This window comes from Rathayibacter sp. AY2B3, from assembly GCF_002931755.1.
Taxonomy (GTDB): domain Bacteria; phylum Actinomycetota; class Actinomycetes; order Actinomycetales; family Microbacteriaceae; genus Rathayibacter.
The window spans coordinates 1-56,758 of record NZ_PSUG01000011.1 but is presented as its reverse complement, the minus strand read 5'-3'; the positions used below and the strand labels follow the sequence as shown (position 1 = coordinate 56,758).

Below are 56,758 nucleotides of genomic sequence, written 5' to 3'. Positions count from 1 at the left end.
GCAGCGCGAGTGCCCGGACGATGCCCACGCGCTGCTGCTGACCACCGGAGAGCTCGAAGGGGTAGGCGCCCCCCCGGCCGCCGAGGCCGACGCGCTCGAGCAGGCGCTCCGCCTCCGGGACCACCTCGGACGCGGGACGGCGCTGCACCCGCAGCGGCCCCTCCGTCACGTTCTGGAGGACCGTCAGGTGCGGGAAGAGGTTGAAGTGCTGGAAGACCATCGCGGAGTGGTCGCGCAGCTTGGTCAGCGCCTTCCGGCCGACGCCGCGGTCGAAGTCGAGGACGCTGCCGTCGGCGAGCTCGACCACCCCGCCGTCCGGCACCTCGAGACTGTTCAGCGAGCGCAGGACGGTGGTCTTGCCCGAGCCGGACGGCCCGATCAGGGCGACGACCTCGCCGCGGCGGACCTCCAGGTCGATGCCGCGCAGCACCTCCACCCCGCCGAACGACTTCCGGAGTCCGCGGGCCGTGAGCACGGGCCGGGCGTCGGTCGGGGTGTCAGCGGGCGACATAGCGGTCCAATCGCTTCTCGAGCAGGCCCTGGCCGCTGGAGAGCACCAGGCAGATGAGCCAGTAGATCAGAGCGGCCTCGAGGTAGAGGAGCATGAACTCGCTCGACGCGGTGGCGATCTTCTGCGCCTGCCGGAAGAGCTCGGTCACCAGGATGAGGGAGGCCAGCGAGGTGTCCTTCACCAGCGAGATGAAGGTGTTCGACAGGGGCGGGACGGAGACGCGCGCGGCCTGCGGCAGGATGATGCGCCGCAGCGAGAGCGAGCGGCTCATCCCGATCGTGTGCGCCGCCTCCCACTGCCCCTTCGGGACGCTGAGGATCGCCGCGCGGATGACCTCCGCCGCGTAGCCGCCCACGTTGAGGGCGAACGCGATGGTGGCGCTGGGCCAGGGGTCGATCTTCAGTCCGAGGCTCGGCAGGCCGTAGAAGATCACGAACAGCTGTACCAGGAGCGGCGTGCCCCGGATGACGGAGATGTAGGCGCGCGCGATCCACGAGAGGATCCGCACGCGCGAGAGCCGCATCAGGGCGACCGCGAGCGCGAGCACGAGCCCGATGGCGAAGCTCGCCAGCGCGAGCGGGATCGTCCCGACGATGCCCCCGGAGAGGATCGGCCAGAACGACCGGAGGACGAGGTCCATTGTGTTCTCCCGCCTTCGCGGGAGGATCCGCGGTCGGCTCGATCGGGTGGTGGCGTCGGGGCGGATCGTGTCCGCCTCCTCGGGAATGCTGGCACGCTTCGCGCCGGGGCGGGCGCTCTTGCGGGCGGACCCGCGGCCTGAGCCGCTCCGCCGCGCCCCGCGTCGGCGCCGCTCACGCACGAGACGGCCCCTCCCGGGAGGGGAGGAGCCGTCTCGGTGCCGGACTACTGGGAGACGTCGGCTCCGAAGTAGCGCTCGGAGATGGAGGCGAGGGTGCCGTCCTCGCGCAGCTCGTCGAGGGCGGAGTCGACGGCCTCGACGAGGTCGTCCGAGCCCTTCGGGAAGGTGAAGGCGCTCTCGGAGGTGTCGTCGGTGGTGACGGCGACCTTGAGGCCCGCGGCCTGGTCGGGGTAGGTCGTGGACCAGTCGAGCCAGGTGAGGCGGTCGTTCACGGTCGCGTCGACGCGTCCCTGCTCGACGAGGGCGATGGCCTGCGCCCAGCCCTCGACACCCTCGACCTCGGCACCGTTCTCCTGCGCGACGGTGTACCAGTTGCTCGAGAGCGACTGCGCGGTGGTCTTGCCGGAGAGGCCGGCGAGGTCCGTGATCGAGGTGTCGCTCGAGGGGACGATCACGACGCCGGGGCTGACCGAGTACGGCTCCGAGAAGTCGTACTTCGCCTCGCGCTCGTCGTTGATCGAGACCTGGTTCGCGATCACGTCGAAGCGCGCGCCGTCCAGGCCCGCGAACATCGCGTCCCACTGCGTCTCCTGGAAGTCGGGCTCGACGCCCAGCTTCTCGGCCACGGCGGTGATCACGTCGACGTCGTAGCCGGTGAGAGCTCCGGTCCCGCCGTCGGCGTGGAAGGAGAAGGGCGGGTAGGTGCCCTCGGTGCCGATGGTGAGCTTCCCCGAGTCCTCCACCTCGGCCAGGGTCAGGCCGGAGCTCGCGGAGGCGGTGCCCTCGCCGCTCGAGCCGGAGACCACGTCGTCGGTCGAGGCGGGCGCGCAGCCGGCGAGGACCAGGGCGGCGGCGGCGGCGGTCGTGCCGACCAGGACGCGCAGGGAGGTGCGGGCGGAGAGGGTCACGGTGTTGTCCTTCGGTGCATCACGGAGTCGTGGCGGTCCCGCTGCGCCGGATGCGGCGCGGGGATCGACGAGGGGACGGGTCGTCCAGGGGCGGACCGCTGCTCGGCGGAACCGCCCGGAGTGACGATAACCAGTGGAGGGGGCGGCCCTATTCCCGCATGTCGCCGTGTGACGCCGGGAGTCCGGCCAGGAAGCGCTCGGCGCCGTCGACCTCCTCGCTCGTGAGGCCCGTCGCCGACTCCGGACGCACCAGGTGGAAGGGGGTGCTCTGCTCGCGCGCCCAGTCGTAGGCGTCCTCGTGGAGGTTGTCGTCGATCCACACCACGGCGTCGATCGGGTCGCGCTCGGCGGCCGCCTCCAGCCACACCGCGACGGGCTGGAGCTTGCCCGTCCGGCCCGGGAATCGCGGGTCGCGCGGAAGGCCCCCGTCGAAGACGATCGCCTCTGTGCCGGCCGGCAGCCCGAGGTCCTGCGCGAGGACCCGCGTCAAGCGCGGCGGCCAGGTGGTGGCCCAGACGATCGTGCCGACCGCGGCCAGCCGGGCCACGAGCGCCTCCCGCTCCGGCTCGAGCTCCAGGCGGTGCGAGCCCGAGGCGCGATCGCTGCGGACGGAGGGGTTCAGGACGCCGTCGACGTCGAGCAGGATCAGGGCGGCCATGCCTGTCACCGTAGCGGCGGCGGGGCGGCTCGCGCGAGGAGCGCTAGCGTGACGGGATGCCTCCGTCCCTCGTGCTGCCGGGAGGCCGCAGGGCCGTGCTGGGGCCGGATCCGGTGCGGCCGGAGGCGCTGCTTCTCACGGTCGACGGCGCGGAGCAGTCGCTGATCGATCCGGGCGATCCCCGTGCCCTGCACCTCGAGTACCTCGCGCGCCTCGGCGCGGTGGTCGACGCCGCCGCCCCTCCCGGCGAGCCGCTGCGCGTGCTGCACCTCGGAGCCGGCGCCCTGGCCCTGGCCCGCTACGTCGACGCGACCCGGCCGGGCTCCGAGCAGCTCGCGGTCGAGAGCGCGGCGGGACTCGTGGAGTTCGTGCTCGAGCACGCCCCGCTCCCCCGCGGCGCGCGCGTCCGGCTTCTCACGGCCGACGCCGCAGGGCCCCTGCCGCCCTGGAGCGCCGACCTCGTCGTGCTCGACGTGTACGACGGGGACGAGATCCCCGAGGCGTTCTACCGCGCGTCCGTCCTCGCCCCGCTCGCCGCCCGGGTCGGCGCCGACGGGCTCCTCGCGGTCAACGTCGCCGACGACGCCGACCACCGGAGGCTGGACCGCCTGCGCGGGGTCGTCCGCGGGCTGCTCCCGGTCACCGCAGCGGTCGGATCGACCGCGTTCGTCGAGGGGCGCACCAGCGGGAACGCGATCCTGCTCGCCTCAGGCTCGGCGATCGCCGACCACGTCGCCGACCGCCTGCTGCGCGCCGGCCCGCACCCGGTCTCCGCCGCGGCGGATCGCGACGTCGTGGTCACCGAGGTGGCGGTAGAAGTCGACCCGTGAATCGAGCGTGACGCCGGTCTCGAGGTACTTGGCGCGGATCCGCTTGATGTAGGTGCGGACGGTGTGCTCGGCGACGCTGAGGTCGACCGCGACGGTGCGGACCGCGGCACCCGCTCCGTAGGCGCGCATCACGCGGCTCTCCTGCGGGCTCAGCACCGGGCGGCGCTCCTCGCGCCCGTGCACGAGCCGGTGTCGGGCCGTGTCCGAGATCCAGGTGCGGCCGGAGGCGACCGAGACGACCGCCGCGGCGAGCTCGCTCGGGTCGTCGCCCTTCCAGACGTAGGCCGCTCTCTCCCGTCGCAGCACCGCCCGCACCGGCTCCAGGGAGTCGGAGGAGGAGAGCACGACGAGTCCGACGGTCCGGGCCGCCGCGCGCTCGAGAGTGTCGGCCACCTCCTCGCCGGGCACGCCGTCGAGGTCGAGGACCGCGATGCGGTCGACGCCCTCCTCGTCGTGCGAGAACTGCGGCAGCAGCTGTGCGAGCAGCGCCTGAAGCGCGGCGCGCTCGATCGCTGGTCCGTCCACGACGGCCAGCGTGAACCGATCGAATCCGGTCACGGGGGTCCCCTAGCAGGGGCAGGTTCGGGTCCGCCCCGGCTGCACCGTAGCGGGCCGCTGCGACGTCGCGCACGCGACGGGACATTCCGTCTCAGTGTGAGGACGCCGACAGAGCGCTCCGGATCGGCTCACGGAGCGCGTTGAGGACCCCCCGCGGCGCCGTCTGGGGCTAATGTCCCTCTCCATGGACGACAGCGCAGAGGGCTCCCGGCGGGCCCGGAGGATCCCTGCGGAGCAGGTCCGCAGCCGGATGATCACCACGGCGCGCGACGTCGTCTCGAACCACGGCCTCACGGTGAGCTTCGCGCACCTGCCCATGGAGGAGTACATCCGTCTGGCCGGGGTGCCGCGCAGCTCCGTCTACCGCATCTGGAGCACCCGCGAGGAGTTCGTGGCCGACCTCATCGGGGAGGTCTTCGTGCGGGACCGGTACGCGGAGGGCTCCGATCCCGAGGCTCAGCAGGAGATGCGCGAGGTCTACGACCGCTCCGCCGAGCTGCTCTCCACCGCCGCCGGCCGTCGGCGGGTCGCCTGGGAGACCATCCGCATCGGCGCGCGGGCGAACGCCGAGTCGCTGCGCCGCTCCGCCGACTGGTCGTCCTACAACGCGCTGCTCGCCTGCACGTTCTCGATGGAGGAGGGGCCTGCGCGCGACGCGGTGCGCGCCACGGCGAAGCGGATCGAGGGCATGCTCACTCGCCGGATGCGCGACTTCTACGAGGAGACGCTGGCGGTCTTCGGCGGCACGATGCGCCCGGGATTCACGACGCTCCAGCTCGCCCACCTCACCGCGATCGTGGTCGACGGGCTCGCGCACCGCGGCCGGCTCCTCGACGACGACCTCGACGCTCCGGTGACCGCCCCCGGCCTCGACGGCGAGCCGGTCGAGTGGACCCTCGCGGCCTGGACGATCCGCTCGATCGTCGACGGGATGCTGGAGCCGGTCGCGGAGGACTGAGCGGATCCGCCGCCCGGATCACTCGTCCGGTTCGGTGAACCCGTCGATCAGCAGCAGCACCGACACCACCGCCAGCGACGGCCCGTCGGGATCGGCCGGGTCGAGCGGGCCGGTGACCAGTTCCGGTGCCGCGATGCGCGCGACGCACAGCCCCTCGACCAGGGCCGAGACGGCGGAGGCGAGAGCGGCGGAGCCGCGGCCCGGGCGCAGCCGGAGCCCCGCCTCGGCGAGGGTGTGCTCGTAGTACTTCGCCATGTTGTCGATGAAGTGCAGCTGACGGGCGCGCAGAGCGGAGCCGATGGCGGACCGCGCCGGCTCCTCGTGCGAGTCGACCGCGCCGGCGAGAGCGATGAAGTTGCGCCAGTGCTGCGCCGAGAAGACGTTGTCGACGTTCGCGTCCACGGCGATCCGGACGGAGGCGATCAGAGCCTCGCGGCGCTGCGCCGGGGTGGGCTCCGGGTCGAGGCTCCGGTGGAGGTGGGCGTTCCCGGCCCGCAGGGACGGCTGATCGAGCCGGGTGGCGAGGACCCGCTCCGGGATCGCGGCGATCAGCTCGTCGTAGAAGGACTGGCGGGTGGGCCAGATCCGGTACACGGTGCTGCGCGGCACGCCCGCCGAGCGGATGACGTCCTCGAGGGGCAGGTGAGCGACTCCGACGCGCAGGCCCTCGGCGCGGACGACCGCCAGAGCGGCGTCCAGCAGGCGGGTGCGGACCTGATCGCGGGTCAGGCGCGGAGGACGCGCCGACTCCTCCGCGTCGAGGGGGTCGTCGCTCATCAGGCCTCCGGCGCCGGGATGCACGGAGGTTCCTCCGGCATCTGCTGCAGCCGAGCGTACCCGGACGGAGCGCGGAACGTGAGAGGAGATCGGAGACGGGCGCGGCCCGCGCATGCGGCTCGGGTGCCGCGCGGGCCGCGCTGCCTGTCCCCCAGGCGGCCTCCCCATGGGCCGGTCCGACCATATGCTTCCCGACAGACGTCCGTCAACTGACGCGACATGATGTCTCCTCGTGGCGGCCGCCACCCGGTCACGAGGACCGCCTCCGGGACTCCTCCGCCGCCGGGAGCGCCCTCGCCGCGGTCTGCGCTCGAGAGGCGTGCGGAGCGGACAGCGCGCCCGCGACGACGTCCGACACGACGGCGGTGGCGTGCTCGACGAGGTCGACGTTCCGGGTCAGCCGCGCGTGGTGGCACGGGCTCGCGTCGACGTCGACCACGAGCTTCGCGAAGCGCAGGGCGTCGCCGAGCCGCGCGAACGGCGAGAGCTCGGCGACGAGGGACGGCACGTCGGCTGCGGCGAGGTACGTGTAGCGGCAGGTCGAGACCACGTAGTCATCGACTCCGGCCGTCGCCGATCCGGTCGCGACCATGATGTCGCCGAGGTCCACCGGGGCGCTGGCAAGACCGAGCGCCACCGCGGCGGTCACCTGGATGTCGCCCACCAGCGCCGTCACGTGCACGCCGGCGGGCCAGGGCGGCAGGGAGCCGAGCTCGGTCGATCCCGTCCGCAGACCCTTGCCCGCCGCCGAGGCGAGGGCGTCGATCATCGGCACTCCCGTGCACTCCCCCGCGTGCTCGGCGTCCTCCGAGACGGCGTCCCCGCAGGAGGCGAGCATCGCCGAGACGCTCAGCCGGCTCTGCGGGTCCAGTCCCGCGATCACCGCGGGGCTGACCTGACCGGAGTCGTCGACCATCCGTCCGAGGCGCTCCGCGACATCGGATCCCGTGTTCGGGGTGCCGAAGGTGAGGACGGACGAGACCATCGAGGAGACGGCGGTGCCGTCGACCGCGCCGTTCAGCGCCTGACGCGCAGCGAGGCCGCCCATCGAGTGCGCGACGACGACGGCGCGGTGCCCGGTCGCGGAGACGAGGCACGCGATCGAGGAGGCGAGCGCGTCGCTGATCCCCGGGTCGGTCACCCAGCGCGCGGCGAGCCGGCGGTAGTCGAAGGTGTAGACCGCGGCGCCGTCGATCTGCTGCAGCCGCCCGAGGAGGGACGGCTCGGGAGCGTCGAGCGGAGGGGTCGCCGACTCGGAGGACACCATGTCGACGAGGTGGGAGAAGGCCCCCGTGCGGTCGGCGTCGTGGGTCGCCGTGCCCAGCCACCCGTGCAGCATCACGATGGGGACCAGGGCGGCGGCGGAGCGCGGCCGGACGTCGTCCCCCGTGAGCACGGGAGCCAGCTCCGCCACGCCGCAGGACGAGGGAGCGACCGCCTCCGCCGCCTCCGCCCGCCCCGCGGGCACGACGACGGCACCGACCACCACGAGCAGTGCGGCCAGCACGACGATCACGAGTCTCATCCGCGCGTTTCCTCATGTGCCGCGACCAGGACGGGGGAACGGGTACAGGCTCGACCCGACGAGCACCTGTCGAGTCAATCATCCCGCCGCCGTGGGGAAGGCCGCTCGTCGCGAACGGGCGGCCCCCCCCGTGCGGGTGACCGCGGGCCGGGGACGTCGAAGGCCCCGCCGGTGTCCCGACGGGGCCTTCGATCGTTCAGCTCATCTCAATCAGCTGTAGTTGCCCGGCTCGTAGCCGTCGCTCGAGAACGAGTCGAAGTCCACGAACGAGAGGTCGGCGTCGCTGAACGCGGCGTCGTCGGCGAAGATGCGGTTGGGGTACCGCTCGGCCTTCGCCTCCTCGGTCGCCTCGACCGACACGTTCCGGTACTTGGGCAGACCGGTTCCCGCCGGGATCAGCTTTCCGATGATCACGTTCTCCTTCAGGCCCATCAGCGGGTCGCGCTTGCCCTCCATGGCCGCCTGCGTCAGGACGCGGGTGGTCTCCTGGAAGGACGCGGCCGACAGCCACGACTCGGTCGCGAGCGAGGCCTTGGTGATGCCCATGACCTCCTGGCGGGCGGACGCGGTCCGCTTGCCCTCGGTCAGAGCCGCACGGTTGACCTCGCTGTAGCGCGAGCGGTCGACGAGCTCGCCCGGCAGCAGCTCCGTGTCGCCGTGGTCGACCACGGTGACCTTGCGGAGCATCTGACGCACGATGACCTCGATGTGCTTGTCGTGGATCGGCACACCCTGCGAGCGGTAGACGCCCTGGACGCCGCCCACCAGGTGCTTCTGGACCTCGCGGACGCCCAGCACGCGCAGGACCTCCTTGGGGTCGACCGTTCCGACGTGCAGCTGCTGCCCGAGCTCGACGTGCTGGCCGTCCTCGATGAGGAGCTGCGAGCGCTTGAGCACCGGGTAGATGACCGCCTCGTCGCCGTTGTCCGGCTGGAGGATGACGCGGCGGGCACGGTCGGTGTCCTCGATGGTGATCCGGCCGGCGGCCTCCGCGATCGGCGACGCGCCCTTGGGGGTGCGGGCCTCGAAGAGCTCCTGCACGCGGGGAAGACCCTGCGTGATGTCGTCGGCCGAGGCCGATCCACCGGTGTGGAAGGTGCGCATCGTGAGCTGCGTGCCGGGCTCGCCGATCGACTGGGCCGCGATGATGCCGACGGCCTCTCCGATGTCGACGAGCTTGCCGGTGGCGAGCGAGCGGCCGTAGCAGGCCGCGCAGACGCCGACGGCGGACTCGCAGGTCAGGACGGAGCGCACCTTGATGTGGCGCACGCCCGCTCCGACCAGCTTCTCGATGAGCACGTCGCCCACGTCCTCGCCGGCCTCGGCGACGAGCTCGCCGGCCTCGTTCGACGCCGGGGTGGCGAGCGAACGGGCGTAGACGGAGTTCTCGACGTTGGAGTCCTTGATCCAGGCGCCGGTGGCGTCCTGGAGCATGATCGGCAGGTCGAGGCCCTTCGAGGTGCCGCAGTCCTCCTCGCGGATGATGACGTCCTGCGAGACGTCGACGAGTCGACGCGTCAGGTAGCCCGAGTCCGCGGTGCGGAGCGCGGTGTCGGCCAGGCCCTTGCGGGCACCGTGCGTGGCGATGAAGTACTCGGCGACCGACAGGCCCTCGCGGTACGAGGAGATGATCGGTCGGGCGATGATCTCGCCCTTCGGGTTGTTCACCAGGCCTCGCATGCCGGCGATGTTGCGCACCTGCAGCCAGTTTCCGCGGGCACCGGAGGTGACCATGCGGTTGATGGTGTTGTCCGTCGGGAAGTTCGCGCGCATGGCCTTGGCGACCTCGTCGGTCGCCTCGGTCCAGATCTTCACGAGCTCCTGGCGGCGCTCGGCCTGAGTGGTCAGACCCTTGTCGTACTCGGACTCGACCTTGGCGGCCTTCTTCTCGTAGCCCGCGATGATCTCGGGCTTCGACGGAGGCGTGAGGATGTCGGACAGCGCCACGGTGACACCCGAGCGGGTGGCCCAGTAGAAGCCGGCGTCCTTGATCCGGTCGAGCGAGGCGGCGACCTCCACCTTCGGGTAGCGCTCCGCGAGGTCGTTGACGATCCCGGAGATGGTCGTCTTGTCGGCGACCTGCTCGAAGTAGGGGTAGTCCACCGGCAGCGCCTCGTTGAAGAGGGCGCGGCCGAGCGTGGTCTCGAGGAGGACCGGCGCGGTGACCTTGCCGTTCTCGTCGATCTCGACGCCCTCGGGGGCCTGACCCTGCGCGAAGTACACGTCCGACATGCGGATCCTGACCTTCGAGTTCAGGTGCAGCGAGCCCTGGTCCTTCGCGAGGATCGCCTCCGAGACGGAGGAGAACGCGCGGCCCTCGCCGGCGGCGCCCTCGCGGATCGTCGTCAGGTGGTGGAGGCCGATGATCATGTCCTGCGTGGGCAGGGTGACCGGACGGCCGTCCGAGGGCTTGAGGATGTTGTTCGACGCGAGCATCAGGATGCGCGCCTCGGCCTGGGCCTCGACGGACAGCGGCAGGTGGACGGCCATCTGGTCGCCGTCGAAGTCCGCGTTGAAGGCGGCGCACACGAGCGGGTGCAGCTGGATCGCCTTGCCCTCGACCAGCTGGGGCTCGAAGGCCTGGATGCCGAGACGGTGCAGCGTGGGCGCGCGGTTCAGCAGGACGGGGCGCTCGCGGATGATCTCCTCGAGCACGTCCCACACCTGCGGGCGCGAGCGCTCCACCATGCGCTTGGCGGCCTTGATGTTCTGCGCGTGCGACAGGTCGATCAGGCGCTTGATCACGAACGGCTTGAACAGCTCCAGCGCCATCTGCTTGGGCAGACCGCACTGGTGCAGCTTGAGCTGCGGGCCGACGATGATGACCGAGCGGCCCGAGTAGTCGACGCGCTTGCCCAGCAGGTTCTGGCGGAAGCGACCCTGCTTTCCCTTGAGCATGTCGCTCAGGGACTTCAGGGCGCGGTTGCCGGTTCCGGTGACGGGGCGGCCGCGGCGGCCGTTGTCGAAGAGGGCGTCGACCGCCTCCTGGAGCATGCGCTTCTCGTTGTTCACGATGATCTCGGGGGCACCGAGGTCGAGCAGGCGGCGGAGGCGGTTGTTGCGGTTGATCACGCGACGGTAGAGGTCGTTCAGGTCGCTCGTCGCGAACCGGCCTCCGTCGAGCTGCACCATCGGGCGCAGCTCCGGCGGGATGACCGGGACGACGTCGAGGACCATCGCGGCCGGTGAGTTGCCGGTGGCGAGGAACGAGTTGACGACGCGCAGGCGCTTGATGGCGCGGATCTTCTTCTGACCCTTGCCCTCGGCGATCTGCAGGTGCAGCGTCTCGGCCTCGGCCTGGAGGTCGAACTGCTCGAGGCGCTTCTTGATCGCCTCGGCGCCCATGTAGGCCTCGAAGTAGACGCCGTACCGGTCGACGAGCTCGTTGAAGACCGCGTCCTCGGGCTTGAGGTCGCCGACCTTGAGGGTGCGGAACTGCTCCCACACGCTCTCGAGCCGCGCGATGTCCTCGTCGAAGGACTTGCGGATCTGGCCCATCTCCTTCTCGGCGCCGTCCTTGGTGCGGCGCTTCTGGTCGCTCTTGGCGCCCTCCGCCTCCAGAGCGGCGAGGTCGGTCTCCAGGCGCGCCAGGCGGTCCGCGATGCGGGAGTCGCGCTGGTCCGAGAGGGTCTTGATCTCGAGCCGGAGCTCGTTCTCGAGACCGGGCATGTCGGCGTGACGGCCGTCGTCGTCCACGTCGATGATCATGTACGCCGCGAAGTAGATGACCTTCTCGAGGTCCTTCGGCGCCATGTCCAGCAGGTATCCGAGGCGCGAGGGGACGCCCTTGAAGTACCAGATGTGGGTGACGGGGGCGGCGAGCTCGATGTGGCCCATCCGCTCGCGGCGGACCGAGGACTTGGTGACCTCGACGCCGCAGCGCTCGCAGACGATGCCCTTGAAGCGGACTCGCTTGTACTTGCCGCAGGAGCACTCCCAGTCGCGAGAGGGTCCGAAGATCTGCTCGCCGAACAGTCCGTCCTTCTCGGGCTTCAGGGTGCGGTAGTTGATGGTCTCGGGCTTCTTCACTTCACCGTGCGACCAGCGACGGATGTCATCGGCCGTCGCGAGGCCGATGCGCAGCTCATCGAAAGTGGTTACGTCGAGCAATGTTTTCTCCTTGTCGGAAAACAGGGTGTCTCGTCAGAGACGGGAGTCGTCGGAGGCTGGCGCGGATCAGATGTCGTCGACGGAGGACGACTCGAACCGGGAGGAGATGTTGATGCCGAGCTCTTCCGCGGCGCGGTAGACCTCGTCATCGGTGTCGCGCAGGCTGACCGCGGTGCCGTCGGCCGAGAGGACCTCGACGTTCAGGCACAGGGACTGCATCTCCTTGATGAGGACCTTGAAGGACTCCGGGATGCCGGGCTCCTGGATGTTCTCGCCCTTGACGATGGCCTCGTACACCTTCACGCGGCCGAGGATGTCGTCCGACTTGATGGTGAGGAGCTCCTGGAGGGCGTAGGCGGCGCCGTAGGCCTCGAGGGCCCACACCTCCATCTCGCCGAAGCGCTGTCCGCCGAACTGCGCCTTACCACCGAGCGGCTGCTGGGTGATCATCGAGTACGGGCCCGTCGAGCGCGCGTGGATCTTGTCGTCGACGAGGTGGTGCAGCTTCAGGATGTACATGTAGCCGACCGAGACCGGGTCCGGGAAGGGCTCCCCGGAGCGGCCGTCGAACAGCTGCGTCTTGCCGGACGAGCCGATCAGGCGCTCTCCGTCGCGGGTCGGGGTGGTGGAGTCGAGCAGCCCTGCGAGCTCCTCCTCCGCCGCACCGTCGAAGACGGGGGTCGCGACCTTGGTGCCGGGCGCCGCCTCGCGGGCGTGCTCGGGCAGGCGCGCGGCCCACTCCGGCTGGCCCTCGACCTTCCAGCCCTGCTTCGCGATCCACCCGAGGTGGATCTCGAGGACCTGGCCGAAGTTCATGCGGCCGGGGACGCCGAGCGGGTTGAGGACGATGTCGACCGGGGTGCCGTCGGCGAGGAACGGCATGTCCTCGACCGGCAGGATCTTCGAGATGACGCCCTTGTTGCCGTGGCGGCCGGCGAGCTTGTCGCCCTCGGTGATCTTGCGCTTCTGGGCGATGTAGACGACCACGCGCTGGTTGACGCCCGAGCCGAGCTCGTCGTCGCCGTCCTGCGCGTCGAACACCTTGACGCCGATGATCGTGCCCTGCTCGCCGTGGGGCACCTTCAGCGACGTGTCGCGGACCTCGCGGCTCTTCTCGTTGAAGATCGCGCGGAGCAGGCGCTCCTCGGCCGAGAGCTCGGTCTCGCCCTTGGGCGTGACCTTGCCGACGAGGATGTCGCCGGGGCGGACCTCGGCTCCGATGCGGATGATGCCGCGCTCGTCCAGGTCGGCCAGGAGCTCCGGGCTGACGTTGGGCAGGTCGCGGGTGATCTCCTCCTTGCCGAGCTTGGTGTCGCGGGCGTCGACCTCGTACTCCTCGATGTGGATCGAGGAGAGGACGTCGTCCTTCACCAGGTTCTGGCTGAGGATGATCGCGTCCTCGAAGTTGTGGCCCTCCCACGGCATGAACGCGACGAGCAGGTTCTTGCCCAGCGCGAGCTCGCCGTTCTCGGTGGCGGGGCCGTCGGCGACGACCTCGCCGACCTCGATGCGCTCGCCGGCCGAGACGACCACGCGGTTGTTGTACGAGGTGCCCTGGTTGGAGCGGTCGAACTTGCGGAGGAAGTAGGTCTGCGTGCCGCCCTCGTCCAGCTGGACGGTGACGGAGTCGGCGGAGACCTCCTGGACGACACCGGCCTTGTCGGCGGTGATGACGTCGCCGGCGTCGATGGCCGCGAAGCCCTCCATGCCGGTTCCGACGACGGGCGACTCGCTGCGCAGCAGCGGGACGGCCTGACGCTGCATGTTCGCGCCCATGAGCGCGCGGTTCGCGTCGTCGTGCTCGAGGAACGGGATCAGCGAGGTCGCGACCGAGACCATCTGGCGCGGCGAGACGTCCATGTAGTGGACGCGCTCGGCGTCGACGAGCTCGACCTCTCCGCCCTTGGGGCGGACCAGGACCTTGCCCTCCGCGAAGCGGAAGTCCTTCGTGAGGGGGGCGTTCGCCTGGGCGACCAGGTACTCGTCCTCCTCGGACGCGGTGAGGTAGTCGATCTGCGAGGTGACGGTGCCGTCGACGACCTTGCGGTACGGCGTCTCGATGAAGCCGAACGAGTTGATGCGCGCGAAGGACGCGAGCGAACCGATCAGGCCGATGTTCGGGCCTTCCGGGGTCTCGATCGGGCACATGCGGCCGTAGTGCGAGGGGTGGACGTCGCGGACCTCGACGCCGGCGCGCTCACGGGAGAGTCCGCCGGGGCCGAGCGCCGACAGGCGGCGCTTGTGGGTCAGACCCGCGAGCGGGTTGTTCTGGTCCATGAACTGCGACAGCTGGCTGGTCCCGAAGAACTCCTTGATCGCGGCGACGACGGGGCGCACGTTGATCAGGGTCTGCGGGGTGATCGCCTCGATGTCCTGCGTGGTCATGCGCTCGCGGACGACGCGCTCCATGCGGGACAGTCCGGTGCGGACCTGGTTCTGGATCAGCTCGCCGACCGCGCGGATGCGGCGGTTGCCGAAGTGGTCGATGTCGTCGACGTCCAGACGCAGCTCGACCGCCTCGCCGTCGCGCACGCCGGGGAGGGCGGTGCGGCCGTCGTGCAGGGCGACCAGGTACTTGATGGTCGCGATGATGTCCTCGACCGTCAGCACCGAGTCGGACAGCGCCTTGTCGATGCCGAGCTTGCGGTTGATCTTGTAGCGGCCGACCTTCGCGAGGTCGTAGCGCTTGGAGTTGAAGTAGAAGTTGTCCAGCAGCGCGCGGGCGGCCTCGGCGGCGACCTGCTCGCCCGGACGGAGCTTGCGGTAGATGTCGCGGAGGGCGTCCTCCTTGGTGAGGATGTTGTCCTTCTCGAGGGTCAGCTCGATCGACTCGTAGCCGGCGAACTGCTCGAGGATCTCCTCGCTCGTCAGGCCGAGGGCCTTGAGGAACACGGTGACCGACTGCTTGCGCTTGCGGTCGATGCGCACGCCGACCTGGTCGCGCTTGTCGATCTCGAACTCGAGCCAGGCGCCGCGGCTCGGGATGACGCGGGCGGAGTAGATGTCCTTGTCGGACGTCTTCTCCTGCTGGCGCTCGAAGTAGACGCCGGGGCTGCGCACGAGCTGGGACACGACGACACGCTCGGTGCCGTTGATGATGAACGTGCCCTTCTCGGTCATCAGCGGGAAGTCGCCCATGAAGACCGTCTGGGTCTTGATCTCACCCGTGAGGTGGTTCATGAACTCGGCCTCGACGTACAGCGGAGCGGCGTAGGTCTTGCCGCGCTCCTTGCACTCCTCGATCGTGTACTTCTCGGGCTCGAGGTACGGGTTCGTGAAGCTCAGCTGCATCGTCTCGCTGAGGTCCTCGATCGGGGAGATCTCCTCGAAGATCTCGTCGAGTCCGGAGTTGGCGGGGAGGTCCTCCCGGCCGGCGGCCTTCGCCTCGGCGACGCGGGTCTTCCACGCCTCCGAGCCGACGAGCCAGTCGAAGCTCTCGGTCTGCAGCGCGAGCAGATCCGGAACGGTCAGGGTGTCGCTGATCTTGGCGAACGAGAGACGCGAAGCTCCGCGTCCGTTCTTGGGTGAGGTGGTGGTCGCGGTGGACGCAGCAGCCAAGGAAGGAACCTCCGTAGACCCTCGCGGGTCTCAATCTGTGGGATGTGTGGAGTGGGCTCCCGCCGGACGGGCCGCCACCCCTGCCCGCACGCCGTGCGGACCGAGGCGACTCGGTCTTGGGGGCGGGGCTAGAGTGTGGCAACGGCATCCACCATCTGATGCCGGGTTCCGGTGACCTGCCGACCGCGATATGAGGGCATGGGTACTCGGGAGCGCAAAGTACGAATATAGCCGTATCGCGCCACGCCGCGCAAGTGCGGATGCTTGCGCCGCCCCGCGGGGTCCGGTATACGAGGCCACGGCCTCCCGGATCGTCCCGAGCGGGCCGGGGCGCGGAGCCCCGCGATCCCGCCGTCGCGGCAGACTGGTCGGATGCAGGAACGCACCGGCCGCCGACGCGGAGACGACTCCGAGCACCCTCGCGCCGTGCTCGCCAGCGGGTACACCGCGCAGATCGAGCCCGACCGGCACTCGCCCGAGGCGGCGACCCTGGTCGTCGACGGCACTCCGCAGTCGCACGTCGACCTCGCGGACCCGACGCACCTCTCCTTCGAGTACGTCCGCCGGATCGGCCACGCGATCGACCTCGTCGCCCCCGAGGGCGAGAGCGTCACGGCGCTGCACCTGGGAGCCGGAGCGCTGACCCTCCCCCGCTACGTCGCCGCGACCCGGCCGGGCTCGCGCCAGCAGGTCGTCGAGATCGAGGGCGCTCTGGTCGAGCTGGTGCGCGAGGCGCTCCCGCTCCCCCGTGGGGCGCAGATCCGCATCCGCCAGGGCGACGCCCGCGAGGTGCTCGGCAAGCTGCCGCCCGGGCTGCGCGGCACGGTCGACGTGGTCGTGGTCGACATCTTCTCGGGCGCGCGCACGCCCGCGCACGTGACCAGCGCCGAGTTCTACCGGGCGATCGCGCCGCTGCTCGCCCCCGGCGGCCTCGTCGCCGTGAACGTGGCCGACGGCGGCGCGCTCGCCTTCGCCCGCGCCCAGGCCGCGACGCTCGCCTCCGTCTTCGCGCACACCGCGATCATGACCGACACCCAGATGCTCAAGGCCAAGCGCTTCGGGAACGTGGTGATGCTCGCCTCCGCCGATCCGCTGCCGCTCGACGGCCTGCCGCGGCGCCTCGCCTCCGACCCCGCGCCCTCCAAGCTCGTGCAGGGACGGGAGCTCGAGAACTTCATCGCCGGCGCCCTCGTCGTCACGGACGAGACCGCGACCCCGTCGCCGCTGCCGGCGCGGAGCATCTTCCAGGTGCGGCGGGGCTGACCCGGGCCGCGCGTCGGGGCGCCGTCCGGGGACCCGCCGGTACACTCGACGCCGGGGTCAGCGACCCCGACCGTCCTCTCGTCCGCCGCGCGCGACGATCCGGATCCGCACTCCACGAGGAAGCATCGCCCTGAGCATCATCATCCGCCACGACCCCGCGACCCTCCACGAGGAGATCGACGTCGACGCCGCCCAGGAGCGCCTGGAGGAGATCGGCGCGCTGCGCAGCCTCGCCGCGCTCACCGAGAAGGCGGAGCTGCTGCGCCTGCTCGGGCGCGTCGACGAGGCGTGGGACCTCGCGAACGAGGCCGTCCGCCGCACCCGCTTCTCCGGCGACCGCGCCGAGCTGCTCACCGCCCGCGTCCGCCGCGCCCGCCTCATGCAGCTCCGGGGCCGCACCGACGAGGCCCTCTCGGAGCTCGCGCTCTGCGTCGAGGAGGCGCGCACGCACGAGTGGCACCTCGAGCACTCCTTCGCACTCAAGCACCGCGGCCTCACCTTCTTCGAGCTGGGCGAGTACGGCCGGGCGATGCGCGACTTCGACGCCGCGACCGCACTCGGCGAGCGCGTCGGGGTCCCCGAGGAGGAGCTCGAGGTCGCGCGCCTGGGCTACGCCGCCGCGTCCGAGTTCCAGGACGGGTCCGACCGCGCACCCCGCGCCGACGGCACCGCCCGCGGCCGCCGCCGCGCCGACGGCGACGAGTCCTAGGCAGCGCCACCGGTGGCCGACCTCGACGACGTGGCCCGCTGGGCCGACGCGCTGATCGAGGAGCACCTCGACCCCTCCTGGTCCTTCGCGCTCGACCACGCCCGCACCCGCGGCGGCGCCTGCCACTGGACGCGCCGCCGGATCACGGTCTCGCGCCTCCTCGCCGCCCGCTGGAGCGACGAGGAGGTCCGGCAGACCCTCCTGCACGAGGTCGCGCACGCGCTCGCCGGTCCCGACGCCGGGCACGGACCTCAGTGGCGGCGGATCGCTGGGCGGCTCGGCTACACGGGATCGCGCACCCACAGCAACCCGACCGCGGACGAGCTCGCTCCGTGGGTCGGCACCTGCCCGGGCGGCCACCTCTTCTACCGGCACCGCCGACCCACCCGGCCCCTGGCCTGCGGCCGCTGCGCGCGCCGGTTCGAGCCCGCGAACGCGATCCAGTGGCGCCGCCGACCGGTCCCGGCGCCGTGAGCCCGGACGAGGCTCCGCACGGCGGCCGCACCCCGGTCACCGGCCAGTGGCTCCCCGAGGCCGACGGCCGACGCTGGTGGTTCGACTCCGGCAGCCTCGCACTCGACTTCGCCACGACCGGAGCACTGCCCGCGGGCGCGGCCGAGCACCTCGACTCCGACGCCGCCCTGGCCGCCTGGCTCGCCGAGCGCTTCGAGGCGGTCGGCCCCGACAGCCGGGACGCGCGCCTGGACGACGCGCTGATGCTCCGGGGCGCGATCGCGCGCCTGGCCGTCGCGGCCGAGGCCGGCACCGCTCTCGATCCGCGCGACGTCGACGTGGTCAACCTGGTCGCAGCGATGCCCGACATCCCGCCGGTGCTGAGCGGCGGATCGCGGCAGGCCGGACGGCTCCATGCGGCGGGCCGGCAGGCGCTCGCGTCGATCGCCCGCGAGGCCGTGGGGCTGCTGGGGCCGGCCGTGGCCGGACGGCTGCGGCGCTGCGCGGATCCGGAGTGCCGGATGCTCTACCTCGACACGTCGCGCGCCGGTTCGCGCCGCTGGTGCTCGATGCAGCGCTGCGGGAACCGGGCGAAGGTCCGGGCCTACCGGGCGCGCGCCGCCGCCCCGCGCGGCTGACGGACCGCCGCGGCACCGGGAGCAGCGCCGCGGCGGGACGGGTCAGTCGGAGACGCGGACCGAGCGGTCGAAGGCGACGTAGCCCGAGAAGTCCTTACCGACGCGGTCGAACGCCGTCGGGTAGGGGTGCGGGTACGACCAGGCCTTGTCCTTCTGCAGACCGTCGCCGGTCTGCACCGAGAAGTACTGGCACTCGCCCTTCCACGGGCAGGTGTAGGGGGTGGGGCTCTCGACGAGCACGCCCTCGGCGATGCTCGACGGCGGGAAGTACCAGTTGCCCTCGATCGAGATCAGGTCGGAGTCGGGGGCGTCGGCGAGGACGACGTCGTGGAGAACGGCTTTCATGCGGGCCAGCTTTCGGTCAGGGCGGGGGCGGAGGGACCGCCTCCGCCGAACGCTACGCCGGGGGCGGGCGCGTGGTCGAGGCGGCGGCTCCGATCCGCAGGGGCTTGTGCGCTCCGCGGACGTCCAGCACCGCGCGGAGGCAGCGCCCGCCGGAGCGGCGGGTCAGCGGAGGATCGCCACCTCGTCGACGGTGTCGACCCTCGCGGCGGCGCGGACCTCGTCCGCCCGCCCCTCGGCGGCGAGCAGACGGCCGGACTCGGACGCGGTGAGCAGGTGCGCGCACGCCCGGCGCAGGCCCTCGTAGGACGCGCAGGCCACCGCGGCCTCGGGCGAGACGTGATCGATGCCCAGCCCGATGAGCGCGTCGACGACGGCGCCGGCGGCCAGCTGGTCCTCCATCGCGAACCGCACCGCTCCGCTCTCGTCGACGTCGCCCAGGGCGATCACGTTGACGCTGGTGCGCCCGCCGTTCTCGTGCTGGCGCTCCAGGATCCAGCGGGCGACGGCCGAGCGGTCGGCCAGGCCCGAGCGGACGACGCGGCCCTCCACCGCCCCGAGGTCCGGGCCCTCGCCTCCGGGCAGGGCGTCGACGAGCACCGTGACGTGGGCGGGGGCGAGCACGCGGAGGGCGCGGGCGCCCCACTCGAAGCGGATCTGATAGGTCGACTGGTCGACGGAGGCGGCGGGAGCGGTCACCCTGACACGCTAGCGAGCCCTGACGCGCATACACGTCCGGGGCTCCGCGCGCACCCGGTTCCCGCGCAGGGGCGGGCGGAGGAGGATGTCCCTCGTGAAGGTGATGCTCAAGCACGTGCTCGACACCGACGCCGACTCCGCCTGGCGCGCCCTGCAGAGTCCGGCCGTGTTCCGGGAGGTGATGTCCCCGCTCCTGACCGCCGCGTCGCTGGACGAGGGCGGCTTCCGCCCGACCTGGGGGCTGGGCTCCCACGAGGTCGCGATGGACGCCCTCGGGATCGTGCCGATGGGAGCGCAGGAGATCGACCTCTCCTACCGCCGCGTCCCCTCGATGCCCGATGTGCGGATCCTGCGCGACAGCGGCGGGCCGCTCACCGGCTCCCTCCGCCTGATCACCGCATGGGACCACCGCATGGCCGTGGCCCCGCTCCCCGACGGGCGCACGCTCTTCCGCGACCGCCTCGAGTTCTCGGCGGGCCTCGCCTCGGCCGCACTCTGGCCGTCGATGTGGGCGTTCTGGCAGTGGCGCGGCATCCGCATCCGCTCCCTCGCCCCGACCTGGCGCCACGATCTCGGCGCCGACACCCGCCCGCGCGGGGAGTCCGCCGCATGAGCCCCGACGGCGTCGCCGAGGAGGAGACCGAGCTGTCGCGCTCGGAGCTCCTGCGGCTGCAGTGGCCCTCCGCCGAGGAGGAGGAGCAGGACGACGACGACGCCGTCTCGCCCCGCCGCCGCCTCACGACCGCGGTCGAGGTGTCGGACTGGCGCCGCCACGTCCAGGCCCTCTACGCGGAGGTGCGTCGGCTCTCGAACGTGGACCTTCTCGCCGCGCACGCGTCCTGGATCCGCGGGCGCAACGCGCTCTTCGCGCAGCACCCCTTCACTCCGCTCCTGCCGGCCGATCGCGCGCACTTCCGCTCGCTGCCCATCGCGCCCTACGACGCGGCCTGGCGCTTCGAGCTCGAGGTGGCTCCCGCCGAGGAGGCGCGGCGGATGGACGTGGAGACCGGCACCGACGGCACCGTCCCCTTCGAGCTGATCGGCACGGTCGAGGTGCCCGACGCCGGCAGCCTCGACGTCTGGCGGCTCGCCTCCTACGGCGGGGGCCTGTTCCTGCCGGTCAAGGACGCCCTCGCGGGGACCCCCGGCGGCACCTACGGCGGCGGCCGCTACCTCCTGGACACCGTGAAGGGCGCCGACCTCGGCCCGGGCTCCGCCCCGGGGACGCTGGTGCTCGACTTCAACTTCGCCTACAACCCCTCCTGCGCCTACGACCCCGCCTGGGCCTGCCCGCTCGCCCAGGCGGGCAACCGGCTGGCGGTCGAGGTGCCGGTCGGCGAGCGCTACCGGGGCTGACGCCGACCCTGGACGTTCTCGGAGGGTCGGCCGATAGCCTCCGGGCGGCGCCGTCCCGCGCCGGAAAGCAGGAAAGCCGCATGCCCCGTCCCGTCCTCCTCGTCACCGGAACCTCCACCGGCATCGGCCGCGCCACCGCGATCGAGGCCGCACGCGCAGGCTGGCGGGTGGTCGCCACGGTGCGGGATCCGGAGCGGGCGGAGGGCCTGCGCGCCGCCGCCGCCGAGGCCCGCGTCGAGCTCGACCTGCGGGCGCTCGACGTGACCGACGCGGACTCCGTCGCCGGGTGCCTCCGCGCCGTGGAGGAGGAGCTCGGTGGTCTCGACGCCCTCGTGAACAACGCCGGAGCCGGCCATCTCGGCACCCTCGAGCTGGAGGATCCGGAGGAGCTGCGCCGCGTGATGGAGGTCAACTTCTTCGGCACCGTCGCGGTCACCCGCGCCGCGCTGCCGATGCTGCGCTCGTCCCGCGGCCGCATCGTCACCGTCTCGAGCGTCGGCGGCGCGATCGGGCAGCCCTTCAACGAGGACTACTGCGCGGCGAAGTTCGCGGTCGAGGGGTTCTTCGAGGCGCTCGCCCCGGTCGCCGCCTCCGTCGGCGTCCACGTGTCGCTGATCGAGCCGGGAGCGGTCCGCAGCAGCTTCGTCGAGAACGTCGGCATCGACGCGGCGGCGATGCTCGCGCAGGCCGGCCCCTACGCGCCGGCGCTCGGCGCCTATCTCGACCGCGCCGCGTCGTCCTTCTCCTCGACCCACGCGCAGGACCCGTCCGACGTCGCCGCCGTCATCCTGAAGACGCTGCGCGACCCGGAGCCGGCCTTCCGCATGCAGACCTCGGACTGGGCGGGCGACTTCGTCGGGACCAAGCTGAGCGACCTCGACGGCTCCCGCGTGCAGGCCGCGATGCGCGGATGGATCGGCATCCACTAGAGTAGGAGGGTGCGAGCGCAGCGACTGCGCTCCCCCGCGTCGTAGAACGCCCCTTGTCCCCTAGGACTCTGACCGTCGAGGATCCGTCCCGACCATCTGGCGCACGTGCATGAGGCTCCCGGCCGCGCGCACCGAATCGTACGGCGAACGGATGTGACCACCGTCACCTTCGCCCGAACGCCGATCACCCGCGCCCCCGGCCACCGCCTGCGCGTCCTCGATCGGCATGATGCCCCCGAAAGGCACCACTCCATGTCGAACACCCCCCTCTCCTTCAGCGCCCTCGGCGTGCCGGCCCCCCTCGTGGCCGCGCTCACCGCGAGCGGCATCACCGAGCCCTTCCCGATCCAGGTCGACACCCTGCCCGACACGCTCGGCGGACGCGACGTCCTCGGCCGCGGCAAGACCGGCTCCGGCAAGACCCTCGCCTTCTCCATCCCGATGATCGCCCGCCTCGGCGGCTCCCTCGCCGGCGGACGCCGCCGCCCCGGCCGCCCGCTCGGACTCGTCCTCGCGCCGACCCGCGAGCTCGCCACGCAGATCACCGCCGCGATGCAGCCCCTCGCCGACGCCTACGGCATCGTCACCACCACGATCTTCGGAGGCGTCTCGCAGCAGCGCCAGGTCGCGGCGCTCAAGCAGGGCGTCGACATCGTCGTGGCCTGCCCGGGCCGCCTCGAGGACCTGATGAAGCAGGGCTTCGTGAACCTCGACGCCGTCGAGATCACCGTGCTCGACGAGGCCGACCACATGGCCGACCTCGGCTTCCTGCCGGTCGTCACGCGCATCCTCGACAAGACCCCCCGCGGCGGGCAGCGCCTGCTGTTCTCCGCGACGCTCGACAACGGCGTGGACAAGCTGGTCAAGAAGTACCTCCAGAACGAGGTGCTCCACTCGGTCGACGAGGCCAACTCGCCCGTCGCGCTGATGACCCACCACGTGTTCGAGGTCGACGGCCTCGACGCCAAGAACGCGCTCGTGAAGACGCTCGCGTCCGGCACCGGCCGCCGCATCCTCTTCATGCGCACCAAGCACCACGCGAAGAAGCTCGCCAAGCAGCTCACCGGCCAGGGCATACCCGCGGTCGACCTGCACGGCAACCTCTCGCAGGTCGCCCGCGACCGCAACCTCGCCGCGTTCGGCGCCGGCACCGTCAAGGTCCTCGTCGCCACCGACGTCGCCGCCCGCGGCGTGCACGTCGACGACGTCGAGCTCGTCATCCACGTCGACCCGCCGATGGAGCACAAGGCGTACCTGCACCGCTCGGGCCGCACCGCCCGCGCCGGCAGCGAGGGAGACGTCGTCACCGTCGTCCTGCCCACGCAGCGCAGCGACGTGAAGACCCTCCTGCGCAAGGCCGCGATCCAGGTTGCGCCCCAGCAGGTGACGGCCGACTCGGCCGCCGTCGCGAAGCTCGTCGGCGACGTCGCTCCGTTCGTCACCCCCAGCGCGGTCGTCGAGCCCGCCCGCGGCCAGTCGCAGGGCGGACGCTCGCAGGGCGCCAACGCGCAGCGCAAGCGCGCGGCCCGCACCGAGGGCACCGCCGCACCCCGCGGCGGACGCTCGACGGGCGCCGCGACCGGCGGAGGCGACCGCCCCCGCCGCGACCGCACCGCCGCCGAGGGACCCGCCCGCGGCGGCGCCCGCGGAGGCCGCAGCCGCTCGGCCGCCGGCGCCCCCTCGACCTCGGGCGGATCGCGCTCGTTCTACAGCACCGCGACCGGTGGCGCGTCCTCGGCCGCACCCGCTCGCGAGTCCGCCGGCGGCGGCGCCCGCCGCGGCGGCCGCCGCGCGCAGGGCTGAGCCGTTCTGTGCGCCGCGGAGCGGCGCACCGCGGTCGGCTTCAAGCACGGTTGCGATGCGCAGAGCGGGTCGCGAACGGCTAGGCCGATCCGCTGACACGCGGATCGACCGTTCGCCTGTGCCTTCGAGTGCGCCGCGGAGCGGCGCACCGCGGTCGGCTTCAAGCACGGTTGCGACGCGCAGAGCGTGTCGCGAACGGCTAGGCCGATCCGCTGACACGCGGATCGACCGTTCGCCTGTGCCTTCGAGTGCGCCGCAGAGCGGCGCACCGCGGTCGGCCGGCAGGACGGTCGCGATCCGCAGAGCGAGTCACGACCGGCTAGGCCGATCCGCTCGCACGCGGATCGACCGTTCGCCTCGCGGGGAGCGGCTGGTCCGGGGGCCGGGCGATCGGTGATCGCGGGACAGCGCGCGTCCTGGTGAGGACGACAGAATCACGGAGGGCCGGAGCCCGCGACCACAGGTCGCAGGCTCCGGCCCTTCGTCGTTCTCGCTTAACAACTCAGGGCGGAGTCCCGCGCAGGGAGGTCCGGAAGTCCTCACCGCGTCGCGAGTCGGCGATCCCCTTCGCTGCGCCGTCGCCGGTCAGCGCCGCCACCTCTCCACGCCCCATCGCAGGAGGCCGAGTGGGACACCGGGTCCACGAGCCGAACGGCGGATTCGCGTGCCAGCGAATCCGTCTAGGCGAACGCCCGACGCTCCATCCGCCCGGCCGTCCCTGAGAGCCGACCGCGGCGCGCCGCCACGCGGCGCGCAAGAAGACCGCTCCGCGCCGCTAGGACAGCCGGCCCACGGAGGCCAAGGCGGCGCGGAGCAGCGCGCCCCGCCCGCCCTCCATCTCGGCCGAGATCGCGTCGGAGCAGGCCTCGTCGGGCGTCATCCAGGTGAGCTCGAGCGCGTCCTGGCGGGGGTCGCAGGTGCCGGTGACGGGGACCACGTAGGCGAGCGAGACCGCGTGCTGGCGGTCGTCCGTGAACGGTCCCATACCGGGCATGGGGAAGTACTCGGCGACGTGGAAGGGGAGCGGGCTCGCCGGGAGGAGGGGGAAGGCCATGGGGCCGAGGTCCTTCTCGAGGTGGCGGAACAGCGCGTCGCGCAGCGTCTCGCCGTACATCACCCGGCCGGAGACGATCGTGCGGGTGATCTGGCCGGAGGAGGTCGCGCGCAGGAGCACGCCGACCTCGGTGACCTGCCCGAGCCCGTCGACGCGGACGGGCACGGCCTCCACGTACAGCAGCGGGAGCCGCCGGCGGATCTCGGCGAGTTCGTCGTCGGACAGCCACCCGGAGTTCGGGTCAGGGGTGCGCACGCTCATGCAGCCATTCTCACCCTTCGCGGCTGGTGTTCCGACCGGCGGCGGCGATCCCGCGCTCAGGGGGATGATGGTGCGATGGGAATCGACGCGAACGCGGTGCTGTGGTCCTCCTCCGAGCGCGACCGCGTCGGCAGGCCCCTCCTGGTGCTGCTGCACGGCTACGGCTCGCACGAGGGGGACCTGTTCTCGCTCGGCGCCTACCTGCCGCTGGAGCCGGTCCTCGCGTCCCTGCGGGCTCCGCTCGCTCTGAACGGCGGGGCGAACGCGTGGTGGCCCCTCCGAGTGCCGCTGGTGCCGGACGAGCCGCGGGCCGATCCCGAGGCCGTCGAGGCGGCGGCGGCGGGGGTGATCGAGTGGCTGGACGCTCTGGGGCACCCGGGTCCGGTCGGCCTGCTGGGCTTCTCCCAGGGCGCAGCTCTGGCGGTGCAGCTGCTGCGGCGCGCGCCGGGCCGCTTCGCCTTCGCGGTCGCCCTGTCCGGATTCGTGGTCCCGCTCGCCGAGGGCGACGACGCGGACGAGCGGCTCGCCCGCGAGCGTCCTCCAGTGTTCTGGGGCCGCGGGACGCTCGACACGGTGATCCCGGAGGAGCTCGTGCGGGACGCGGCGGACTGGTTCCCGGAGCACACGGCGCTCGACGCGCGGGTCTACGAGGGCGTCGCCCACGGAGTCGGGCAGGCCGAGCTCGCCGACATCGGCACGTTCGTGCGTCTCGGCTTCGCCTGACGGACGGGCTCCCCCGAGTCAAGGGCTCGCCTCCGGGCGGCGGCCCCGGCAATGTCGGAGGTGGCAGGGAGGATGAGTGCATGCCGGACGTCCTCGAGCGCTTCTCCCCCGCCACGCGCGCGTGGTTCGAGGGCGCGTTCCCGGCGCCGACCGCCGCCCAGGAAGGCGCCTGGTCCGCCATCTCCAGCGGAGCGCACGCCCTGGTGGTCGCTCCCACCGGCTCCGGCAAGACGCTCTCGGCCTTCCTTTGGGCGATCGACCGGCTCGTGCAGGGCCCGCCGCCGGAGGATCCGCAGCACCGCACTCGCGTGCTCTACGTCTCGCCGCTGAAAGCTCTCGGCGTCGACGTCGAGCGCAACCTCCGCTCGCCGCTCGTCGGCGTCACGCAGACGGCGCTGCGGCTCAGCGCCGAGGGGATCGGCAGCGCGCCGGCCACGGTCACCGTCGGGGTGCGGTCGGGAGACACGCCCGCCGCCGAGCGGCGCGTTCTTCAGAAGACGCCGCCGGACATCCTGATCACGACCCCCGAGTCCCTCTACCTCATGCTCACCTCGGCGGCGCGCGAGTCGCTCCGCGGCGTCGAGACGGTCATCGTCGACGAGGTCCACGCGGTCGCGTCGACCAAGCGCGGGGCGCACCTCGCCGTCTCCCTCGAGCGGCTCGACGCCCTGCTCCCGAAGCCGGTGCAGCGCATCGGCCTCTCGGCGACGGTGCGCCCGCGCGAGGAGGTGGCCCGGTTCCTCGCCGGCCGCTCCCCCGTCGCGATCGTGGCTCCGGCGTCCGAGAAGCAGTGGGACCTCAGCGTCGTCGTCCCGGTCGAGGACATGTCCGAACTGGGGACGGCGGCTCCGCAGGACGGATCGACGATGGGGGCCACCGGTCCGCAGAGCGGGTCGATCTGGCCGCACGTCGAGGAGTCGATCGTCGACCGGGTCCTCGCGCACACCTCCTCGATCGTCTTCGCGAACTCCCGCCGCCTCGCCGAGCGGCTGACCGCTCGGCTCAACGAGATCTACGCGGAGCGCCGCGAGCTCGCCGCCGAGCGCGCACGCGAGGCGGGCGAGCCCGTCGCGGTCGGGGCCCTGCTCGCCGAGGCCTCGTCCTCCTCCGTCCGCCGCTCCCCCGCCGAGGCGATGGGAGCGGCCGGAGGGACGAGCGGCACCGGGCAGTCCGCGCCCGACGAGGAGCCGCTGCTCGCCCGCGCCCACCACGGCTCGGTGAGCAAGGAGCAGCGCGCGATCATCGAGGACGACCTGAAGTCCGGCCGCCTGCGCTGCGTGGTCGCGACCTCGAGCCTCGAGCTCGGGATCGACATGGGCGCGGTCGACCTCGTCGTCCAGGTCGAGACGCCGCCCTCGGTCGCGAGCGCCCTGCAGCGCGTGGGCCGCGCCGGCCACCAGGTCGGCGAGGTCTCGCGCGGGTCCTTCTACCCCAAGCACCGGGCCGACCTGCTCCACTCCGCTGTGACGACGGAGCGGATGCGCTCGGGCCTGATCGAGGCGATCGCCGTCCCCGCGAACCCGCTCGACATCCTCGCCCAGCAGACCGTCGCCGCGACGGCCCTCGAGAGCCTCGACGTGGACGACTGGTTCGACACCGTCCGCCGCAGCGCCCCCTTCGTGTCCCTGCCCCGCTCCGCCTACGAGGCGACCCTCGACCTGCTCTCGGGCCGCTACCCCTCCGACCGGTTCGCGGAGCTGCGGCCGCGCCTCGTCTGGGACCGCGACGCGAACACGCTCACCGGTCGGCCCGGCGCTCAGCGCCTCGCCGTCACCAGCGGCGGCACCATCCCCGACCGGGGGCTCTTCGGCGTGTTCATGGTCGGCGAGCCGGGCTCGACCGGCAACCGCGTCGGCGAGCTCGACGAGGAGATGGTCTACGAGTCCCGCGTCGGCGACGTCTTCGCGCTCGGAGCCACGAGCTGGCGCATCCAGGAGATCACCTACGACCGCGTGATCGTGACGCCCGCGTTCGGCGAGCCGGGGCGCCTGCCGTTCTGGAAGGGCGACTCGCAGGGACGCCCCGCCGAGCTCGGCGAGGCGATCGGGGCATTCACCCGCGAGGTGGGCGCCGCCGCTCCCGAGACGGCCCGCGAGCGCTGCACGGCGGCCGGGCTCGACGTGTACGCGACCAACAACCTCCTCTCGTTCCTCGACGAGCAGCGCCTGGCCACCGGGCAGATCCCCGACGACCGCACCCTCGTGCTCGAGCGCTTCCGCGACGAGCTGGGCGACTGGCGGCTGGTGCTGCACTCCCCGTACGGGATGCAGGTGCACTCGCCCTGGGCGCTCGCCATCGGCGCCCGCGTCCGCGAGCGGCACGGCATCGACGGAGCGGCGATGGCCGGCGACGACGGCATCGTCGTGCGGATCCCCGACACCGAGTCGGAGCCGCCGGGCTCCGAGCTGTTCCTGTTCGAGCGCGAGGAGCTGGAGCAGCTGGTCACGAGCGAGGTCGGCGGCTCCGCCCTCTTCGCCGCCCGGTTCCGCGAGTGCGCGGCGCGTGCGCTCCTGCTCCCGAGGTACAACCCGGGCAAGCGCTCCCCGCTCTGGCAGCAGCGGCAGCGGGCGGCGCAGCTGCTCGACGTCGCCCGCACCTACCCGACCTTCCCGATCATCCTCGAGACCGTCCGCGAGTGCCTCCAGGACGTCTACGACCTGCCCGCGCTGCTCCGGCTGGCCGCGCGGCTGGACGGACGCGAGCTGCGGATCCTCGAGGTCGAGACGCCGACGGCCAGTCCGTTCGCGCGGTCCATGCTCTTCGGCTACGTCGCGGCCTTCATGTACGAGGGCGACAGCCCGCTCGCCGAGCGCCGCGCCGCCGCGCTCTCGGTCGATGCGACGCTCCTCGGCGAGCTGCTCGGCCGGGCGGAGCTGCGCGAGCTGCTCGACCCGGCGGTCCTCGCGCAGATCGAGCGCGAGTTGCAGCGCGTGGAGCCGGAGCGCCGCCTCCGCGGCCTCGAGGGCGCCGCCGACCTGCTCCGGCTGCTCGGGCCGCTGACGCTGGACGAGCTCGGTGAGCGCCTGGTCGACGAGTCGGTCGCCTCGGCGGACGTCGCGAAGGCGCCCGCGATCGAGCGCCCGGTGCTCGAGGCCGACGTGGCCGCGCTCGTGAAGGCCAAGCGCGTCCTGCCCGTCGGTCTCGGCGGCGAGCAGCGGTACGCCGCGATGGAGGACGCCTCCCGGCTCCGCGACGCCCTCGGCGTGCCCCTGCCGATCGGCGTCCCCGTCGCCTTCATCGACCCGGTCCGCGATCCGCTCGGCGACCTCGTCGCCCGCTACGCGCGCACCCACGGCCCCTTCACCGCCGCCGCCGTCGCCACTCGCCTGGGCCTCGGAGTCGCGGTCGTCACCGACACCCTGCGGCGCCTCGCGGGCGAGCGCCGCGTCTCGGAGGGCGAGTTCCGTCCCACCGGCACCGGGACGGAGTGGTGCGACGCCGAGGTGCTGCGCCGCCTGCGCAGCCGCTCGCTCGCCGCGCTCCGCAAGGAGGTCGAGCCGGTCGACGCGGCCGCGTACGCCCGCTTCCTCCCCGCCTGGCAGCACGTCGGCGGCTCGCTCCGCGGCATCGACGGCGTCGCCTCCGTGATCGACCAGCTGGCCGGCGCGCCCATCCCCGCGTCCGCCTGGGAGTCGCTGATCCTGCCCGCGCGGGTGCGCGACTACTCCCCGGCGATGCTCGACGAGCTCACCGCGACCGGCGAGGTCCTCTGGGCCGGCGCGGGCACCCTCCCCGGCAACGACGGCTGGGTGAGCCTCCACCTCGCCGACACGGCCGGGCTGACCCTCCCCGTCCCCGCCGCCGAGTCCATGACGCTGACCGAGCTCCAGCAGGAGATCGTCGGCGTGCTCGGATCGGGCGGCGGCTACTTCTTCCGTCAGCTCTCCGACGCGGTCGGATCCACCGACGACGCCGGCCTCGTCGAGGCCCTGTGGGAGCTGGTCTGGGCGGGACTCGTCACGAACGACACCCTGGCGCCGCTGCGCACCCTCGTCGGCTCGACCGGCGGCGCGCACCGCCAGCCGCGCGCCCCCGCCCGCGCTCGCGCACCCCGGGGCCGGATGACCGCCCGTCCCACGATGGCCACCCGCGTCGGGCCCCCGACCGCCGGCGGCCGCTGGTCGATCGTGCCGCTCGCGGAGTCCGACGCGACGATCCGCGGGCACGCGCTCGGCGAGACGCTGCTCGAGCGGTACGGGATCGTCACCCGCGGCTCCGTGCAGGCCGAGGGCGTCCTCGGCGGCTTCGCCCTCGCCTACAAGGTGCTGAGCGGCTTCGAGCAGCAGGGCCGCGCCCGGAGGGGCTACTTCATCGAGAAGCTGGGAGCAGCGCAGTTCGGCACGGCCGGCAGCGTCGACCGGCTCCGCACGTTCGCCCCGCAGGACGAGGCGCAGGAGCGCTCGCGGCCGGTGCTCGCCCTCGCGGCGACCGACCCCGCGAATCCGTTCGGCGCCGCTCTACCGTGGCCGCAGGGCGAGGGGCACCGCCCCGGTCGGAAGGCCGGCGCGCTGGTCGCGGTCGTCGACGGAGCGCTCGCGGTCTACCTCGAGCGCGGCGGCAAGACGGCCCTCACCTTCACCGCCGACGAGGCGGCCCTCGCCGACGCGGCCGGCGCCCTCTCGCAGCTGGTCCGCTCCCGCGGGGTCGAGAAGCTGACCGTCGAGAAGATCGACGGCGTCTTCGCGCTCGGCACCCCCTTCGGCGATGCGCTCGTCGCCGCCGGATTCGTCGCCAATCCGCGCGGCCTGAGGATGCGCTCGTGAGCGCCGGAGGGAGCCCGCGTGCCCGAGGGTGACACCGTCTATCGATCCGCCCACAATCTCGCCGAGGCGCTCGACGGCGAGGTCCTGACCCGCTGCGACGTGCGCGTGCCGAAGTACGCGACGGTCGACCTCACCGGCGAGACGGTCGACGAGGTCGTCCCCCGCGGCAAGCACCTGCTGATGCGGGTCGGCGACGCGCTGATCCACTCCCACCTCAAGATGGAGGGGAGCTGGCATCTCTACGCCCGCGGCGAGGGCGAGCGGCCGAAGTGGCACCGGCCGGCGTTCCAGGCCCGGATCGTCCTCGAGACGGAGGACTGGCAGGCGGTCGGCTTCGAGCTCGGGCTCCTCGAGATCGTCCCTCGCTCGGCGGAGGAGGACGTGGTCGGCTACCTCGGCCCGGATCTGCTCGGCGCCGACTGGGATGCGGACGAGGCGCTGCGGCGCCTGTCCGCCGACCCGGAGCGGCCGATCGGGCTCGCGCTGCTCGACCAGCGGATCATGGCCGGGCTCGGCAACGTCTACCGCGCCGAGCTGTGCTTCCTGCGCGGCGTGCTGCCCACGCGACCGGTCGGTGGGAGCGGCGATCTCGTGCGCACCATCGCGCTCGCGAAGCGGCTCATCACCGTGAACCGCGAGCGGATCGAGCGCACCACGACCGGAAACCTGCGCCCGGGCCAGCAGCTCTGGGTCTACGGCCGCGACCGGAAGCCCTGCCGGCGCTGCGGCACTCCGATCGAGCGCGGCGAGCTCGGCGACGACGAGCTGCAGCTGCGGGTCACCTACTGGTGCCCGCACTGCCAGAGCTGAGGGACTACTCCTCGACCGCGGAGCGGCGCCCGGGGACGTGCTTCTCGTGGACGCCGACGTCCGTCAGGCGCTCGATGCGGTCGACGTGGCGGCCGGGCTCGCCGCCGTCCGCGGCGATCCAGCTGCCGACGAGGAGGAACCCGTCGCGCCCGCCCGCCGTCAGCGGGCCCGTGATCGTGAACGATCCGAGCGCCGGGGTCGAGAACGCCACGCGCACGGGATCCCCGTGCTCGAGCCCCTCGGCCGAGCGCTCCCCGCCGACCTCGTCGGCGTCCGGCGCCAGGGCGATGCTCTGGATCTCGGTCCCCGTGCCGAGGAAGACGTCCGCGACGACGAGCTCGCCGCCGACGGCCTGGCGGACGACCCCCTCGATCCCGTAGAGGCCGTAGCGCGGGGAGCGGACGAGGACGCGCACCGAGTCGCCGATCGCGACCTCGGCGAGAGCACCGCGGATCGAGGCGACGTCCCTCCGCGCGGGAGGGGCGGACAGGGCGTCGAGGATCGGGCTGGACATCCGATCAGGGTAGCCGCTCCGGGAGCGCACCCGCCCGGCGGATCGGCGGCGGCGCCTCCGGGATCGGCGTGCCGGCGAGGCGCGGGGAAACGGCGCCCGGCAACGGCGCCGGGGCCGACGCCGGGAACGCCCGCGGGAACGACGAAGGCCCCGCGTGAGCAGGGCCTTCGGGAGGTGCGGAGTCGGTGGGATTTGAACCCACGGAACCCAATAAAGGGTTCTCCACCTTAGCAGGGTGGTGCACTCGACCGGACTATGCGACGACTCCTGAGCGCCCGCTGGCGGACGCACGACGACCATCATAACCGCACGCGCGAGGGCCTCGCGACACGGGCGCCCGCCCCTCCGCAGGAGGGTGGGGCGCGCCGCCTACTGGTCCGACAGAGGCCGGCCGATCGTGCAGGTCTCCTGCTGCGCGGTCTGCCCGGAGACGTCGCTCGGGAGGGTGACCGGCCCGTCGGGCGCGCTCGTCGCGGGGGCGTCGGTCGCGGGGGCGTCGGTCGTGGGAGCGTCGGTGGCCGGCGCCTCCGTGGCCGCCGGAGCGCCCGTCGCTCCGGGATCCTCCCCCGTCGACTGCGAGCCGCCGCCGGTGGTGCCGCTCAGCGCGATCGGCTGGTCGGCGAGGAGCGCCGCGTTCAGCGCCGCCGCCGCGTCCTCGCTGGGGTACACGCCGTTGCCGTCGATGAAGGTCGGGTACTGCACGAAGACCACGTTCGCGAGGTCGACGTCCTTCACCGCGAGGCCGATCGAGACCAGGGTGTTCACGTTCTCGAGCGAGGTCGAGAGCTGCATGTTCGAGACGGCCGCCTTCGCGAGGCCGTAGAGGTTCACCGGGTTCGAGAGCGTCGACGCGCTCTTCACCTTGCGCACCAGCGACGAGAGGTACACCTGCTGGCTCGAGATGCGCGTGAGGTCGCTGCCGTCGCCGACACCGTGCCGGGTGCGGAGGAACGCCAGCGCCTCGGCGCCGACGAGCGTGTGCGTGCCCGCGTCGAGGTTCAGCCCGGTGTACTCGTCCTGGATCGGCGTGGCGACGCAGACGTCCACTCCGCCGACCGCGTTCGACATCTCGATGACGCCCTCGAACTGGATGAGCGCCGCGTAGGGGATCTCGAGCCCGGTCAGCTGCTCCACCGTCTGCACGGTGCACGCCAGTCCGCCGGCCTCGAGCGAGGTGTTGATCTTCGCCGAGTCCACCGCGTCCGAGACGGCGCCGGTGGCCGGGTCGGTGCAGGAGGGGATCGGGACGTAGAGGTCGCGGGGGAAGCTGACGACCTCCACGGTGGAGTGGTCGGCCGAGATGTGCATGAGCATTGTGACGTCGTTGAGGTTCTCGGCACGCTCGCCGTACGCTCCGGCGGCCGATCCGTCGGCGCTGTCGCTGCCGGCGAGCAGGATGTTGACGCCGCCCTCGATCGCCCCGATCTCGGGCACGTCGCCCCCGCCCGAGTCGATCCCGAGGTCGACGGAGGGGCGCGCGCTCCCGGCGATCATCGAGGCCGCGATCGCCACGATGCAGACCGCGCTGAGGACGCCGACGCCCACGCAGGCCGCGAGGATCCGCGCGGCGAAGCGCACGCCGCTCGGGCGGCGCAGTCGGCCGTGCCGTGCTGCTGTGGTCCGGGTGGACGCGCGTTCGCTCATCGGGTCGTACTCTCTCTCGGCTGCGGGACGCGTGTCGTCCCGGAGTCAGCGCGCGAGGTGGAGAGCACCCGTGGTGCCGCCCGCCCTCGGCTCAGCCGAAGAACCCGACCGAGCAGGTCTGCTGGTCGGCGCTCTGGCCGGTGACCGATTCTGGCAGGGCAACCTTGGATCCGTCCTCGGGAGTCGCTGCAGGAGTGCCGGGTGCCGCCTCGGACGTCGCGAGCGGATCCGCGGTCGCCGGGCCCGAGGGAGCGGCGGTGTCGGCCGGGGCCGCGGCCTCGCCCTCCACGGTCGCGCCGGCACCGGTGCCGCCGGTGATGGCGATCGGCTGATCGGTCTGCAGGGCGCTCGCCAGGACGTCGCCCGCGGCACGGTCCGGCTCCACTCCGCTCGGAGTCGCCCCGGTCGGGTACTGCGCGAAGACGACGTCCGCGAGGTCGACGTCCTTCAGCGCGAGCCCCATCTGGACCATCGTGTTCACGTTGTCGAGACCGGTCGAGAGCGTCATGTTGCCCAGCGCCGCCTTCGCGAGCCCGTAGAGCGCGACCGGGTTGAGGAGGGTGTCCGCGCTCTTGATCTGGCGCACGAGCGCCGAGAGGAAGACCTGCTGGTTGCTGATGCGGGTCAGGTCGCTGCCGTCGCCGATGCCGTGGCGGCTGCGGAGGAACTGGAGCGCCGCCATGCCCTCGAGCGAGTGCACGCCCGGCTCGAGGTAGGTGTTCGTGTAGGGGTCCGCGATCTCGGTCGCGACGCAGACGTCGACTCCGCCGACCGCGTTCGACATCTCGATCACGCCGTTGAACTGCACGACCGCGCCGTAGTCGACCCGGACGCCCATGAGGTCCTCGACGACCCCCGCGACGCAGCCGAGGCTGACGTCGCTGCCCATCGCCTCGTTGATCTTGGTGTCGTACCGGGCGGGGATCGTCTCGCCCGTGGCGGCGTTCACGCACTCCGGGATGTCGACGTACATGTCGCGGGGGAAGCTCACGACCGTGGCGTTGCTGTGGTCGGCCGAGACGTGCATCAGCATGTTGACGTCGTTGAGGACGCTCGTCTCCTCGTCGGGGTCGCCGTAGGCGTCGCCCTGGCCCTTCCGCGAGTCGCTGCCGACCACGAGGACGTTGAAGCCGCCCTCCAGCGCGCCGATCTCCGGGGCGCCTCCGGCCTCGACGCTGGAGCCGGCGGCGACCGGGTGCAGGTCGACCGAGGGCTGCACGGACTGGACGATCAGCGTCGCCGCGATCGCGACCACCGACACCGAGGCGACCACGCCGACACCGCCCACCAGGGCGGCTCCCTTCACCAGGGTCCGCGCGAGCGAGTGCCGCTTCTGGCGGCCGTGCCGCACGAAGGGGCGCGGCGTGCGCGGAGTGTCGCGAGTCTGTGTCGAAGGGCCCGTGCGGCGCATCCGTCTCCCGGTGTCGAGGCGTCAGTGGTGCGGAGGTGAGGGCCGGGCGTCGATCCCGGGCGTCGCGCAATCCTATACAGAGGGGTGGCGCGTTCCGAAGGAGAGCGGGCGGGCCTCCGTCGTCGCGCGCCAGGACGGGCGTCGGAAGACGCCATCGAGGGTCGGCCTGCAGAACCGGACGCTGTGGCGGAGGGCGTGGGATTCGAACCCACGAGACGTTTCCGCCCACCAGTTTTCAAGACTGGCTCCATCGGCCGCTCGGACAGCCCTCCTCGCCGCTCCCGGAGGAGCGACACCCGATAGTAACCGCCGAGCGCGCGGCGCCGGGGTCAGCGCAGGGCCGAGAGCGCGACCGCCACGCCGTCCTGGTGGACCGAGGGGATCACGGCGGAGGCCACGGCGCGCACCTCGTCCGGCGCCTGGCCCATGGCCAGCCCTGCGCCCTCGGCGGCGGCCCAGGTGAGCATCTCGATGTCGTTGCGGCCGTCGCCCAGCGCGACCACGTCGCTCCGCTCGATGCCCAGCTCCTCGCGGACGACCTCGAGCGCTGTGGACTTGTTGACGCCGTGAGGGGCGATGTCGAGCCAGGCGGTCCAGCCGATCGCGTAGCTGACCTGGTGCAGGCCCATCTCCTCGACCAGCGAGGTGAACTCCTCGATCCCGGTCTCGGGCGAGATCACGACGACGCGGGTGCACAGTCGGCCGAGCAGCTCCTCGAAGGGGACGTGGGTCGTCTCGGCGCCCATCACGGCACCGCCCGGGAAGGCCTCGGTGTAGAAGAAGGCGCCGTCCGCGTCCTCGACGGCGTAGTGCGCGTCGGGGAGGGAGCGGCGGATGGTCTCGAGGACCTCCGTCGGGTCGAAGGTCTCGACCGTCTCGGGGACGTAGGCGCCGGACACGTCGCGGCGGAGCGTGACCGCTCCGTTGCAGCAGATCACGTACTCGGGCGAGATCCCCAGCCGCTCGACGACGGGCAGCGTGGAGGAGGGCGAGCGCCCGGTGGCGAGCATCACCTCGTCGCCCTGGGCGGCCACGCGGGTGATCGCGTCCGTCACCGCGCGGGTGATGGTGCCGTCCTCGTGCATGACGGTGCCGTCGATGTCGAGGGCGACGAGGCGGCGGCCGGAGGCGCGGACCGCGCTCATGCGACGGGCTCGAGCACCTCGAGGCCGCCGAGGTGGGGCCGCAGCGCCTCGGGGACGAGCACCGAGCCGTCCGCCCGCTGGTGGGTCTCGAGGAGGGCGACGATCCAGCGGGTGGTCGCGAGCGTGCCGTTGAGAGTGGCGACCGGAGCGGTCCTCCCCGACTCGGTGCGGTAGCGGGTGTCGAGGCGGCGGGCCTGGAACGTGGTGCAGTTCGAGGTCGAGGTCAGCTCGCGGTAGGTCTCCTGCGTGGGGACCCAGGCCTCCACGTCGAACTTGCGCGCGGCGCTCTGGCCGAGGTCGCCGGCCGCCGTGTCGATGACGCGGTAGTGCAGGCCGAGGCTCTGCAGGACGTCCTCCTGGTACGAGAGCAGGCGCGCGTGCTCCGCCTCCGCCTCCTCGGGGAGGGTGTAGACGAACATCTCGAGCTTGCTGAACTGGTGCACGCGGATGATGCCGCGGGTGTCCCGTCCGCCCGAGCCGGCCTCGCGGCGGTAGCAGGTGCTCCAGCCCGCGTAGCGCTTCGCGCCGCCGGAGAGGTCGAGGATCTCGTCGGCGTGGTAGCCGGCGAGAGCGACCTCGCTGGTGCCGGTGAGGTAGAGGTCGTCGTCGCGGAGGCGGTACACCTCGTCGTCGTGCTCGCCGAGGAAGCCGGTGCCGTCCATGATCTCGGGGCGCACCAGGGTGGGCGTGATCAGCGGGGTGAAGCCGGCGGCGAGCGCCTTCTCGAGCCCCAGGTTCATCAGGGCGATCTCGAGGCGGGCGACCAGGCCCTTGAGGAAGTAGAAGCGCGCGCCGCTGACCTTCGCGCCGCGCTGCATGTCGATGCCGTCCAGCAGCTCGCCGAGCTCGAGGTGGTCGCGCGGGGCGAAGTCGAAGACGGGGCGCTCGCCGACCGTCTTGACGAGCTCGAACGACTCCTCGCCGCCCGCGGGGACGCCCTCGATGATCGGGTTCGCGATGCGCTTCACCAGCACGGTGAAGGCGTCGTCGGCCTCGGAGGCCTCCTGCTGGGCCTGCTTGGCGGCGGCGGCGAGGCGCTGGGCCTCGGCCACGAGGGCCGCCTTCTCGTCCTTGGGGGCCTTGGCGACGGTCCTGCCGAAGGCGTTCTGCTCGGCCCGCAGCCGCTCCGCCTCGGTGATCGCCGCACGGCGCACGCGGTCGGCCTCCAGCGCCTCGTCGACCAGCTCGACGGAGTCGCCGCGCGCCTCCTGCGAGCGCTTCAGGACGTCCGGGTTCTCGCGCAGAAGTACGGGATCAATCACCCCAGCAGTGTAGAGGAGGGCCGGGACGGGCCGCCGCCCGCGCGTACCCCCGGGGCCGGCTGAGCATCGGCCGCGAGGCGGCATCCGATCGCGGGGACGGCTGCGAATGTGAGAGGTCCCCCGAGAACGTCCCCCCGCGTTCGACATCCCTGCTCCCCTGAAGGCTCTCCCATGCACGTCACCCCCCTCATCGACGCGACCCCCGGCGTCGTCCTCGAGCGCGACGGCTCCGTCGCCCGGATCACCCTCAACCGCCCCGACGCCCTCAACGCGATCGACCTCGGCACCGCGCGACTGCTCCTGAGCACCGTCGCCGACCTCGACGCCGACTCCGGCTGCTCCGTCATCGTGATCACCGCCGCAGGCCGCGCGTTCTGCACGGGCGGCGACATCTCGGCGATCATGGGGTCCGAGCACCCGGACCACTACCTGCGCGACGTCGCGACCACGACCGCCCAGGTGATCCGCCTGCTCGAGGACAGCCGCGCCGTCGTCGTCTGCGCGATCGACGGCATGGTCGCCGGCGCCGGCATCGCCTTCGCTCTGGCCGCCGACATCGTGATCGCGACTCCCGCCGCCCTCTTCCTCAGCGCGTACGGCGACGTCGGGCTCGTCCCGGACGTCGGAGTCACCGCCGCGCTCCCCCGCGTCGTCGGCCGCCGCCGCGCCCTGGACTTCGTGCTGTCGGGCCGCCCGGTCCGCGCGGCCGAGGCGCTGGAGTGGCAGCTCGTGACCGAGGTCGTGCCGCGCGCCGACCTCGCCGGCCGCGTCGACGAGCGCGTGCGCGCCCTGGCGGCGAAGCCGGCGCACGTCGCGTCCGCCGCCCGCCGCCTCCTGCGCACCGACCCGCTCGACCGCGCCGAGCGCATCGTCGAGGAGACGGACACCCTGGTCGATCTCCTGGCGGTCCCGGCCACGCGCGCGCTCCTGGACGCCGAGCACGAGCGCCAGACCCGGCGCGCCGCTCGGGCGACCGCCTCGCTCTGACCCGGCGCGAGCGTCCGCGACGACGCTCCGGCTCCGGGCCGAGCGGACGTCCGGGCCGCGGAGCGCGGACCGGCCGGGCGGGCTCGCTCGATCTCGGCTACGGTGGTCCCCGCGAAGGGGAGTAGTTCCCACCGTCCGCCGAGCGGACGACGAGGCGCGTCGACATGCTGGTCCGGGACGATCCGGGCCCGGCGCTCCACCCCGGCTCCGGCCTGGGCGAACGAGACCTTCGGTCAGTCGACGCACGTCCTGACCGGTCCTCTCGCGCGGGTCGGCGGGCCTGAGCCAGGAGATCGCATGGCGACCACCGCCCCCACCCCCAGTCCCGCCCAGGTGCGCCGCTGGCGCCGCTACCTCGCCGACGAGCTCGCCGAGGCCTCCGTCTACCGCGACCTCGCCGGACGCCGCACCGGCGAGGAGCGGGAGATCCTGCTCGCGCTCGCCGTGGCCGAGGGCCGCCACGAGGAGCACTGGCGGGAGCTGCTCGGCTCCGCGGCGGAGCCCGCGCCCCGCCCGGACCTCCGCACGCGCTTCCTCGGCTTCCTCACCCGCCGCTTCGGCTCCGTGTTCGTCCTCGCCCTGATCCAGCGCGCCGAGGCCCGCTCCCCCTACGCCGACGACGACGACGCCACCGAGGCGATGGCCGCCGACGAGCGGATCCACGGCGAGGTCGTCCGCGGGCTCGCCGAGCGCGGCCGCAACCGCCTCTCCGGGACGTTCCGCGCGGCGGTCTTCGGAGCCAACGACGGCCTGGTCTCGAACCTCGCCCTCGTGCTCGGAGTGGGAGCGAGCGGAGTCGGCACGGGCGTCGTCCTGTTCACGGGCATCGCGGGCCTGCTCGCCGGCGCCCTCTCGATGGGCGCGGGCGAGTTCGTCTCGGTGCGCTCGCAGCGCGAGCTGCTCTCGGCCTCCAGCCCGGACCTCGACGCGAACCGCATCGTCCCCGACCTGGACGTCGACGCGAACGAGCTCGCCCTCGTCTACCGCGCTCGCGGAATGACCCAGGAGCAGGCCGACGCACGTGCCGCCTCCGTCTTCACCGGCCTGCGCGGCGGCGCCGTCACCTCGCCGATCACGCTGGGCGGCCCCGCGGGCGACCCCGACGTCGACGAGCACGAGTCGATCGGCACGGGCATGGGCGCCGCACTGTCGAGCTTCTGCTTCTTCGCCTCGGGCGCGATCATCCCGGTGCTGCCCTACCTGCTCGGCCTGACGGGGCTCGCCGCGGTGGTCCTCGCCTGCGTGCTCGTGGGCATCGCCCTGCTCGCCACCGGCGCGATCGTCGGGCTGCTCTCGGGCGCCCCGCCCCTGGCCCGGGCGCTGCGCCAGCTCGGGATCGGCTACGGCGCGGCCCTGGTGACCTACCTCCTCGGCCTGCTCTTCGGCGCGTCCGGAGTCTGAGCCTCGGCCTCGAGGAGCTGCGCGCCGTCCCGCGGCTCCTCGGGGCGGGGCCGCACGACGACTCCGCGCCACCGCAGGGCGGCCACTCCGACCGCCAGCAGCAGGGACGCCGGCAGGCAGCCCAGCAGGGGGATGCAGGAGTAGTAGAGGAGCTGCCGCTGGATCCACGCGGGCGAGGGCACGTCGGAGTCGCCGTAGTAGGGCGGGGGCGGCGAGGAGTAGCCGGTGTAGAGGAGCGCGAGGCCGATCAGAGTCCCCGCGAGACCGGCGAGCAGGAGCACGAGGAGCCACGGGTTCCGCAGCAGCGGCGTCTCGCGCGCGGGCTCGACGGGAGCTGCGGGAGCGGGCTCGGCGGCGGGCTCCGGCAGGGGTGCGGGCGCGGTCTCGGCGCCGAGGCGGTGCGACCGCCGGCCCTCGGCGGCTCCCGCGATGTCGGGAAGGGCCATGATGCGGCGGGGTCCGGGCACGGACGAGGAGCCGGATCGGACCACGCGCGGCTCCGGAGGCGCCGGACGAGCGGCGGCTCCGGACATGGCGGCGGGAGCACCGGGGACGGCTCCCGTCCCGGGCCTGGCGAACGCCCGCTCGTCGCCGCGCAGGCGCTCCACCGGTCCCGAGAACCCGCGCTGGAAGGCCGGGTCGTAGCGCGGGTCGACCCGGTCGTCGTCGTCGTCAGTCATCGTCGTGACCTGTCATCGTCGTCCCCGGTCATCGTCGACCTCCGGCTCGTGGGAGAGGATCCCGCGCAGCCAGTCGCGGGCCTCGAGGAACACCTCGTCGTCGTAGCGTCGCACGGAGGTGACCGGGCGGCGGTCAGCGCGCGGATACGAGCCGAGGAAGATCACCTTCGGGCTGAAGCGCCGCAGCCCCATCAGCGCGTCGGCGACCCGCTCGTCCTGGACGTGCCCGTCGAGGTCGATGACGAACCGGTACCGGCCCAGGGCGTCGCCGATCGGCCGCGACTGGATCATGCTCAGGTTCACCCCGCGGGTCGCGAACTGCTCGAGCATGTCGAGCAGGGCGCCCGGCTGGTCGGCCGGGAGCTCCGCGATGACGCTGGTCTTGTCGGCGCCGGTCGGCTCGGGCAGCGCGTGCGAGCGCGAGACGTGCACGAAGCGCGTGACGGCGTTCGGGTTGTCGCCGATCCGCTCGGCCAGCACCGCGACGTCGTGGTGGGCGACGATCCCGGGAGGGGCGATGGCCGCGTCCGCCGGCGATCCGCTCAGCAGGTCGACGGTGGCCTGGACGTTGCTCGAGGCGGGCAGGTGCTCGTGGCTGGGGATCTCGCGGTCGAGCCACACCCGGCACTGTCCGTAGGCGACGGGGTGCGCGGCGACGGTGCGCACCTCCTCGAGGCGCGCTCCGGGGCGGCCGACCAGGATGAACGACACCGGCACCAGGTACTCGCCGACGATGCGCAGCCCCGGGATCCGCGCCAGCGCGTCCTGCGCGGCCGTCACTCCGCCCTCGACCGAGTTCTCGATCGCGATCACCGCGCCGTCGCTGCGGCCGGTGACCAGATCGCTCAGCGCCTCCCCCACGTTCGCGACGCTGCGCCACAGCTGTCCGCGCGCCTCCGGGACCTGCGCGAGGGCCGCCTCCGTGAACGTGCCGCTGGGCCCGAGATAGCTGTAGGCACGGGTCTCGGGGGCGCTGTCGGGCATGGCGCAAGCCTAGCCAGCCGCGGTACCCCTGGAGGGCGCCGGACTGCCACTATGGACCGCATGACCGATCGCGCAGGGAAGCCGGCACAGGCCTCCGATCTCATCGACGTCGAGGCCCTCGTGAGGGCGTACTACGAGAAGAAGCCGGACGTCTCCGATCCGGCTCAGAAGGTGGTGTTCGGCACCTCCGGCCACCGCGGATCCTCGTTCGACACGGCCTTCAACGAGGACCACATCGCCGCCGTCACGCAGGCGATCGTCGACTACCGGACCGAGCAGGGCATCACCGGCCCGCTCTTCATCGGCGCCGACACGCACGGGCTGTCCCGTCCGGCCCTCACCACCGCTCTCGAGGTCCTGGTGGGCAACCAGGTCCGCGTGCTCGTGGACGAGTTCGACGACTTCGTGCCGACCCCGGCGCTCAGCCACGCGATCCTCCGCTACAACAACGACCCCGCGCACACCGACCGGGCCGACGGCATCGTGGTGACCCCCTCGCACAACCCGCCCCGCGACGGCGGCTTCAAGTACAACCCGCCGCACGGCGGTCCCGCCGACTCCGACGCGACCACCTGGATCGCGAACCGGGCCAACGAGCTCATCGCCGACGGCAACCGCGGCGTGACCTCGGCCGAGCCCTCCGCGGTCGAGACCTACGACTACCGCACGCACTACGTCGCGGACCTGGCGAACATCATCGACCTCGACGCGATCCGGAAGGCCGGCGTGCGGATCGGGGCCGACCCCCTCGGCGGCGCCTCCGTGCACTACTGGCAGCTGATCGCCGAGATGCACGGCCTCGACCTGACCGTGGTGAACGGCGAGGTCGACCCGGCCTGGGGCTTCATGACCCTCGACTGGGACGGCAAGATCCGGATGGACCCGTCCTCCCCCAGCGCGATGGCCTCGGTCGTCGCGCGCGCCGGCGACTTCGACATCCTCACCGGCAACGACGCCGACGCGGACCGGCACGGCATCGTCACCCCCGACGGCGGACTGATGAACCCCAACCACTACCTGGCCGTCGCGATCGACTACCTCTACCGCCACCGCACCGGCTGGCGCGAGGACGCGGCGATCGGCAAGACGCTGGTCTCCTCCTCGATCATCGACCGGGTCGCGGAGTCGCTGGGCCGGCGCCTGTGGGAGGTCCCGGTGGGCTTCAAGTGGTTCGTCCCCGGGCTGGTCGACGGATCGGTGGGCTTCGGCGGCGAGGAGTCCGCGGGCGCCTCGTTCCTCCGTTTCGACGGCACCGTCTGGACCACCGACAAGGACGGCATCCTCCTCGCGCTGCTCGCCTCCGAGATCGTGGCGGTCACCGGGAAGAGCCCTTCGGCGCTCTACCGCGAGCTGACCGAGCGCTTCGGCGACCCGGTCTACGAGCGCGTGGACGCGGTGGCGACGAAGGCGCAGAAGGCGGCCCTCGGCAAGCTGGACGGCGACGCGATCGCGGCGACGACCCTCGCCGGCTCCGAGATCATCGCGAAGCTGTCGAAGGCCCCCGGCAACGGCGCGGCCGTCGGAGGCGTCAAGGTCGTCACCGAGGACGCCTGGTTCGCCGCGCGCCCCTCCGGCACCGAGGACGTCTACAAGATCTACGCCGAGAGCTTCCGCGGCCTCGACCACCTGCACGAGGTCCAGGCCGAGGCGCGCACGATCGTGGACGCGGCGCTGAACTCCTAGGCGCTGCGCTCCTAGGCGCTGCACTCCTAGGCGCTGCGCTCAGTCGCCCGAGAACGCTCGTTCCCGACCAGGAGAACGAGCCTTCTCGGGCGACTCACCGCTGGAGCGCCTCCCGGACGAGCGCGACGACGCCGGGGAGATCGGCGAGGTCGTCGGCCGTGAGCTCGATGACGTGCCAGCCCGCCGCGCGGAGGCGCCTCATCCGCGTCCGGTCGCGTCGCCAGCGGCCCTTCTCGACGCGGTGGTAGTCGCCGTGGTACTCGATCACGATGCGGGCCCACGCGATGCAGAGGTCGACGCGGGCGAGGAAGCCGCCCGCGAAGTCGCGGATCACGACGTTCGACTCGACTCCCGCGATCCCGGCGCGGACGAGTTCGACGCGCACCAGCGACTCGGGCCGCGATTCCGCCCGCCCGTCGAGGAGCGCGAGTGCCGCACGCAGGGAACGGAGCCCTCTGCGGCCCGGGTAGCGCTCGACGGCGGCCACCAGGGCGGGCGCCTCGACCAGCCGCGCGTGCAGGAGGAAGTCGCCGACGGCGACGAGGTCGGCGAGCGGGAGCAGCGCGCCGAGGTCGCACCAGGTCCGGGAAGGGCCCGTCAGCCGGCCGCTGCGCCCGGCGAGGACGTCCCCGGCTCCGATCCGGAGGGAGCGGCCTGCGAGCCCGGCGGCGTGCGGTGCGCGGGCCGGCGCCTCGACGGCGACGTCGATTGTCGTCCGCGTCTCCCAGCAGAGGTCGAGGGGAGCCCCCCAGAGGAGCGCAGCCGTCGGTCCGCAGACGAAGGCGTGGTCGCCGAGGCGGCGCAGGAGCACCGCGCACCGGTCGGCCAGAGCGGTCGCAGGCGTGATCGAGCGCATGCCGTACACCGGGGCGTCGATCGTGCGCATCGCGGCACGCGACATCCCGGCGGCGGACCCCTCCGCCACTCGGAACACCTCGTCGATCACCCGCCCATGCTGGCGGGTCGCCCGCTCCCCCGCTCGCTCTCTCCACAGCCCCGAACCGACTCGCCCGAGAAGGCTCGTTCTCGGAGTGGAGAACGAGCCTTCTCGGGCGACTCAGCGGCGGCGAGGAGCGGGCGGGCTACCAGCGCGGGTGGACGGTGGGGCGGAAGTGGGTGTCGTAGAGGGCGTTCACGGCCTCCATGAAGGCGGGGCCGAGGGGCGCGGCGGAGGCGGCGGCCGCGTTGGCGCGGGCCTGCTCGGGCGAGCGGGCACCGGGGATCACCGAGGTGACGCCCTCCTGCTGGATGATCCAGGCGAGCGCGGCCGCCGCGGGGGCGAGGCCGTGGTCGTCGGCGAGGCGGGAGAACTCCTGCGCGGCCTCCACGCCGGTCGCGAAGTCGACGCCCGAGAAGGTCTCGCCGACGTCGAACGCGGAGCCGTCGCGGTTGTAGCTGCGGTGGTCCTCCGGGGCGAACACGGTCTCGGTCGTGTAGCGGCCGCTGAGCAGGCCCGAGGCGAGCGGGACGCGCGCGAGGACGCCGACGCCGGCCTCGCGGGCGGCGGGCAGCACCTCGTCGAGCGGCTTCAGGCGGAACGCGTTCAGGATGATCTGGACGCTCGCGACGTTCGGACGGGCGATGGCGGTCAGCGCCTCCTCCGTGCGCTCGACCGAGACGCCGTAGGCCGCGATCGCGCCCTCCGCGACGAGAGTGTCGAGGGCGTCGTAGACGGCGTCGTCGGAGTAGACGGAGGTGGGCGGGCAGTGCAGCTGCACCAGGTCGAGGGTGTCGACGCCGAGGTTGGCGCGCGAGCGGTCGGTCCAGGCGCGGAAGTTGTCGAGCACGTAGTTGGCGGGGATCTGCTCCGCGCGGCGGCCCATCTTGGTGGCGACGAAGACCTGCGCGTCGGGGTGCGCCGCGCGGTAGGCGCCGATCGTCCGCTCACTGCGGCCGTCGCCGTAGACGTCGGCGGTGTCGAAGAGGGTGACCCCCGACTCCACCGCGGCGTCGAGCACGGCGAGGGCGTCGGTCTCGGCGACGTCCCCCCAGTCGGCACCGAGCTGCCAGGTTCCGAGGCCGACGACGGAGACGGGGGCGCCGGTGCGTCCGAGGATTCGAGTTTCCATGCCCCCACCGTAGGTGCGGCCGAGCCCGCGGCGGACCCCCTTGCGCGTGCTCTAACGTCGAGGGCATGCCCCTCCTCGTGCTCGGAAGCGCCAACCTCGACCACGTCCACCGGGTCGCCCGGATCCCCGCTCCGGGAGAGACGGTGCTCGCCCTCGACGCGAGCACCTTCCCGGGCGGCAAGGGCCTCAACCAGGCCGTCGCGGCCGCACGGACCGAGCCCGGCACCGTCTTCGTCACGAGCCTCGGCCGCGACTCGGCGGGAGACCGGCTCGCCGCGGTCCTCGGCGAGGAGCCGCTGGAGCTGCGCGCCCGCCGCGGCGACGTCCGCACCGGCACCGCGCAGATCACCGTGGACGAGCGCGGCGAGAACGCGATCGTCGTCGACTCCGGTGCCAACGCCGCCCTGGTCGAGCTGACCGCCGAGGAGTCGGCCCTGGTGGCGGCGGCCGACGCCCTGCTCCTGCAGCTCGAGATCCCGACCGCGACGGTGACGGAGGCGGCCCGCGCCGCGCGCGCCGGCGGCACGGTGTCGATCCTGAACGCCGCCCCGATCGGCCCGCTGCCGGAGGAGCTCCTCGCGGTGCTCGACGTGCTGATCGTCAACGAGCACGAGGCCCGCGAGCTCGCCGCCGATCGCGGCATCACCGCCGCCGACGACGACGCGCTCGCCGCGGCCCTCACCGCGCTGGTCCCGCTCGTGCTGGTCACCCTCGGCTCCGACGGCGTCGTCGTGGCGGTCCGCGACCGCGAGACGGTGCGCACTCCGGCCTTCCGGGTGGAGGCCGTGGACACCACCGGCGCGGGCGACACCTTCTGCGGCGCCTTCTCGGCCCGGCTCGCCGCCTCCGGAGCACGGCTGGACGACCCGGAGCAGCTGGTCGCCCTCACCCGCTGGGCGAGCGCGGCCGCGGCGATCTCGGTCACCCGCGCCGGAGCGGCGGTGTCCGCGCCGACGGCGGCCGAGACGGACGCGTTCCTCGCCGAGCGCGCCTGAGCGAGGGGCTCCGGGGAGACGGCGCCGTCACGGTCCTCGGGCGGCTCGCAGCACCGTCGCTCCGGGAGGCCGGGTGCACTCCGGAGGAGGGGAGCACGGCAGCGGGGAGTACGGGTCCGCACCTCGCGAGAGGAGCCCCGACCTGCGAGCAGCCGGGTCCGCCGGGCGGTCCGCCTAGTCGATCGCGGCGACCCGGACGGTCACCCGCGGCCGCAGCCCCGGATGCACCCGGACGCACCACTCGCGCACCGCGGCTCCGATCGCGCGGGCTACGTCCGGCGCGGACGCCTCCGCGGTCACGCAGAGGTCGACGGCCACGGACACCTCGTCCCCCGCGACGCGGACCAGGACCGGATCGGCGAACGTGCCGCCGCTCGCGGTGCCCAGCGGCTCGACCACGATCCCGGTCGCGCTCAGCGCGGTCGCCGCGTGCGCGAGCACGTCGCGCACCTCGGGCTTGGCCGGCATCAGGGTCGCGACGCCGTCCAGGGCGCGCAGCTCCGCGGCGAGCGCGGACACCGGATCGACCGGGGCCGCCGCCTCGAGGCCGCTCACGACTCCTCCGTCCCGGGGACGTAGACGTCCTCCACGCGGACGTCGATCCTCGACACCCGCAGCTCGGTCTGGGTCAGCAGCCGCGAGTGCACGCGCTCACGCACCTGCTGGGCCGCCTCGGCGATCGGCACCCCCCAGAAGACCGAGATCGTCAGCTCCACCACGACCTCCGCGCCCGGCTCGGCGATGTCGCCGACCAGGCGGCAGCGGCCGACCAGCACGCCGGCGACGCTGTCGCCCGCCTCGCGCACGAGTCCGCGGACCGCTCCCTCGGTGATCGTGAGCGCCACGTCGGGCTGGACGCTCGCCAGCGGGATGTCGCGTCCGGCCCGCGACTCGCGGCGCACCTGGGTGAGGATCGAGCCGAACCAGCTCTCCTCCGGCGCGGGCAGGCGTGCGGCGTCGTCGTCGATGAGCGCGCCGGAGAGGGTGCGCACGCGCTCGAGGGCGCGCAGAGTGCGCCGGTGCTCCGGCGACTCCTCGATGGCCGGGTCGTACGGCGTGCGCCCGCGGTCGAGGTAGTCGCTCAGCTCGTCGATGCCGATGCCGTCGCCCTCCTGCTCCGTCGCGTCCGCCTCGGGCGCGGGCGGCAGCACGACGTCGTGCTCCCCCGCGCGCTCCGGCACGTCGCCGGGACCCTGGTCCGCGTTCATCGCGTCTGCTCCCTCATCGCCAGTCCTCCATCGCCACGACCAGCGACTCGCGCGCGCGGGCGAGCTTGCCCCGCACGGCGGTCACCGTGAGACCGAGGTGATCGGCGATCTCGTTGTACGACTCCCCGCCGACCTCGCGCAGCACCCAGCACTGCCGCTGCGACTCCGGCAGCTCGGACAGGGCGTGCGCGAGAGCCCGCATGGCGTCGCTCTGCTCGGCGGCCTCGAACGGGCCGGGCTCTCGGGCCGGGGGATGCTCCACGGCGTCGACGTCGTCGGTCGGGCGGCGCTGGCGCAGCAGGTCGACGCTGGAGCGGCTGACGATCCGCATCATCCAGCTGCGCACGCTCGCCGGCTCCTTGAGCTGCGGGAGCTGCGCCCAGACCGTGATCAGCGCGTTCTGCACGGCGTCGGAGGCGTCCGCCTGCGAGCCCGTCAGCCGCCACGCGTAGGCACGGAGGATCGACTGGTGCCGCTTGACGAGGACCTCGAAGGCGCGCACGTCGCCCTCCGCGGAGCGCTCGGCGAGCAGCGCATCGCTCGCCGCTTCCAGTCCGGGCACGGCGCCTCCTCCCTCTCCGCTCACGCGGCCTCGGGCCGCCTCTCAGGTGACGCTCAGGAAAAAGTCCGCCGAGCACCGTGACGAACGCCGTCCGGGCTCCGTCTCACTCATGAAAGCACAGCCCGACCGGATTTCCGCCGGGCCTTCGACCCCGGTCTGCTCAGCAACGGCAGCCGATGAGACGTCCAGGAGACCTCATGAGCGACACCACGCGCACCCCCTCCACCACCCGCGTCGACAAGACCCCCGTCGACACGGTCACGAGCCTCGGCGGCTCGCGGACCTCCGGCACCGCCCAGGGCACCACGGTCATCGACGACAGCGTCGTGGCCAAGGTCGCCGGCATCGCGGCCCGCCAGGTGCCCGGCGTCTTCGCCCTCGGCAACAACGCCGCCCGTGCCTTCGGCGCGATCCGCCAGGCCGTCGGCGGCGCCGACCACGCCCAGGGCGTGAGCGTCGAGGTCGGCGAGACCCAGGTCGCGGCCGACGTCACCATCGTCGTCGAGTACCCCGTGCCCATGCAGAAGGTCGCCGACTCCGTCCGCGCCGCCGTCTCCGAGGCCATCACCGAGCTGGTCGGCATGACCGTCGCCGAGATCAACGTCGCCGTCGTCGACGTGCACATCCCCGGTGACGACAAGGGCGACGAGTCGACCGAGAGCCGCGTCCGATGAGCGACTTCCAGCGCCCCGCGCCCACCGCCCCCGGCGGCCGCAGCACCGTCCTCGGCGTCGTGGTCGGCGCGATCCTCGCCTTCGCGGCCCTGATGTTCGGCTTCTGGGGCTTCGTCCTCACCGCCCTGTTCATGGCCCTCGGCGTCGTGATCGCCCGCATCGCCGACGGCACCCTCGACGTGCGCAGCCTCGTGGACGTGTTCCGCGGCCGCACCACCTCCCGCTAGGAGCCCACCGTGACCGCTCTCGACACGCGTCCCGCATCGCCGGTGGCGGGCACCGTCACCATCACCGTGCGCTCCATCGAGCGCGCCGCCGTGGCGATCGTCCACGAGGAGCTGGGCGTGGAGGTCTCCGCGATCCGCGTCCGCCTCTCCGACGACCGGGGCGGCCTCGCCCTCGCGGTGACCGCGCCGGTCGTCGTCGAGCCGGGCGCCTCCCCGTCCGGCGGCTCCCTGCTCGAGCGCCTGCACGGCGACCGCACCCGCATCGCCTCCCGCATGGAGGCGCTGACCGGCCGCACCGTCAGCCGGATCGACATCCGGGTCACGGGCACCCGCACCCGAAGCACGAGGAGAGTCGCATGAGCCCCGCACCGTCGGCGCCCGACACCCGCTACAGCCGCTATCTCCGCCGCGAGACCCACAAGTCCCGCTCCGCCGCGCAGATCGTCGTCCTGGTGCTCATCGCCCTGGTCGCGGCGTACGTCGGCACGGAGGCGGTGCTCGCGATCCTCGGCGCCGCGCCTCTGCTCGTCGCGCCGTCCGCCCTGCTGGGCGCGATCGTCGGAGTCGCGTCGCTGGCGAACCCCGCCCTCATCGGCGTGGCCGTCGGCGCGGGAGTCCTCGCTCTCGTCCTGCTGGTGCTCGCCCTGGCGCCCGGCGCCCGGGCCCGCCACACCGTGGACGACGACCGCCTCGCCGTGGTCGTGGACGACGGCGTGATCGCCTCCTCCCTCGCCCGCGCAGCCCGCACGGCCGCCCACTCCCGGCGCGAGGACACCCGCGCCTCGCTCGGTCGGCGCACCGCACTGGTCGAGGTGACCCCCGCCTCCGGCATCGCGGTCGACCGCGACGCCGTGCAGAGCGCCGTCGACGAGGAGCTCGCCCGCATCGGCGCGAAGCCCGCCCCGCGCTCCACCGTCCGCGTCTCGACCTCCGGGAGGATCTGATGACCACGAGCAACCGCTTCGTCAACCGGCTCGTCCTGCTCGTCGTGGGTCTCGTGCTCGCGCTGGTCAGCGCCGGTGCCGTGCTGGTCGCCGTCTCGCAGCCGGTCCGCGACTCCGTCCTCTCCTTCGCCGACGGCGAGGGCGCGGCTCTGGTGTCGCGGCTCTCCCCCGAGGAGGGCACCGTCTGGAGCGATGCAGCCGTCCTCTGGCCGCTCTACGCCGTCGTCGGGATCTGCCTGCTGGGCATCGTCCTCGCGCTGGTGATGGCCTTCGCCCACGGTCACGGCCGCACCGGCACCGTCCTCCGCGACGAGGCCGAGGGCACGCCCGCCGGAGGGATCGAGATCGCGACCGGCTTCGCCGAGGACGTCCTCGAGACGGCTCTCGCCGGGCGGACGGAGCTCCTCGACGTCACCGTCGCGGCCTACCGCCACGGATCCGAGACGGCGCTGAAGGTGCGCGTCCTCCCCCGCGGCGGCGTCTCGCCCCGCACCGTGGTCGACGCCGTGCACCAGGAGGTCGACGCGCTCGACGCCCTGCTCGGCGCCCGCCTGCCGGTCCTGCTCGAGGTCGCCTCGAGCGCCCGCGCCGGCTTCTCCAAGGAGGACCGGGTCGCCTGACCCCGGTCCCGCAGCTTCCCCGGCATCCGCCGGCGGATGGTCACACCGAACAGAAGGAGCCCCTCATGGGTGCAGACGACAAGATCCGCAACGCAGCCGAGAACCTGGTCGGCAAGGCCAAGGAGGCCGTCGGCAAGCTGACGGACAACGAGCGCCTCGAGGCCGAGGGCCAGGCCGACCAGACCAAGGCCCACACCAAGAAGGTCGGCGAGGACGTCAAGGACGTCTTCAAGAAGTGATCTGACCGGAACCTCGACGGGGCCGTCACCGCATCAGCGGTGGCGGCCCCGTCGTCGTGCGTGGTGCGTGGTGCGTCAGACGCCCCAGAACATGATCCGGCCGGCGGAGGCCGCGTCGATGCTCTGGTCGTGGTTGTCGGCGGTGTGCGAGGAGTAGAGGATCCTGTCGCCGTCGACGCTGGTCACGACGCCCGTGTGGTCCCAGTCGCCCGAGCCGTCCCAGTCGAACTGGACGATGTCGCCCGGCTTCACGCGGCTCCGCTCGGAGTCGGGGATCGCGGTCGCGCGCTCGGGGTGCGCGCCGAGGTAGGCGTTGAACGCGGTCGACGACGCCCACGCGGAGCTGTAGCCGCCGGAGGAGGAGTAGCTCCACTCGCCGTCCATCTCCCAGCCGCGGGCGATCAGCGACTGCGAGGTGAAGTTGACGCAGTCGTTGCCCGAGATCACGCCGTACTGGGCCGAGTTGTAGTCGTTCCAGTAGGTGGAGAGGTAGTCGAGCTGCGAGGCCAGGCGGCTCGCGTCCAGCGCGGCCTGGGCCTTCGCGGCCTCGATCGCCGGGTCGGGCGTGTAGGCGAAGGTGATCGCCGAGGCGACGACCTTGGTGCTGGCGAGCACGCCGGTCGCGGCGGGGCTGGGAGTGGCGGTCGCGGTCGGGGCGGCGAGGTCGGTCGAGGCCTCGGCCGTCGTGCCCTCCGCGGTGCCCGACGTGTCGACGGCGGGCTGCACCGCGTCGGCCGGGGTCCCGTCGACGGTGACCGCCGCAGCGGAGTCGGTGACCGCGTCGAACGTGATGGCCTGACCGTCGGCGTCGAAGAAGGCGACCGGCACCTCCCCCGCGGCCTCTCCGTCGGCGGGAGGCGCGGTGACCGTGATCTGGTCGGGGTTGTCGACGGCGACACTGCCCTCGGCCTCGCCGAAGCGGACGGTGGCGACCGAGTCCAGGTTCGATCCCTCGAGCGTCACGCTCGTGCCGCCGGCGACGGTGCCGGAGGTGGTGGAGACGGAGCTGAGGACGACCCGGGCGGAGGCGGTGGTCGCGGGGAGCACGGCGACGCTGGTAGAGGTCGGAGCGGCGGACGGCGTCGCGGTGGCCGATCCGGCCGAGGAGCCGGTGCCGACGGTGAGGCTGAGGCTCGACGCGACGGCCACGACGACGAGCCCGCCGGAGACGGCGAGCGCCAGCGTGCGCGGGGACGGGCGGAAGAAGGAGGCTCCGCGGCGGGCGGGTGCGGAGCGGAGCCGGTGCCCCTCCGCTTCGCGCCGGTCGCGGCGGGACGGGAACGACTCCTCGGGGGCCGGGTGCACCGGGGCGGGAGCGGAGGGTCGCGCGGCGGCCGCGGGAGCGGCGGGCCGGATGCGGCCCTCGCGCTCGCGGGCCTCGCGACGGGTCAGCGGAGCGCCGGGGGTCGGCGCGGGAGTCGCGGGGTGGTCGGCGGGCACGGTGGAGCGGGTGGAGCGAGGGGGCACAGAGAGGTCTCACGGGTCGGCGGCTCGGCGGGGGACCGGGCTCGGGAGCAGGGGAAGCGGCTATGTCACCAGGCGGGGGTGGGAGACCCGTAGGACGGGCCTCTGAAAGCGCTCCGAATAACAGTACGGTAACGAGCGGCGCGTGTCACGCCCGATCGTGTCCGTCTGTGATCGCTAGATCGCCTAGGAAGTGGTTCCCGGCGCGTAATCGGGCGCATCCGGAAGGCCGAAGGCGCGTTCGAGCGTCTCGATGCCGGAGTCGTGCAGGTAGCCGGCGAGCGGGGTCCCGACGTACCGCAGGTGGTACGGCTCAGACTCGTACCCCGTGATCGGAGTGGTGTCGGGCTTGTAGCGCACGAGGAAGCCGAAGCGGTGGGCGTTGGCGCCGACCCACTGCCCCTCCGGAGTGTCGCCCCAGCAGATCTCGAGCGCGCACGCGCCCGACGCTCCCACCACGTCGACCGCCCAGCCGGTCTGGTGCTCGCTGTGCCCCGGGCGGGCACTCGTCGCATCCGCTCCCGCCTGCCCGCGCGAGGACACCCAGCCCGCGTAGACGCTGACCTGGGTGTCGTAGGAGCGGTAGGCGCTCTGCACGGCCAGCGAGAGGCCGGCCTCGGAGCGGGCGGCGGCGAAGAGCGGGACGAGGGCGTCCGCGGTCGCCTGGCGCATCGGCTGGCGGTTGACGTAGGGCACGTCGGGGAAGGTCAGGTCGGCGGGGACGTAGTCGACCGGCGCGAGCGTCCGCAGCTTGTTGACGACGACCCAGGTGCTCGCCGGGTCGTCGACGGACTGCGCGGTGAGGTCGATCCCGGAGGCGGTGGGAGCAGGGGTCGGCGTGGGGGTGGTGGTCGGCTCCGCTGTGGGAGCCGAGGTGGTCGCGGCGGTGGAGGGCGACGGAGCGGGCGGCGCCGTCGAGGGGGTCGGCGAGGGCGCCGCTGCACCGTTCCCGATGGCGGCTCCGACCCCCAGCGCGGTCAGGCCCGCCGCGGCGGCCACACCCCCGATCACCAGGGCTCTGCGGCGGACGGAGTGCCCATCGGTCGGCTCGTTCTCGTTCGACGTCATCCTCCGAGCCTAGACAGACCCGTTCCTGCGCATCTGCTGAAGCACCGGCGATCGGTTCTGTCCACCCGTGCCCCTCCACGCGGGTCGCGCATATCCTCTAAGGATTCACATAAGCGGACCCCCTAGCTTGAGTGACAGCCACGACTCCGCGTGCGACCGCCCCCTCGGCCGCACGGCCCCCCACGGAGCCGTCGATGGAAGGACCCCATGCTCCGACCCCTCACCGCACCCTCCGTCCCTCTCGCCGCCCTCGCGCGGACGCTCGAGATCGCGGACGAGGGCGGCCTGACGGCCGAGATCAGCGGAGTGACGCTGATCGCCTCCGACGTCGAGCCCGGCGACCTCTTCGTCGCCCTGCCCGGGGTCAACCGCCACGGAGCCGAGTTCGTCGAGCAGGCCGTGGCACGCGGCGCGTCCGCCGTGCTGACCGACACCGCGGGCGCCGACGCCGCGCGCGCGACCGGTCTGCCCGTCCTCGTGGTCGACGACCCCCGCTCCCGTCTGGGCGCCGTGGCCGCCGCCGTCTACGGGACGGCCGAGCGCTCCCCCGTGCTGCTCGGTGTCACCGGCACCAACGGCAAGACGTCGACCGTGCACATGCTCGAGGGGATCCTCCGCCAGCTCGGCGTCGTGCCCGGCCTCAGCTCGACCGCGGAGCGCCACATCGGCGACACCTCGGTGACCAGCGGCCTGACCACCCCGGAGGCGACGGAGCTGCACGCGCTCGTCGCCCGCATGGAGGAGGAGGGCGTCGGCGCGGCCGCCATCGAGGTCAGCGCCCAGGCCCTCACCCGCCACCGCGTCGACGGCGTGGTCTTCGACGTCGCCGGCTTCACGAACCTCAGCCACGACCACCTCGACGACTACGGCGACATGGACACCTACTTCGGCGAGAAGGCGCAGCTCTTCCAGCCCGATCGCGCGCGCCGGGCCGTCGTCTCGCTCGACTCCCCCGCGGGCGCGCGCCTCGTCGAGGTCGCCGGAGTGCCGGTCACCACGATCACCTCCCTCCCGGGCGTCGACGCCGACTGGACCGTGACGGTGCTCGAGCAGGAGTTCGGCCGCACCCGCTTCCGGATCGGGAACCGCGAGGGCCGTGCCATCACGACCTCCGTGCCGATCATCGGCACCCACATGGCGGCCAACGCCGGGCTGGCGATCGTGATGCTGATCGAGTCCGGTCGGCCGATCGGCGAGATCCGCGCCGCGCTGCACCGCGACGGCGGAGTGGACGCCTCCCTCCCCGGCCGCACCGAGCGCGTCTCGGGCGACCGCGGCCCCACGGTGTACGTCGACTTCGGCCACAGCGCCGACGCCTTCGCTCGCACCCTGGAGGCCGTCCGCGAGGTCACTCCCGGCCGCGTGATCATGGTGTTCGGCGCCGACGGCGACCGGGACGCGCTCAAGCGCCCGGCGATGGCCGAAGCCGCCGTCCGGGGCAGCGACGTGCTGGTCGTCACCGACCACCACCCGCGCTTCGAGGACCCGGCCTCGATCCGGCGCACCCTCGTCGACGCCGCCCGCGCCGCACGTCCGGACGCCGAGATCCACGAGGTCGACGACCCCAAGCGCGCCATCCGCGTCGCCGTCTCCCTGGCGCACGAGGGCGACGCCGTCCTCTGGGCCGGCCCCGGGCACCAGAACTACCGCGACATCCTCGGCGTGCGCACGCCGTACTCGGCCCGAGCCGAGGCCCGCGCAGCGCTCCGCGAGGCCGGCTGGGCGGACGAGGCGGTCCCCGCTCCGGCCTGAGGCATCGCCCCGGCATGGCGGCCCTGAGATCCCGTTCAGGCTCGCCGGACGCCCTGTCGCGCTCTCCGCACGCGGTGTAACTTTGCGCAGCACGCAACGTTTGCGGCGGATCGCCGTGCCTGGACGCGTCCGCCAGACAAGGGGACCACCGTGGCCGACTCCGCCTCCGCTCCATCCGCTCCGACCTCGACGCCGTCCGGCGCCGTGATGTCGCACCGGCAGATCCTGTTCGTCATCTTCGGCCTGATGGCGGGGATGTTCCTCTCCTCGCTCGACCAGACCATCGTCGGCACCTCGATGCGCACCATCGCGGACGACCTCGACGGCCTCTCGCAGCAGGCGTGGGTGACCACCGCCTACCTGATCGTCTCGACGATCGCGACGCCGATCTACGGCAAGCTCTCCGACATCTTCGGACGCCGCCCGCTCTACCTGATCGCGATCGTGCTGTTCCTGATCGGCTCGACGCTCGCCGGCTTCTCGACCTCGATGCTCGGACTCGCCGGCTTCCGCGCCGTGCAGGGCCTCGGCGCCGGCGGGCTCATGTCGCTCGCGCTCACGGTGATGGGCGACATCCTGCCCCCGCGCGAGCGCGCCAAGTACCAGGGCTACTTCCTGGCCGTCTTCGGGATCTCCAGCGTCGTCGGACCGCTCATCGGCGGCCTGCTCGCCGGCACCCCCGAGATCCTCTTCATCACCGGCTGGCGCTGGGTCTTCCTGATCAACCTGCCGATCGGCGCCGTCGCGCTCTTCATCGTCGTGCGGTTCCTCCACCTGCCCAAGCCCGCCGGCAAGCGCTCGGTGCGGATCGACTGGTGGGGCGCCTCCCTCGTCGTCATCGCCGCGGGCCCGCTGCTGCTGATCGCGGAGCAGGGCCGCGAGTGGGGCTGGGGCTCGCCGATCGCGTGGGTCTGCTACATCGTCGGCGCGCTGGGCATCATCGGCTTCATCGCCGCAGAGCGGATGATGGGCGACGACGCGCTCATCCCCCTCAAGCTCTTCCGCTCGCCGACCTTCTCGATGGCGACCGTGCTGGGCGTCCTCGTCGGCTTCGGCATGTTCGGCGGCATGATGGCGATCCCGCTGTACCTGCAGCTGGTGAACGGCGCCACGCCGACCGAGTCCGGCTTCCTGATGCTGCCGATGATCCTCGGCCTGATGATCGCCTCGATCGTCTCGGGTCAGATCATCTCGCGCACGGGCCGCTACCGCGCCTTCCCGATCGTCGGCACCTTCCTGATGTCGGCCGCGTTCTTCTACTTCACCTTCGTGACGATCGACAAGCCGGTGATCTTCATGATGGGCGGGATGCTGATGCTGGGCCTCGGGCTCGGGCAGATGATGCAGACCCTCACCCTGGCCTCGCAGAACTCGGTCGACGTGGCGAACATGGGAGTCGCGACCAGCGCCTCCACGTTCTTCCGCCAGATCGGCGGCACCCTGGGCACCGCCGTGATCTTCTCGGTGCTGTTCAGCCGCATCCCCGACACCATCGCCGCGGCCTTCAAGAACCCGGCGCTCGCGGCGGATCTGCAGCGGGCCGCCACCGATCCGGCCGTCGCCGCGGACCCGGCCAACGCCGGGATCCTGAAGCTGCTGCAGTCGCAGGACACCGCCGCGATCGGCTCCGCGCTCGACGGCGACACCTCGTTCCTGAACACCGCGGACCGCGCCCTGTCGGCACCGTTCCTGACCGGGTTCAACGACGCGACCGTGACCGTGTTCCAGGTCGCGCTGGGTGTGGTCCTGCTGGCTTTCGTGCTCTCGTGGTTCCTCAAGACCCCGCCGCTGCGGGCGAAGTCGGCCATGCAGGAGGCGCACGACCTCGCGGCCGAGGACAGCGCGGAGGAGCTGCGCCGCACGGACCCGCAGCTGGCCGCGCGCGCCGGGGCCGACCTGGCCGCGGGCAGCATCGAGCCGGACGTCCGGACGGACTCGATCAGCACCGCTCCTCCCCGCGACGGGCACGGCGCCCACCGGGCCTGATCGGGAGGCGCCGGCCGCCCGCGTCCTGCGCTCCCGCTCCTCTGCTCCGGGGCGCCGCCTCCCCGCCCGGACCCCGCCCTCATCGCGGTGTCCGGGCGGGGAGGCGGCGCCTCGTGGTCGTCCAGGGCGGGATGTCCCGCGTTCCGGGGCGAGAGAGCGCTCCACCGGGGCTCTAGGATGGTCGGACCGCTGCAGATCCGCCGCGAGCGCCGGGTTCTTGAAG

Annotated in this window: 50 protein-coding genes and 2 tRNA genes (1 of these 52 cut by a window edge); 24 read left to right on the top strand and 28 right to left on the bottom strand. The window is 72.9% G+C overall.

Going from position 1 to position 56,758, the window contains the following annotated elements:
• The 5 genes from C5C24_RS05485 to C5C24_RS05465 all read right to left on the bottom strand — a co-directional run.
• Positions 1-511, bottom strand: partial view of an amino acid ABC transporter ATP-binding protein gene (locus C5C24_RS05485; RefSeq protein ID WP_104304489.1) — the 5' portion only. 275 nt of this gene lie to the left of the window's left edge; only the first 511 of its 786 coding nucleotides appear in the window; it begins with the start codon at positions 509-511; the stop codon falls past the left edge of the window.
• Positions 498-1,151: an amino acid ABC transporter permease gene (locus C5C24_RS05480; protein WP_104224574.1), complete on the bottom strand. Its 654-nt coding sequence runs from the start codon at positions 1,149-1,151 to the stop codon at positions 498-500. The genes C5C24_RS05485 and C5C24_RS05480 overlap by 14 nt, the downstream gene beginning before the upstream one ends.
• 224 nt (positions 1,152-1,375) lie before the next feature.
• Positions 1,376-2,239 (bottom strand): amino acid ABC transporter substrate-binding protein, encoded by an 864-nt coding sequence (locus C5C24_RS05475; RefSeq protein WP_374955321.1) that lies wholly within the window; start codon positions 2,237-2,239, stop codon positions 1,376-1,378.
• Between the two features lie 148 nt (positions 2,240-2,387).
• Positions 2,388-2,897, bottom strand: a complete 510-nt coding sequence (locus C5C24_RS05470) for an HAD domain-containing protein (RefSeq protein ID WP_104304488.1) — start codon at positions 2,895-2,897, stop codon at positions 2,388-2,390.
• 707 nt (positions 2,898-3,604) lie between these two features.
• Positions 3,605-4,285: a LuxR C-terminal-related transcriptional regulator gene (locus tag C5C24_RS05465; protein ID WP_104277008.1), complete on the bottom strand. Its 681-nt coding sequence runs from the start codon at positions 4,283-4,285 to the stop codon at positions 3,605-3,607.
• 184 nt (positions 4,286-4,469) lie between these two features.
• Between C5C24_RS05465 and C5C24_RS05460 the strand changes: the two genes are divergently transcribed.
• A complete protein-coding gene (locus C5C24_RS05460) occupies positions 4,470-5,243 on the top strand; it encodes a TetR/AcrR family transcriptional regulator (RefSeq protein WP_146082529.1) in 774 nt (257 codons plus the stop codon).
• Positions 5,244-5,261: 18 nt separating this feature from the next.
• Here the strand turns inward: C5C24_RS05460 and C5C24_RS05455 are convergent, their stop codons facing one another.
• The 4 genes from C5C24_RS05455 to rpoB form a co-directional block, all read right to left on the bottom strand.
• Positions 5,262-6,020 carry a TetR/AcrR family transcriptional regulator gene (locus tag C5C24_RS05455; RefSeq protein ID WP_146082528.1) on the bottom strand — a complete coding sequence of 253 codons (759 nt, stop codon included), beginning with the start codon at positions 6,018-6,020 and terminating at the stop codon, positions 5,262-5,264.
• 250 nt (positions 6,021-6,270) lie between these two features.
• Complete coding sequence (locus C5C24_RS05450; RefSeq protein ID WP_104304487.1) at positions 6,271-7,545, bottom strand: triacylglycerol lipase; 1,275 nt, start codon at positions 7,543-7,545, stop codon at positions 6,271-6,273.
• Positions 7,546-7,755: 210 nt separating this feature from the next.
• Complete coding sequence (locus C5C24_RS05445) at positions 7,756-11,655, bottom strand: DNA-directed RNA polymerase subunit beta' (protein ID WP_104224580.1); 3,900 nt, start codon at positions 11,653-11,655, stop codon at positions 7,756-7,758.
• Between the two features lie 66 nt (positions 11,656-11,721).
• Positions 11,722-15,213 (bottom strand): DNA-directed RNA polymerase subunit beta, encoded by a 3,492-nt coding sequence (gene rpoB / locus C5C24_RS05440; protein ID WP_104247589.1) that lies wholly within the window; start codon positions 15,211-15,213, stop codon positions 11,722-11,724.
• Between the two features lie 372 nt (positions 15,214-15,585).
• On the opposite strand from rpoB, the gene C5C24_RS05435 reads away from it, so the two are divergent.
• The 4 genes from C5C24_RS05435 (at position 15,586) to C5C24_RS05420 (ending at position 18,276) form a co-directional block, all read left to right on the top strand.
• Entirely contained in the window at positions 15,586-16,476 is an 891-nt protein-coding gene (locus C5C24_RS05435) for a spermidine synthase (protein ID WP_104277004.1), read from the top strand.
• Positions 16,477-16,855: 379 nt separating this feature from the next.
• A complete protein-coding gene (locus tag C5C24_RS17875; RefSeq protein WP_181110095.1) occupies positions 16,856-17,185 on the top strand; it encodes a hypothetical protein in 330 nt (109 codons plus the stop codon).
• 12 nt (positions 17,186-17,197) lie between these two features.
• Positions 17,198-17,659, top strand: a complete 462-nt coding sequence (locus tag C5C24_RS05425) for a SprT-like domain-containing protein (RefSeq protein ID WP_104304486.1) — start codon at positions 17,198-17,200, stop codon at positions 17,657-17,659.
• Positions 17,656-18,276, top strand: a complete 621-nt coding sequence (locus C5C24_RS05420) for a CGNR zinc finger domain-containing protein (protein ID WP_104277026.1) — start codon at positions 17,656-17,658, stop codon at positions 18,274-18,276. Before C5C24_RS05425 ends, C5C24_RS05420 begins: the two co-directional genes overlap by 4 nt.
• A gap of 42 nt (positions 18,277-18,318) precedes the next feature.
• Here the strand turns inward: C5C24_RS05420 and C5C24_RS05415 are convergent, their stop codons facing one another.
• Positions 18,319-18,621 (bottom strand): DUF427 domain-containing protein, encoded by a 303-nt coding sequence (locus tag C5C24_RS05415; RefSeq protein ID WP_104277002.1) that lies wholly within the window; start codon positions 18,619-18,621, stop codon positions 18,319-18,321.
• 162 nt (positions 18,622-18,783) lie between these two features.
• Positions 18,784-19,317, bottom strand: coding sequence for a 2-phosphosulfolactate phosphatase (locus tag C5C24_RS05410; protein ID WP_104304485.1), 534 nt, complete (start codon positions 19,315-19,317; stop codon positions 18,784-18,786).
• A gap of 85 nt (positions 19,318-19,402) precedes the next feature.
• Here C5C24_RS05410 and C5C24_RS05405 point away from each other — a divergent pair, with 85 nt between their 5' ends.
• The 4 genes from C5C24_RS05405 (at position 19,403) to C5C24_RS05385 (ending at position 23,405) form a co-directional block, all read left to right on the top strand.
• On the top strand, positions 19,403-19,930 hold the full coding sequence (locus C5C24_RS05405; RefSeq protein ID WP_258065059.1) for a hypothetical protein: 528 nt from the start codon (positions 19,403-19,405) through the stop codon (positions 19,928-19,930).
• Positions 19,927-20,673 (top strand): DUF1684 domain-containing protein, encoded by a 747-nt coding sequence (locus C5C24_RS05400; RefSeq protein WP_104304484.1) that lies wholly within the window; start codon positions 19,927-19,929, stop codon positions 20,671-20,673. The genes C5C24_RS05405 and C5C24_RS05400 overlap by 4 nt, the downstream gene beginning before the upstream one ends.
• Positions 20,674-20,753: 80 nt before the next feature.
• Entirely contained in the window at positions 20,754-21,602 is an 849-nt protein-coding gene (locus C5C24_RS05395; RefSeq protein ID WP_104304483.1) for an SDR family oxidoreductase, read from the top strand.
• Positions 21,603-21,854: 252 nt separating this feature from the next.
• Positions 21,855-23,405, top strand: a complete 1,551-nt coding sequence (locus C5C24_RS05385) for a DEAD/DEAH box helicase (RefSeq protein WP_104304481.1) — start codon at positions 21,855-21,857, stop codon at positions 23,403-23,405.
• A 775-nt stretch (positions 23,406-24,180) separates the two neighbouring features.
• Here C5C24_RS05385 and C5C24_RS05380 read toward each other — a convergent pair.
• Positions 24,181-24,720 (bottom strand): NUDIX hydrolase family protein, encoded by a 540-nt coding sequence (locus C5C24_RS05380; RefSeq protein WP_104276996.1) that lies wholly within the window; start codon positions 24,718-24,720, stop codon positions 24,181-24,183.
• Between the two features lie 75 nt (positions 24,721-24,795).
• On the opposite strand from C5C24_RS05380, the gene C5C24_RS05375 reads away from it, so the two are divergent.
• From C5C24_RS05375 to C5C24_RS05365, 3 genes are all read left to right on the top strand, one after another.
• Entirely contained in the window at positions 24,796-25,443 is a 648-nt protein-coding gene (locus C5C24_RS05375; protein ID WP_104304480.1) for an alpha/beta hydrolase, read from the top strand.
• A gap of 80 nt (positions 25,444-25,523) precedes the next feature.
• The gene (locus C5C24_RS05370; protein ID WP_104304479.1) at positions 25,524-30,206 is read left to right on the top strand and encodes an ATP-dependent helicase; all 4,683 of its coding nucleotides are present in this window, start codon (positions 25,524-25,526) and stop codon (positions 30,204-30,206) included.
• An 18-nt stretch (positions 30,207-30,224) separates the two neighbouring features.
• On the top strand, positions 30,225-31,016 hold the full coding sequence (locus C5C24_RS05365) for a DNA-formamidopyrimidine glycosylase family protein (protein ID WP_104281720.1): 792 nt from the start codon (positions 30,225-30,227) through the stop codon (positions 31,014-31,016).
• 4 nt (positions 31,017-31,020) lie between these two features.
• Here C5C24_RS05365 and C5C24_RS05360 read toward each other — a convergent pair whose 3' ends face one another.
• The 7 genes from C5C24_RS05360 to serS all read right to left on the bottom strand — a co-directional run bounded on the left by C5C24_RS05360 (position 31,021) and on the right by serS (position 36,992).
• Positions 31,021-31,530, bottom strand: coding sequence for a hypothetical protein (locus tag C5C24_RS05360; RefSeq protein ID WP_104281721.1), 510 nt, complete (start codon positions 31,528-31,530; stop codon positions 31,021-31,023).
• Between the two features lie 177 nt (positions 31,531-31,707).
• Positions 31,708-31,798: transfer RNA gene (locus tag C5C24_RS05355), tRNA-Ser, on the bottom strand.
• A 101-nt stretch (positions 31,799-31,899) separates the two neighbouring features.
• Positions 31,900-33,174: an LCP family protein gene (locus C5C24_RS05350; protein WP_104304478.1), complete on the bottom strand. Its 1,275-nt coding sequence runs from the start codon at positions 33,172-33,174 to the stop codon at positions 31,900-31,902.
• Between the two features lie 91 nt (positions 33,175-33,265).
• On the bottom strand, positions 33,266-34,480 hold the full coding sequence (locus tag C5C24_RS05345; protein WP_258065058.1) for an LCP family protein: 1,215 nt from the start codon (positions 34,478-34,480) through the stop codon (positions 33,266-33,268).
• Between the two features lie 289 nt (positions 34,481-34,769).
• Positions 34,770-34,857: transfer RNA gene (locus C5C24_RS05340), tRNA-Ser, on the bottom strand.
• Between the two features lie 57 nt (positions 34,858-34,914).
• The gene (locus tag C5C24_RS05335) at positions 34,915-35,730 is read right to left on the bottom strand and encodes an HAD family hydrolase (RefSeq protein ID WP_104304477.1); all 816 of its coding nucleotides are present in this window, start codon (positions 35,728-35,730) and stop codon (positions 34,915-34,917) included.
• Entirely contained in the window at positions 35,727-36,992 is a 1,266-nt protein-coding gene (gene serS, locus C5C24_RS05330; RefSeq protein ID WP_104281724.1) for a serine--tRNA ligase, read from the bottom strand. Before serS ends, C5C24_RS05335 begins: the two co-directional genes overlap by 4 nt.
• 171 nt (positions 36,993-37,163) lie before the next feature.
• Here serS and C5C24_RS05325 point away from each other — a divergent pair, with 171 nt between their 5' ends.
• Both C5C24_RS05325 and C5C24_RS05320 read left to right on the top strand, forming a co-directional pair.
• Positions 37,164-37,979 (top strand): enoyl-CoA hydratase/isomerase family protein, encoded by an 816-nt coding sequence (locus C5C24_RS05325; RefSeq protein ID WP_104304476.1) that lies wholly within the window; start codon positions 37,164-37,166, stop codon positions 37,977-37,979.
• Between the two features lie 297 nt (positions 37,980-38,276).
• Entirely contained in the window at positions 38,277-39,380 is a 1,104-nt protein-coding gene (locus C5C24_RS05320; RefSeq protein WP_104304475.1) for a VIT1/CCC1 transporter family protein, read from the top strand.
• On the opposite strand, the gene C5C24_RS05315 is transcribed toward C5C24_RS05320, so the two are convergent.
• Positions 39,341-40,060 carry a hypothetical protein gene (locus tag C5C24_RS05315; protein WP_104304474.1) on the bottom strand — a complete coding sequence of 240 codons (720 nt, stop codon included), beginning with the start codon at positions 40,058-40,060 and terminating at the stop codon, positions 39,341-39,343. The two genes, C5C24_RS05320 and C5C24_RS05315, sit on opposite strands and share 40 nt — an antisense overlap.
• A gap of 12 nt (positions 40,061-40,072) precedes the next feature.
• Positions 40,073-41,044 (bottom strand): prephenate dehydratase, encoded by a 972-nt coding sequence (gene pheA / locus C5C24_RS05310; RefSeq protein WP_104276984.1) that lies wholly within the window; start codon positions 41,042-41,044, stop codon positions 40,073-40,075.
• A gap of 60 nt (positions 41,045-41,104) precedes the next feature.
• Here pheA and pgm point away from each other — a divergent pair, with 60 nt between their 5' ends.
• Positions 41,105-42,727: a phosphoglucomutase (alpha-D-glucose-1,6-bisphosphate-dependent) gene (pgm, locus tag C5C24_RS05305; RefSeq protein WP_104304495.1), complete on the top strand. Its 1,623-nt coding sequence runs from the start codon at positions 41,105-41,107 to the stop codon at positions 42,725-42,727.
• 94 nt (positions 42,728-42,821) lie between these two features.
• Here pgm and C5C24_RS05300 read toward each other — a convergent pair whose 3' ends face one another.
• A complete protein-coding gene (locus C5C24_RS05300; protein WP_104304473.1) occupies positions 42,822-43,673 on the bottom strand; it encodes a hypothetical protein in 852 nt (283 codons plus the stop codon).
• Positions 43,674-43,809: 136 nt separating this feature from the next.
• Entirely contained in the window at positions 43,810-44,796 is a 987-nt protein-coding gene (locus tag C5C24_RS05295) for an aldo/keto reductase (RefSeq protein ID WP_104276982.1), read from the bottom strand.
• A gap of 65 nt (positions 44,797-44,861) precedes the next feature.
• Here C5C24_RS05295 and C5C24_RS05290 point away from each other — a divergent pair, with 65 nt between their 5' ends.
• A complete protein-coding gene (locus tag C5C24_RS05290; RefSeq protein ID WP_104304472.1) occupies positions 44,862-45,791 on the top strand; it encodes a ribokinase in 930 nt (309 codons plus the stop codon).
• Positions 45,792-45,965: 174 nt separating this feature from the next.
• Here the strand turns inward: C5C24_RS05290 and C5C24_RS05285 are convergent, their stop codons facing one another.
• Genes C5C24_RS05285 through C5C24_RS05275 form a run of 3 tightly spaced genes read right to left on the bottom strand, consistent with a single transcriptional unit; the run spans position 45,966 to position 47,561 of the window.
• The gene (locus C5C24_RS05285) at positions 45,966-46,346 is read right to left on the bottom strand and encodes a hypothetical protein (protein ID WP_104276980.1); all 381 of its coding nucleotides are present in this window, start codon (positions 46,344-46,346) and stop codon (positions 45,966-45,968) included.
• Positions 46,343-46,999 (bottom strand): Asp23/Gls24 family envelope stress response protein, encoded by a 657-nt coding sequence (locus tag C5C24_RS05280; RefSeq protein ID WP_104304471.1) that lies wholly within the window; start codon positions 46,997-46,999, stop codon positions 46,343-46,345. The genes C5C24_RS05285 and C5C24_RS05280 overlap by 4 nt, the downstream gene beginning before the upstream one ends.
• 13 nt (positions 47,000-47,012) lie before the next feature.
• Positions 47,013-47,561, bottom strand: a complete 549-nt coding sequence (locus C5C24_RS05275) for an RNA polymerase sigma factor (RefSeq protein WP_104224956.1) — start codon at positions 47,559-47,561, stop codon at positions 47,013-47,015.
• Positions 47,562-47,758: 197 nt separating this feature from the next.
• Here C5C24_RS05275 and C5C24_RS05270 point away from each other — a divergent pair, with 197 nt between their 5' ends.
• From C5C24_RS05270 to C5C24_RS05245, 6 genes are all read left to right on the top strand, one after another.
• Entirely contained in the window at positions 47,759-48,235 is a 477-nt protein-coding gene (locus C5C24_RS05270; protein WP_104276978.1) for an Asp23/Gls24 family envelope stress response protein, read from the top strand.
• Entirely contained in the window at positions 48,232-48,462 is a 231-nt protein-coding gene (locus tag C5C24_RS05265; protein WP_104224954.1) for a DUF2273 domain-containing protein, read from the top strand. The genes C5C24_RS05270 and C5C24_RS05265 overlap by 4 nt, the downstream gene beginning before the upstream one ends.
• 9 nt (positions 48,463-48,471) lie before the next feature.
• Positions 48,472-48,822 carry a hypothetical protein gene (locus C5C24_RS05260; RefSeq protein ID WP_104276977.1) on the top strand — a complete coding sequence of 117 codons (351 nt, stop codon included), beginning with the start codon at positions 48,472-48,474 and terminating at the stop codon, positions 48,820-48,822.
• Complete coding sequence (locus C5C24_RS05255) at positions 48,819-49,406, top strand: DUF6286 domain-containing protein (protein ID WP_104304470.1); 588 nt, start codon at positions 48,819-48,821, stop codon at positions 49,404-49,406. The genes C5C24_RS05260 and C5C24_RS05255 overlap by 4 nt, the downstream gene beginning before the upstream one ends.
• Positions 49,406-50,026 (top strand): hypothetical protein, encoded by a 621-nt coding sequence (locus C5C24_RS05250; RefSeq protein WP_104304469.1) that lies wholly within the window; start codon positions 49,406-49,408, stop codon positions 50,024-50,026. Before C5C24_RS05255 ends, C5C24_RS05250 begins: the two co-directional genes overlap by 1 nt.
• A 65-nt stretch (positions 50,027-50,091) precedes the next feature.
• Positions 50,092-50,265, top strand: coding sequence for a CsbD family protein (locus tag C5C24_RS05245; protein ID WP_104226788.1), 174 nt, complete (start codon positions 50,092-50,094; stop codon positions 50,263-50,265).
• A 75-nt stretch (positions 50,266-50,340) separates the two neighbouring features.
• Here the strand turns inward: C5C24_RS05245 and C5C24_RS05240 are convergent, their stop codons facing one another.
• Positions 50,341-51,732 (bottom strand): amidase domain-containing protein, encoded by a 1,392-nt coding sequence (locus tag C5C24_RS05240; protein WP_104304468.1) that lies wholly within the window; start codon positions 51,730-51,732, stop codon positions 50,341-50,343.
• 183 nt (positions 51,733-51,915) lie between these two features.
• Entirely contained in the window at positions 51,916-52,797 is an 882-nt protein-coding gene (locus C5C24_RS05235; protein WP_104304467.1) for a D-alanyl-D-alanine carboxypeptidase family protein, read from the bottom strand.
• A 207-nt stretch (positions 52,798-53,004) separates the two neighbouring features.
• On the opposite strand from C5C24_RS05235, the gene C5C24_RS05230 reads away from it, so the two are divergent.
• Together C5C24_RS05230 and C5C24_RS05225 are read left to right on the top strand one after the other, a co-directional pair.
• Positions 53,005-54,549, top strand: coding sequence for a Mur ligase family protein (locus tag C5C24_RS05230; protein WP_104276972.1), 1,545 nt, complete (start codon positions 53,005-53,007; stop codon positions 54,547-54,549).
• A gap of 207 nt (positions 54,550-54,756) precedes the next feature.
• Positions 54,757-56,535: an MDR family MFS transporter gene (locus C5C24_RS05225; RefSeq protein ID WP_104277023.1), complete on the top strand. Its 1,779-nt coding sequence runs from the start codon at positions 54,757-54,759 to the stop codon at positions 56,533-56,535.
• Positions 56,536-56,758: the final 223 nt, after the last annotated feature.

Coding starts and splice junctions, on each gene's coding strand:
- C5C24_RS05480 (WP_104224574.1), bottom strand. CDS start 1,151: ATGGACCTCGTCCTCCGGTCGTTCTGGCCGATCCTCTCCGGGGGCATC.
- C5C24_RS05470 (WP_104304488.1), bottom strand. CDS start 2,897: ATGGCCGCCCTGATCCTGCTCGACGTCGACGGCGTCCTGAACCCCTCC.
- C5C24_RS05460 (WP_146082529.1), top strand. CDS start 4,470: ATGGACGACAGCGCAGAGGGCTCCCGGCGGGCCCGGAGGATCCCTGCG.
- C5C24_RS05455 (WP_146082528.1), bottom strand. CDS start 6,020: ATGAGCGACGACCCCCTCGACGCGGAGGAGTCGGCGCGTCCTCCGCGC.
- C5C24_RS05450 (WP_104304487.1), bottom strand. CDS start 7,545: ATGAGACTCGTGATCGTCGTGCTGGCCGCACTGCTCGTGGTGGTCGGT.
- C5C24_RS05435 (WP_104277004.1), top strand. CDS start 15,586: ATGCAGGAACGCACCGGCCGCCGACGCGGAGACGACTCCGAGCACCCT.
- C5C24_RS17875 (WP_181110095.1), top strand. CDS start 16,856: ATGCAGCTCCGGGGCCGCACCGACGAGGCCCTCTCGGAGCTCGCGCTC.
- C5C24_RS05415 (WP_104277002.1), bottom strand. CDS start 18,621: ATGAAAGCCGTTCTCCACGACGTCGTCCTCGCCGACGCCCCCGACTCC.
- C5C24_RS05405 (WP_258065059.1), top strand. CDS start 19,403: ATGTCCCTCGTGAAGGTGATGCTCAAGCACGTGCTCGACACCGACGCC.
- C5C24_RS05400 (WP_104304484.1), top strand. CDS start 19,927: ATGAGCCCCGACGGCGTCGCCGAGGAGGAGACCGAGCTGTCGCGCTCG.
- C5C24_RS05395 (WP_104304483.1), top strand. CDS start 20,754: ATGCCCCGTCCCGTCCTCCTCGTCACCGGAACCTCCACCGGCATCGGC.
- C5C24_RS05385 (WP_104304481.1), top strand. CDS start 21,855: ATGTCGAACACCCCCCTCTCCTTCAGCGCCCTCGGCGTGCCGGCCCCC.
- C5C24_RS05380 (WP_104276996.1), bottom strand. CDS start 24,720: ATGAGCGTGCGCACCCCTGACCCGAACTCCGGGTGGCTGTCCGACGAC.
- C5C24_RS05375 (WP_104304480.1), top strand. CDS start 24,796: ATGGGAATCGACGCGAACGCGGTGCTGTGGTCCTCCTCCGAGCGCGAC.
- C5C24_RS05370 (WP_104304479.1), top strand. CDS start 25,524: ATGCCGGACGTCCTCGAGCGCTTCTCCCCCGCCACGCGCGCGTGGTTC.
- C5C24_RS05360 (WP_104281721.1), bottom strand. CDS start 31,530: ATGTCCAGCCCGATCCTCGACGCCCTGTCCGCCCCTCCCGCGCGGAGG.
- C5C24_RS05350 (WP_104304478.1), bottom strand. CDS start 33,174: ATGAGCGAACGCGCGTCCACCCGGACCACAGCAGCACGGCACGGCCGA.
- C5C24_RS05335 (WP_104304477.1), bottom strand. CDS start 35,730: ATGAGCGCGGTCCGCGCCTCCGGCCGCCGCCTCGTCGCCCTCGACATC.
- C5C24_RS05325 (WP_104304476.1), top strand. CDS start 37,164: ATGCACGTCACCCCCCTCATCGACGCGACCCCCGGCGTCGTCCTCGAG.
- C5C24_RS05320 (WP_104304475.1), top strand. CDS start 38,277: ATGGCGACCACCGCCCCCACCCCCAGTCCCGCCCAGGTGCGCCGCTGG.
- C5C24_RS05315 (WP_104304474.1), bottom strand. CDS start 40,060: ATGACTGACGACGACGACGACCGGGTCGACCCGCGCTACGACCCGGCC.
- pheA (WP_104276984.1), bottom strand. CDS start 41,044: ATGCCCGACAGCGCCCCCGAGACCCGTGCCTACAGCTATCTCGGGCCC.
- pgm (WP_104304495.1), top strand. CDS start 41,105: ATGACCGATCGCGCAGGGAAGCCGGCACAGGCCTCCGATCTCATCGAC.
- C5C24_RS05295 (WP_104276982.1), bottom strand. CDS start 44,796: ATGGAAACTCGAATCCTCGGACGCACCGGCGCCCCCGTCTCCGTCGTC.
- C5C24_RS05290 (WP_104304472.1), top strand. CDS start 44,862: ATGCCCCTCCTCGTGCTCGGAAGCGCCAACCTCGACCACGTCCACCGG.
- C5C24_RS05280 (WP_104304471.1), bottom strand. CDS start 46,999: ATGAACGCGGACCAGGGTCCCGGCGACGTGCCGGAGCGCGCGGGGGAG.
- C5C24_RS05270 (WP_104276978.1), top strand. CDS start 47,759: ATGAGCGACACCACGCGCACCCCCTCCACCACCCGCGTCGACAAGACC.
- C5C24_RS05265 (WP_104224954.1), top strand. CDS start 48,232: ATGAGCGACTTCCAGCGCCCCGCGCCCACCGCCCCCGGCGGCCGCAGC.
- C5C24_RS05255 (WP_104304470.1), top strand. CDS start 48,819: ATGAGCCCCGCACCGTCGGCGCCCGACACCCGCTACAGCCGCTATCTC.
- C5C24_RS05250 (WP_104304469.1), top strand. CDS start 49,406: ATGACCACGAGCAACCGCTTCGTCAACCGGCTCGTCCTGCTCGTCGTG.
- C5C24_RS05245 (WP_104226788.1), top strand. CDS start 50,092: ATGGGTGCAGACGACAAGATCCGCAACGCAGCCGAGAACCTGGTCGGC.
- C5C24_RS05235 (WP_104304467.1), bottom strand. CDS start 52,797: ATGACGTCGAACGAGAACGAGCCGACCGATGGGCACTCCGTCCGCCGC.
- C5C24_RS05230 (WP_104276972.1), top strand. CDS start 53,005: ATGCTCCGACCCCTCACCGCACCCTCCGTCCCTCTCGCCGCCCTCGCG.
- C5C24_RS05225 (WP_104277023.1), top strand. CDS start 54,757: ATGTCGCACCGGCAGATCCTGTTCGTCATCTTCGGCCTGATGGCGGGG.